48 protein-coding genes and 6 pseudogenes (1 of these 54 running past the window's edge) are annotated in these 57049 nt (G+C 74.7%); 15 read left to right on the forward strand and 39 right to left on the reverse strand.

Annotation, left to right across the window (positions count from 1 at the left end; all coding sequences use genetic code 11):
- Nucleotides 1–265 precede the first annotated feature (265 nt).
- The 3 genes from ACGFIZ_RS12095 to ACGFIZ_RS12105 form a co-directional block, all read right to left on the reverse strand.
- Complete coding sequence (locus ACGFIZ_RS12095; RefSeq protein WP_393418443.1) at nt 266–982, reverse strand: hypothetical protein; 717 nt, start codon at nt 980–982, stop codon at nt 266–268.
- Entirely contained in the window at nt 954–2675 is a 1722-nt protein-coding gene (locus ACGFIZ_RS12100; protein WP_393418445.1) for a DUF4012 domain-containing protein, read from the reverse strand. The genes ACGFIZ_RS12095 and ACGFIZ_RS12100 overlap by 29 nt, the downstream gene beginning before the upstream one ends.
- 149 nt (nt 2676–2824) lie before the next feature.
- Entirely contained in the window at nt 2825–4081 is a 1257-nt protein-coding gene (locus tag ACGFIZ_RS12105; protein ID WP_393418447.1) for a glycosyltransferase family 4 protein, read from the reverse strand.
- 183 nt (nt 4082–4264) lie between these two features.
- On the opposite strand from ACGFIZ_RS12105, the gene ACGFIZ_RS12110 reads away from it, so the two are divergent.
- Nucleotides 4265–4819: a low molecular weight phosphatase family protein gene (locus tag ACGFIZ_RS12110; protein WP_393418449.1), complete on the forward strand. Its 555-nt coding sequence runs from the start codon at nt 4265–4267 to the stop codon at nt 4817–4819.
- Here the strand turns inward: ACGFIZ_RS12110 and ACGFIZ_RS12115 are convergent.
- A complete protein-coding gene (locus ACGFIZ_RS12115; RefSeq protein WP_393418451.1) occupies nt 4800–6269 on the reverse strand; it encodes a polysaccharide biosynthesis tyrosine autokinase in 1470 nt (489 codons plus the stop codon). The genes ACGFIZ_RS12110 and ACGFIZ_RS12115 overlap by 20 nt on opposite strands.
- 372 nt (nt 6270–6641) lie before the next feature.
- On the opposite strand from ACGFIZ_RS12115, the gene nhaA reads away from it, so the two are divergent.
- Complete coding sequence (gene nhaA / locus ACGFIZ_RS12120) at nt 6642–7961, forward strand: Na+/H+ antiporter NhaA (protein ID WP_393418453.1); 1320 nt, start codon at nt 6642–6644, stop codon at nt 7959–7961.
- A 24-nt stretch (nt 7962–7985) separates the two neighbouring features.
- Here nhaA and ACGFIZ_RS12125 read toward each other — a convergent pair whose 3' ends face one another.
- The 8 genes from ACGFIZ_RS12125 to ACGFIZ_RS12160 form a co-directional block, all read right to left on the reverse strand.
- Nucleotides 7986–8201: a hypothetical protein gene (locus tag ACGFIZ_RS12125; RefSeq protein ID WP_393418455.1), complete on the reverse strand. Its 216-nt coding sequence runs from the start codon at nt 8199–8201 to the stop codon at nt 7986–7988.
- Nucleotides 8202–8323: 122 nt separating this feature from the next.
- Complete coding sequence (locus ACGFIZ_RS12130; RefSeq protein ID WP_393418456.1) at nt 8324–8911, reverse strand: TMEM165/GDT1 family protein; 588 nt, start codon at nt 8909–8911, stop codon at nt 8324–8326.
- Nucleotides 8912–9211: 300 nt separating this feature from the next.
- Entirely contained in the window at nt 9212–10204 is a 993-nt protein-coding gene (gene egtD, locus ACGFIZ_RS12135) for an L-histidine N(alpha)-methyltransferase (RefSeq protein ID WP_393418458.1), read from the reverse strand.
- Nucleotides 10205–10276: 72 nt separating this feature from the next.
- Nucleotides 10277–11026, reverse strand: coding sequence for an ergothioneine biosynthesis protein EgtC (egtC, locus tag ACGFIZ_RS12140; RefSeq protein WP_393418460.1), 750 nt, complete (start codon nt 11024–11026; stop codon nt 10277–10279).
- Nucleotides 11027–11054: 28 nt separating this feature from the next.
- On the reverse strand, nt 11055–12386 hold the full coding sequence (gene egtB, locus ACGFIZ_RS12145) for an ergothioneine biosynthesis protein EgtB (RefSeq protein ID WP_393418462.1): 1332 nt from the start codon (nt 12384–12386) through the stop codon (nt 11055–11057).
- Entirely contained in the window at nt 12383–13621 is a 1239-nt protein-coding gene (gene egtA, locus ACGFIZ_RS12150) for an ergothioneine biosynthesis glutamate--cysteine ligase EgtA (protein WP_393418464.1), read from the reverse strand. The genes egtB and egtA overlap by 4 nt, the downstream gene beginning before the upstream one ends.
- A gap of 123 nt (nt 13622–13744) precedes the next feature.
- Nucleotides 13745–14491, reverse strand: coding sequence for a hypothetical protein (locus ACGFIZ_RS12155; RefSeq protein ID WP_393418466.1), 747 nt, complete (start codon nt 14489–14491; stop codon nt 13745–13747).
- 15 nt (nt 14492–14506) lie between these two features.
- A complete protein-coding gene (locus ACGFIZ_RS12160; protein WP_393418468.1) occupies nt 14507–15142 on the reverse strand; it encodes an RNA polymerase sigma factor in 636 nt (211 codons plus the stop codon).
- A gap of 536 nt (nt 15143–15678) precedes the next feature.
- On the opposite strand from ACGFIZ_RS12160, the gene ACGFIZ_RS12165 reads away from it, so the two are divergent.
- Entirely contained in the window at nt 15679–17061 is a 1383-nt protein-coding gene (locus ACGFIZ_RS12165) for a protein kinase (RefSeq protein ID WP_393418470.1), read from the forward strand.
- Nucleotides 17062–17169: 108 nt separating this feature from the next.
- A complete protein-coding gene (locus ACGFIZ_RS12170) occupies nt 17170–18432 on the forward strand; it encodes a nucleotide sugar dehydrogenase (protein ID WP_393418472.1) in 1263 nt (420 codons plus the stop codon).
- A gap of 51 nt (nt 18433–18483) precedes the next feature.
- Here the strand turns inward: ACGFIZ_RS12170 and ACGFIZ_RS12175 are convergent, their stop codons facing one another.
- The 12 genes and pseudogenes from ACGFIZ_RS12175 to ACGFIZ_RS12230 form a co-directional block, all read right to left on the reverse strand.
- Nucleotides 18484–20964, reverse strand: a complete 2481-nt coding sequence (locus ACGFIZ_RS12175; RefSeq protein WP_393418474.1) for an ABC transporter permease — start codon at nt 20962–20964, stop codon at nt 18484–18486.
- A complete protein-coding gene (locus ACGFIZ_RS12180; protein ID WP_393418476.1) occupies nt 20961–21746 on the reverse strand; it encodes an ABC transporter ATP-binding protein in 786 nt (261 codons plus the stop codon). Before ACGFIZ_RS12180 ends, ACGFIZ_RS12175 begins: the two co-directional genes overlap by 4 nt.
- 148 nt (nt 21747–21894) lie before the next feature.
- Complete coding sequence (locus tag ACGFIZ_RS12185) at nt 21895–22560, reverse strand: response regulator (RefSeq protein ID WP_393418478.1); 666 nt, start codon at nt 22558–22560, stop codon at nt 21895–21897.
- A gap of 28 nt (nt 22561–22588) precedes the next feature.
- The gene (locus ACGFIZ_RS12190) at nt 22589–23836 is read right to left on the reverse strand and encodes a sensor histidine kinase (RefSeq protein WP_393418480.1); all 1248 of its coding nucleotides are present in this window, start codon (nt 23834–23836) and stop codon (nt 22589–22591) included.
- A 43-nt stretch (nt 23837–23879) separates the two neighbouring features.
- On the reverse strand, nt 23880–24728 hold the full coding sequence (locus tag ACGFIZ_RS12195) for a glycosyl hydrolase (RefSeq protein ID WP_393418482.1): 849 nt from the start codon (nt 24726–24728) through the stop codon (nt 23880–23882).
- Between the two features lie 83 nt (nt 24729–24811).
- Nucleotides 24812–25828: a carcinine hydrolase/isopenicillin-N N-acyltransferase family protein gene (locus tag ACGFIZ_RS12200; protein WP_393418484.1), complete on the reverse strand. Its 1017-nt coding sequence runs from the start codon at nt 25826–25828 to the stop codon at nt 24812–24814.
- Between the two features lie 51 nt (nt 25829–25879).
- Nucleotides 25880–26812, reverse strand: a complete 933-nt coding sequence (locus ACGFIZ_RS12205) for a PfkB family carbohydrate kinase (RefSeq protein WP_393418486.1) — start codon at nt 26810–26812, stop codon at nt 25880–25882.
- A 66-nt stretch (nt 26813–26878) separates the two neighbouring features.
- Nucleotides 26879–27091, reverse strand: a pseudogene (locus ACGFIZ_RS12210) (asparagine synthetase B); the annotation flags it as partial.
- Between the two features lie 41 nt (nt 27092–27132).
- Nucleotides 27133–27702: an RNA-guided endonuclease InsQ/TnpB family protein gene (locus tag ACGFIZ_RS12215; RefSeq protein WP_393418542.1), complete on the reverse strand. Its 570-nt coding sequence runs from the start codon at nt 27700–27702 to the stop codon at nt 27133–27135.
- 29 nt (nt 27703–27731) lie between these two features.
- Nucleotides 27732–28369, reverse strand: a pseudogene (locus ACGFIZ_RS12220) (asparagine synthetase B); the annotation flags it as partial.
- 3 nt (nt 28370–28372) lie between these two features.
- Entirely contained in the window at nt 28373–29341 is a 969-nt protein-coding gene (locus ACGFIZ_RS12225) for a DUF5715 family protein (RefSeq protein ID WP_393418488.1), read from the reverse strand.
- Nucleotides 29342–29483: 142 nt separating this feature from the next.
- Entirely contained in the window at nt 29484–30326 is an 843-nt protein-coding gene (locus ACGFIZ_RS12230; RefSeq protein ID WP_393418490.1) for an isocitrate lyase/phosphoenolpyruvate mutase family protein, read from the reverse strand.
- A 216-nt stretch (nt 30327–30542) separates the two neighbouring features.
- On the opposite strand from ACGFIZ_RS12230, the gene ACGFIZ_RS12235 reads away from it, so the two are divergent.
- Together ACGFIZ_RS12235 and ACGFIZ_RS12240 are read left to right on the forward strand one after the other, a co-directional pair.
- A complete protein-coding gene (locus ACGFIZ_RS12235) occupies nt 30543–32771 on the forward strand; it encodes a family 43 glycosylhydrolase (protein WP_393418492.1) in 2229 nt (742 codons plus the stop codon).
- A 299-nt stretch (nt 32772–33070) separates the two neighbouring features.
- Entirely contained in the window at nt 33071–34873 is a 1803-nt protein-coding gene (locus tag ACGFIZ_RS12240; protein ID WP_393418494.1) for a DEAD/DEAH box helicase, read from the forward strand.
- Between the two features lie 102 nt (nt 34874–34975).
- Here the strand turns inward: ACGFIZ_RS12240 and lon are convergent, their stop codons facing one another.
- A complete protein-coding gene (lon, locus tag ACGFIZ_RS12245; RefSeq protein ID WP_393418496.1) occupies nt 34976–37312 on the reverse strand; it encodes an endopeptidase La in 2337 nt (778 codons plus the stop codon).
- Nucleotides 37313–37580: 268 nt separating this feature from the next.
- Here lon and ACGFIZ_RS12250 point away from each other — a divergent pair, with 268 nt between their 5' ends.
- Entirely contained in the window at nt 37581–37928 is a 348-nt protein-coding gene (locus ACGFIZ_RS12250) for an Lsr2 family protein (protein ID WP_393418498.1), read from the forward strand.
- Nucleotides 37929–38521: 593 nt separating this feature from the next.
- Here ACGFIZ_RS12250 and ACGFIZ_RS12255 read toward each other — a convergent pair.
- Nucleotides 38522–39415, reverse strand: a complete 894-nt coding sequence (locus tag ACGFIZ_RS12255; protein WP_393418500.1) for a DUF2726 domain-containing protein — start codon at nt 39413–39415, stop codon at nt 38522–38524.
- 133 nt (nt 39416–39548) lie between these two features.
- Here ACGFIZ_RS12255 and ACGFIZ_RS12260 point away from each other — a divergent pair, with 133 nt between their 5' ends.
- The 4 genes and pseudogenes from ACGFIZ_RS12260 (at nt 39549) to ACGFIZ_RS12275 (ending at nt 42380) form a co-directional block, all read left to right on the forward strand.
- Nucleotides 39549–40670: a DICT sensory domain-containing protein gene (locus ACGFIZ_RS12260; protein WP_393418502.1), complete on the forward strand. Its 1122-nt coding sequence runs from the start codon at nt 39549–39551 to the stop codon at nt 40668–40670.
- Between the two features lie 21 nt (nt 40671–40691).
- Nucleotides 40692–41030, forward strand: a pseudogene (locus tag ACGFIZ_RS12265) (helical backbone metal receptor); the annotation flags it as partial.
- Between the two features lie 156 nt (nt 41031–41186).
- A complete protein-coding gene (locus ACGFIZ_RS12270) occupies nt 41187–41798 on the forward strand; it encodes a DoxX family protein (RefSeq protein WP_393418504.1) in 612 nt (203 codons plus the stop codon).
- Nucleotides 41799–42011: 213 nt separating this feature from the next.
- Nucleotides 42012–42380 carry an FKBP-type peptidyl-prolyl cis-trans isomerase gene (locus ACGFIZ_RS12275; protein WP_393418506.1) on the forward strand — a complete coding sequence of 123 codons (369 nt, stop codon included), beginning with the start codon at nt 42012–42014 and terminating at the stop codon, nt 42378–42380.
- A 92-nt stretch (nt 42381–42472) separates the two neighbouring features.
- On the opposite strand, the gene ACGFIZ_RS12280 is transcribed toward ACGFIZ_RS12275, so the two are convergent.
- The 6 genes from ACGFIZ_RS12280 to pdhA all read right to left on the reverse strand — a co-directional run bounded on the left by ACGFIZ_RS12280 (nt 42473) and on the right by pdhA (nt 50050).
- Entirely contained in the window at nt 42473–42922 is a 450-nt protein-coding gene (locus tag ACGFIZ_RS12280) for an STAS domain-containing protein (RefSeq protein WP_393418508.1), read from the reverse strand.
- Between the two features lie 163 nt (nt 42923–43085).
- The gene (locus ACGFIZ_RS12285; RefSeq protein WP_393418510.1) at nt 43086–44330 is read right to left on the reverse strand and encodes an Ig-like domain-containing protein; all 1245 of its coding nucleotides are present in this window, start codon (nt 44328–44330) and stop codon (nt 43086–43088) included.
- Between the two features lie 182 nt (nt 44331–44512).
- Nucleotides 44513–46192: a right-handed parallel beta-helix repeat-containing protein gene (locus ACGFIZ_RS12290; RefSeq protein ID WP_393418512.1), complete on the reverse strand. Its 1680-nt coding sequence runs from the start codon at nt 46190–46192 to the stop codon at nt 44513–44515.
- Between the two features lie 311 nt (nt 46193–46503).
- Complete coding sequence (locus tag ACGFIZ_RS12295) at nt 46504–47862, reverse strand: dihydrolipoamide acetyltransferase family protein (RefSeq protein WP_393418514.1); 1359 nt, start codon at nt 47860–47862, stop codon at nt 46504–46506.
- Complete coding sequence (locus ACGFIZ_RS12300) at nt 47847–48851, reverse strand: alpha-ketoacid dehydrogenase subunit beta (RefSeq protein WP_393418516.1); 1005 nt, start codon at nt 48849–48851, stop codon at nt 47847–47849. Before ACGFIZ_RS12300 ends, ACGFIZ_RS12295 begins: the two co-directional genes overlap by 16 nt.
- The gene (pdhA, locus tag ACGFIZ_RS12305; protein ID WP_393418518.1) at nt 48851–50050 is read right to left on the reverse strand and encodes a pyruvate dehydrogenase (acetyl-transferring) E1 component subunit alpha; all 1200 of its coding nucleotides are present in this window, start codon (nt 50048–50050) and stop codon (nt 48851–48853) included. Before pdhA ends, ACGFIZ_RS12300 begins: the two co-directional genes overlap by 1 nt.
- A gap of 106 nt (nt 50051–50156) precedes the next feature.
- Between pdhA and ACGFIZ_RS12310 the strand changes: the two genes are divergently transcribed.
- Entirely contained in the window at nt 50157–50663 is a 507-nt protein-coding gene (locus tag ACGFIZ_RS12310) for an Lrp/AsnC family transcriptional regulator (protein ID WP_393418520.1), read from the forward strand.
- Between the two features lie 22 nt (nt 50664–50685).
- Here ACGFIZ_RS12310 and ACGFIZ_RS12315 read toward each other — a convergent pair.
- The 5 genes and pseudogenes from ACGFIZ_RS12315 to ACGFIZ_RS12335 all read right to left on the reverse strand — a co-directional run.
- Nucleotides 50686–51426: pseudogene (locus ACGFIZ_RS12315) on the reverse strand (DNA polymerase domain-containing protein); the annotation flags it as partial.
- A 29-nt stretch (nt 51427–51455) separates the two neighbouring features.
- Nucleotides 51456–52700 carry an RNA-guided endonuclease InsQ/TnpB family protein gene (locus tag ACGFIZ_RS12320; protein ID WP_393418522.1) on the reverse strand — a complete coding sequence of 415 codons (1245 nt, stop codon included), beginning with the start codon at nt 52698–52700 and terminating at the stop codon, nt 51456–51458.
- Complete coding sequence (tnpA, locus tag ACGFIZ_RS12325; RefSeq protein WP_393418524.1) at nt 52697–53116, reverse strand: IS200/IS605 family transposase; 420 nt, start codon at nt 53114–53116, stop codon at nt 52697–52699. The genes ACGFIZ_RS12320 and tnpA overlap by 4 nt, the downstream gene beginning before the upstream one ends.
- Nucleotides 53117–53208: 92 nt before the next feature.
- Nucleotides 53209–53461, reverse strand: a pseudogene (locus ACGFIZ_RS12330) (ATP-dependent DNA ligase); the annotation flags it as partial.
- Between the two features lie 361 nt (nt 53462–53822).
- On the reverse strand, nt 53823–54053 hold the full coding sequence (locus ACGFIZ_RS12335; RefSeq protein WP_347669835.1) for a hypothetical protein: 231 nt from the start codon (nt 54051–54053) through the stop codon (nt 53823–53825).
- A gap of 128 nt (nt 54054–54181) precedes the next feature.
- Between ACGFIZ_RS12335 and ACGFIZ_RS12340 the strand changes: the two genes are divergently transcribed.
- The 3 genes from ACGFIZ_RS12340 (at nt 54182) to ACGFIZ_RS12350 (ending at nt 56699) form a co-directional block, all read left to right on the forward strand.
- A complete protein-coding gene (locus tag ACGFIZ_RS12340; protein ID WP_393418526.1) occupies nt 54182–54913 on the forward strand; it encodes a histidine phosphatase family protein in 732 nt (243 codons plus the stop codon).
- On the forward strand, nt 54897–55064 hold the full coding sequence (locus ACGFIZ_RS12345; protein ID WP_393418528.1) for a hypothetical protein: 168 nt from the start codon (nt 54897–54899) through the stop codon (nt 55062–55064). The genes ACGFIZ_RS12340 and ACGFIZ_RS12345 overlap by 17 nt, the downstream gene beginning before the upstream one ends.
- Nucleotides 55065–55211: 147 nt before the next feature.
- Nucleotides 55212–56699 (forward strand): S8 family serine peptidase, encoded by a 1488-nt coding sequence (locus ACGFIZ_RS12350; RefSeq protein ID WP_393418530.1) that lies wholly within the window; start codon nt 55212–55214, stop codon nt 56697–56699.
- A 77-nt stretch (nt 56700–56776) separates the two neighbouring features.
- On the opposite strand, the gene ACGFIZ_RS12355 is transcribed toward ACGFIZ_RS12350, so the two are convergent.
- Both ACGFIZ_RS12355 and ACGFIZ_RS12360 read right to left on the reverse strand, forming a co-directional pair.
- Entirely contained in the window at nt 56777–56995 is a 219-nt protein-coding gene (locus tag ACGFIZ_RS12355) for a hypothetical protein (protein ID WP_393418532.1), read from the reverse strand.
- Nucleotides 56992–57049 (reverse strand): annotated as a pseudogene (locus ACGFIZ_RS12360) (hypothetical protein); its annotated part runs 290 nt beyond the window's last position; the annotation flags it as partial. The pseudogene ACGFIZ_RS12360 and the gene ACGFIZ_RS12355, both read right to left, overlap by 4 nt.

A 57049-nucleotide genomic window follows, 5' to 3' on the forward strand; every position in this document is an offset into this window, starting at 1 on the left:
GGGGGGCCGGCCCCCCCCCGCGCCGGGGGCCCCCCCGCGCCCCGGGGGGGGGGGGGGCCCCCGGGGGGGGGGGGGGCCCCCCCCGCCCCCCCCCCCCCCCCCCGCCCCCCCCGGCCCCCCACCCCCACCGCAACCCACCCCCACCGCAACCCACCCCCACCGCAACCCACCCCTACAGCAACCCACCCCACCGGAAACCCCAGCAGGCGAGGGCGCCCGCCGGACCACGCCGGCGGGCGCCCTCGCCCATTACATGCGGGCACACTCAGGAACGCGTCGAGCCGATTCCGAACCGTCCGCGACGACGCCAGGCCATCCCGACGAGCGTCAGCACCACGCCGGCGGCCACCAGCCCACCGCCGATCGCGAGTGGTGTGCCCAGGCTGTCACCGGTCACGGGCAGCCCGCCCGGACGGGATGGCGACGGCTGGGTGACGGGCAGCACGGTGAGCGTCGCGCTGGCCGTCCTGTCCGTGGTGCGACCGGTGGCGGTGAACGTCAGCCGGCCGGTCACGCTCGGCTTGTACACGCGGGAGAAGCGGCCGTTCGCGTCGGTCCGCACGGTGAAGTGCAGTGGTGCCGCGGCCTGGTATGCCACCGGCGCCATCGCCACTGTGCTGCCGTCACTGCCGCGCCCCTCGCCCGGAGCACGGCGCCCCTCGCCGGGAACGCCTGCCGCGAGCGGCGACACCGCGACGTTCACCTCGACGATCTCGCGCCGCCCGAACCCGGCACCCCGCAGGGTGACCGTCTCGCCGAGGGTGATGGCGCTCGGGCTTACGGTGATCACCGGCGGCTGGGGCGGGTACGGCGGTGGCTGCGGCGGGTCGGTTTCGGTCTGCGACGGTGTCGGCTGCGGCTGCGCCGCCCCCGCCGCGGTCGGCGCGGCCACGACGGCCAAGCCGACCGTGAGCGCCATGATGATGCGGGATAGCCGCATGGTTGGTTCCCTTCTACTGAGCACAGTGCGGTGCGGAAACAACTTGGGTGGTCCATGGGGTGACGGTGGGGGTGAGCCACAGCTCGCCGTCGCCGCTGCCGGTCGCGCCGGTCAGCAGGTCGACCTCGAGCGTCCGGGTGGCGCCGGGGCGGACCTCGACGTTGGCGACCGCTACCTGCCGGCGCCGCTCGTAGCCGCTGCCGGCGCCGGCGTCGCGGCCGTCGAGCCGGCTGCCGAGCACCGCGCCGCCGGCGGGGCTGTAAACGGAGACGAACGTGCGGGCGGTGTACGGGTCGCCGGCCAGGCCGAGGCCGAGCACGGAGGCGCTCAGCCCGCGCGCCGGAGCGGTCGAGTGGAGCGTGAACCGCAACCGGAGTTGCCGGCGACCGTCCGGCCGGCACTCCCCGACGGTCAGGGTGGCCGCCGGGCGCAGGTAGTAGCCGAGCTTCGCGCCGCTGCCGTCGTTCAGGAACACGCCGACCGTCGGCACGGTCTCCTGCTCCGGCAGCGATCCGGCCAGCCGGTTGTCGCCGATGATCCGCTGTTCGTCCGGCCGGGCACTCCAGAACAATACGCGACGTTCAGTGATAGAACGCCCGATACCGGACAAAAACGCCCGGGGATTGACGTCCCGCGAGAAGAACGCGGTGAAGACGGCCGCCGAGGAGGCCGCGAAGTACTCGTCCTGCTCGGCCGGCTTGAGCCGCTGGTACGCGTCCGACAGCAGGGTCTGCACCACCTTCTCGCCGACGAGCGCGGGCTGGCCCGGCACGGACACCGGTCCGGTGGCCTGGAGCAGGTAGGACAGGACCACCGGATCGACGGCGAGCACGCCGTCCACGGTCGTGCCGCTGCGACGCCGGTACATCTCCCGGTAGAGGGCGGCTGCCGTCGGGAAGTGCGGCGTCAGGTTGACGTCCGCCGGGTACGTCCCGGGCAGGTCGGCGTGGAGCGCCCGGACGTCCCGGCTCAGATTCAGCGGCGGGGTGAACCGCCCCAGGCTGGCGCTGGTGCCCTGCCCGGCCATCCGCAGCCGACCGTTCGCGGCTTTGATCAGGGCGTACGCGCCGAACATGCCGCCGGTGGCGCGCAGCTCCGCCGGGTTCTGCGAGACCAGGAGGTACGTGCGCGGGCCGTCCGCGCCGAGCAGGGTGGGCAGCAGTCGGGCGGCCTGGTCGGCGGCGCGGGTGAGCCCGGCCAGCCGGTCGATCTCGGCGCGCAGGTCGGCGACGGCCCGGCGGACCTGGGCGACCAGGCCCTCGGTGGGCACGGCGGCGAGGCGGGTGCGGATGCGCTGCACGACCGCGTCCGTGTCGGCGAGCTCCGAGGAGACGGCGCGCAGCCGGCTCACGTCGAGTTGTCCCTTGCCGGGCAGCAGGGTCGACAGGTCGGTGCGCAGCAGGGTGGGAAACGCCCCGCGCGCGAGGTCGTCGATCGCCACCGCGATCTGGCGTACGGCCGCCAGGTCGTCCCCGGCGTACGGGACACGCCGGCCGAGCCACCAGCCCGGGTCGCCGGTCGCCTCCCGGGCGGCGCCGGCCTGCTCCTGCAGCGCCGAGAGCGTCCGTTGCGCCCGCTCGACGTCGGCGCCCACCACGTCCGCGCTGAGGTCCCGCGCCAGCCCGGCCGCGTTCAGCAGGTGGGCGCGGGCCTGCCAGCTGCGGAAGCCCACCCAGCCGCCGGTCAGCAGGACCAGCGAGCCGACGAGGAGGCCGGCGGTCAGGGCCCTGCGCACGCGGGCCCGGGTACGCCGCCGGGACGCGCGCCCGGCGCGTCCGTGCCGCTCACTTTCACTCACACCTGCTCCGCTCGGAAATGGACAAACAGGATGATGTGTCAATTCTTAGCATGAAAGTCCCGAGACGAGCGGCAATATCAGGCGTTTCAGAGCTCCGCGCCCAGACGAGAGTTCCGCTCGGTTCCCCGCCGAGGGGCGGCGATCTCGTGGAGCAGGCGCTCCACCCGGTCCACCCCGCCGCGCAGCGACATGTCCCGCAGGTACGCCTCCCGGCCACGCCGGCCCATCTCCAGTCGGGCCGGGGGCGGGATGGTGGCGGCCAGCCAGAACCGGTCGGCCAGGATGGCCCAGTCCTCGGGCGGGCAGGACAGGCCGGCCCGGAACCGCTCGACCAGCTCGACCGTGTCGCCGCCCGCGGAGGCGACCACCGGCGAGGCGCAGCTCAACGCGGCCTGCAACTTGCCGGGGACCGTCCCCCGCAGCTCCGGCAGGTCGCGCAGCATCACGAGCTGATAGTCGGCGGCGGCGTACAGGTCGGCCATCTCCAGCGCGGACCGGCGCGCAACGAAGCGGACGTTGCCCGCGCCCAGCTCGGTGGCCAGCCCGCGGACCGCCGGCTCGTCGCCGCCCGATCCGACCAGGACCAGGTCGATCGTGCCCCGCAGCGGCGCGGCGGCGCGGACGGCGGTCTCCAGGCCCTGCCGCGCGCCGATGGTGCCGGCGTGCATCACCACACAGCGACCGTCGCCGTCGCCGCGGACCAGCCGGCGGGCCTCGCGGGTCGGCTCGGCAGGGTGGAAGATCCGCTCGTCGGTCCAGTTGAGCACCAGTCGCACGCGGGCCGGGTCGGCACCGTCGGCCACCACCAGGTCGCGCATCCCGGGCGCGGTGACCGCCACCAGGTCGGCGGAGCGGTAGAGCCGGCGGGTGGCGGCGGCGACCCGTGCCGCCCACGGGCCCGTCATCGCGGTCGGGCCGACCAGCTCCGGGCGGACGTCCTGCACGTGCAGCAGCGTCGGCACCCGGCCCAGCAGGCGCAGCAGCCCGAGCGCGGCGAAGGTCGTCGGGGGCAGTTGGTGGACGTAGAGCGCGTCGACGCCGGCCAGGTGACCGCGGCCGATCAGTCCCGCGCTGCCGGCGAAGGAGAGCCAGGTCGCCATCCGGGCGCGCACGGAGGCGTCCCCTCCGGTCCAGCGCGGCACCCGTCGCACGGTGAGCCGATCGCTGCGCGTCTCGTGCCGCCACCGCTGCCGCCAGCCCGGGTAGACATGTCCCCCGGGATAGTCGGGGAAGCCGGTCAGGACCCGCACCTCGTGCCCGCGGGCGGCCAACTCCTCGGCGAGGCTGCCGGGGATGAACGCCGGCTCCGGAGGAAAGTGGTACGACAGGATGCCGACCTTCATCGCCGTCCCCCGCCCCGGGGCGTCGACCGCCCAACCCCATCACCCTTCGGCGCGGCGTCGCCACCGACCGTTGCCGGCGCCGCATAGGATGCCCGCAGCCCGCCGTCGACCGGCGCACCGCCGGGCCGGCCCGGCGCCCGCCCGCCGGGTCGAGGTACGACCAGAATGCTGGGGGAGTTTCCGATGGCCGACCGGATCCTGTTCGTCTGCCACGCCAACATGTGCCGCTCGCCGATGGCCGAGTACCTGGCCGGCGTGCTCATGAGGAAGCTGCCCGTCGAGGTGGCCAGCGCCGGAGTCGCCGCGCTGGACGGCCGGCGCATGCATCCGTTCGCGGCGCAGATCGCCGCCGGCACCGGGCGGGACCCGGCGGAGTTCCGCAGCCGCCTGCTGGCCCCCGCCCACCTCGCCGACGCGGCCCTGGTGCTGACCGCGACCCGGCGCCAGCGGGCGGCCTGCGTGTCGCTCGTCCCGGCCGCCCTGCACCGCACCTTCACGCTGCGCCAGTTCGCGCGGCTCGCCGCGCTGGCCGACGCGCCGGACACGACGGACGCCGGGGTCCTGGCGGCGGCGGTGCGGGCCGCGGCCGTGGCCCGGGGGCGGCTGCAGCCAGCCGCCCCCGCCGACGACGACCTGGACGATCCGATCGGCGGCACGCCGGCGGACTTCCGGCGCTGCGCGTCGGAGATCGAGCGGTCGCTGACCCCGGTCGCCGCGCTCATCGAGGCAGCCGGGTGAGTTCCTGCGTCGGGGCGCCGGACTGCTCCCGGCCGCGGTGCCCGGCGGCCCGGGCGGCCACGGCGCTCGCCCGGTCCATCGGCACGGCGGGCGGTCCCTGTGGTACGACGACGCGGTAGCTCTCGTACTGGTAGGTCTCGGCGCGGCCGAGCTTGGCCATGTTCAGCACGCACCCGAGCAGCCGGACGGAGACCGACTGGAGTGCCTGGGCCGCGGCGGTGATCTGCCCCCGGTCGGTCCGGCCGTGCGCGCTCACCAGCAGCGCGCCGTCGGCCTGGACGGCGACGACCACCCCGTCGGTGACGTTGCGCAGCGGGGCCGTGTCGATGACCACGATGTCGGCCGACTCCCGCAGCACCAGTAGCAGGTCCGCCATGGCCTTGGACCCGAGCAGTTCGCTGGGGTTGGGCGGGGCCGAGCCGCTGGGCAGCACCAGCAGCGACTTGTCGCCCCACCGCTGCACGACGTCTGCGACGTTGACGTCGCCGAGCAGCACGTCGGTCAGCCCGACGCCGGCCTCCAGGCCCAGGTACTCGGCGACCTTCGGCCGGCGCAGGTCGGCGTCGACCAGCGCGACCCGCCAGCCGGCCTCGGCCAGCGCGATGGCCAGATTGCAGGAGAGGGTGGTCTTCCCCTCCCCCTGCAACGCGCTGGTCACCGCGATCACCCGGGCCGGCTCGTTCACGTCGACGAAGCGCAGGTTCGTACGCAGCTTGCGGATCGCCTCGGCGCGCGGCGAGGTGGCCGCCTCCCCGACGATCAGCGGGGCGGTGCGGGCGGCCGGGTCGAACGGGATCTCGCCGAGCAGCGGACTGCCGGTGACGCGCTGCAGCGCGACGGCGTCCCGCAGCCGGGTGTCCAGGCGCGCCCGGAGCACGGCGATGCCGACGCCGGCGAGCAGGCCGGCGAGCGCGCCGAGGGCCAGGTTGCGGACCGGCTGGGGCGAGACCGGGCTGGACGAGACGCGTGGCCCGCTGACGACCTCCACCTTGATCGCGGCGGCCCGCCCCTCGGGCGGGGTCTCCACCGCCCGGACCAGTTCGACGAAGCGGGCGGCGATCGCCTCGGTCAGCCGCAGCGCCCGGGTGGCGTCGGTGTCGGTGACGGTGCCGCGCAGCATGACGGTGTCGGGGATGGTGGCGGCGGTGATCCGGGACTGCACCTCCTCGGCGGTGAGCCCGAGCGGCGTCTTCGCCACCACGCTCTGGGCGAGCCGGTCGCTGCGCAACAGGTCGGCGTACGACTTGACGCGCTGCTGCATGAAGATGCTGCCCTGGTACGCCTCGGTGACCCCCTGGTTGGGGGTGGTGACGAAGAACGTCACCGAGGCGACGTACTTGGGCTGCGCGCGGACCGTGACCAGCGCGGCCACGCCGAGGCTCACCAGCACGGCCAGCAGGACCAGCCACCAGCCGCGGCGGACGGCCCGGAGGTAATCGCTAACGTCCATCAGCCGGGCAGCCCCCGTCCGGTCCGTTCGGTCGACATGTAAACCACGAAAGCTCCCTCAGCGATCAAGGGGCGATGTCAGCTCCGACAGCCCCACCCGGCGCATACGCCGTGCCACCGACTGTAGAGGATTAAAGCGGATGGAAAGTGGCAACCGGCACACGCGGTGAAACATCGCCGTGAATGCGGCAATGTTTCACCGGATGCGTCCGGAACAACTCCGCCAGGGCCGGTGAGGTGACGTGCACCCCGGTCGCCCGGTCACCGGTCGCCGTCGCCGTCGGCGCGGGATAGGGTCGGACCCGGTGTGCCGGGAAGCCTGGTCGGCGTGGAGTCCTGCCGTCCCCGCGAGCCGCCGAGGTGGATCACGCCCATGACCGACCGCACCCCGCCCACCGACCGCCCCGTACGGCGGCTCTTCTCCCGCACCTTGTCGCCGGAGGCCCGGTTCCTCGCCGCCGTGCTGCGCACCGAGTCGGTCGGCGGGATGCTCCTGCTGCTCGGCGCGGTGGCGGCCCTGCTCTTCGCCAACTCGCCCTGGCGGCGGTCCTACACGGCCCTCGGCGACTGGGTGCCCTGGCCCGGCGGCGCGTCGCTGCATCTCGACCTGGACCTGGCGACCTGGGCCGCCGACGGGCTGCTCGCGATCTTCTTCTTCGTGGTCGGACTGGAACTCAAGCGCGAGTTCATCGCCGGGGAGCTGCGCGACCCGCGCCGGGCCGCGCTGCCCGTGGTGGCCGCCCTGGGCGGCATGCTGCTGCCCGCGCTCGTCTTCACGACCGTGGTGCTCGCTGGCGGTGGCGCGGGCCTGCGCGGCTGGGCCATCCCGACCGCCACCGACATCGCGTTCGCACTGGCCGTGCTGGCCCTGGTCGGTTCGCACCTGCCGCAGGGCCTGCGGGCGTTCCTGCTGACCCTCGCCGTCGTGGACGACCTGTTCGCGATCATCGTCATCGCGGTCTTCTACACCGCGGAGTTCCACCCCGTGCCGCTGCTCGCGGCGCTGCTGCCGATCGCCGCGTTCGCCGCGCTGGTGCAGCGCCGCCGCACCTGGTGGTGGGCGCTGCTGCCACTGGCCGCGACGGCGTGGGCGCTGGTGCACGCCTCCGGCGTGCACGCCACGGTCGCCGGGGTGCTGCTCGGCTTCACCGTGCCCGTACGGACGGGCCGCGACGGCGCCCCGGGCCTGGCCGAGCGGCTGGAACACCGCTGGCGGCCGCTGTCGGCCGGCTTCGCGGTGCCGGTGTTCGCGTTCTTCGCCGCCGGGGTGTCGCTGCGGGACACCGACCTGGGCGCGGTCCTCACCGACCCGATCGTGGTCGGGGTCGTCGCCGGCCTGGTGCTCGGCAAGGCGGTCGGGATCTTCGGCTCGACGTACCTGCTGGCCCGGTTCACCCGCGCCGAGCTGGACGAGGACATCAGGTGGCCGGACCTGCTCGGGGTGTCGCTGCTGGCCGGGATCGGCTTCACCGTCTCGCTGCTGATCGGCGAACTCGCGTTCGGCGCGGGGAGCGCGGTCGACGACCGGGTGAAGGTCGCCGTGCTGACCGCGTCCCTGGTCGCCGCGGCCCTGGCGACGGCGGTGCTACGGCGGCGCAACGCGGCGTACCGGCGGATCGCCGAGCGGGACGCGGTGGACGCCGACGGCGACGGCGTACCGGACGTGTACCAGCGGCGGCCGGACCGCGGCTGACGGGCCCGCCCCCGCCGGCGGCGGTCAGCGGTCGCGGCCGGGCGGGTGCTCCCCCTCCTCCTCCTCGGCCTGCTCGGTCTCCTCCGCCAGCGCGTCGCTGTACGGATGGGTGAGGTCGTCGGCCGGCACCGCCACCTCCTCGGCCAGGTCCTGCTCGTCGGGACGGCCGCCGGGCGGGGGCTCGGGCGCGGTGGCGCCGCCGGAGTAGCCGAACTCGTTGGGCTCGTCGTGCCGGCTCATGCCGTTGTCCTCCCGCTGTTCGCAGTGCCTCTCGTCGCCCACCGTAAGCCGTGATCGTCTCCGCCGCAGGGCGTACGGGCGGTCCGGGCCCGGGCGGGGCCGGTGCCCGCCCGGGCACCGGCTCAGGTGAGCTCGGCGACCCCCTCGAAGATCAGCCACAGGGCACAGATGGCGAACAGCACCGCGGCGCCGTAGCGGATGGCCCGCTCGGGCAGGTGCCGGCCGAGCAGCCGGCCGACGACGATCGCCAGCGCGTCCGCGGCGACCATGCCGAGGGTCGAGCCGAGCCAGGTGCCGAACCAGCCGTACTTGGTGGCCAGGGTGATCGTGGCGAGCATCGTCTTGTCGCCCAGCTCGGCGAGGAAGAACGCGACGCCGACCGCGATGACGGCCGACCGGCTGCTCTTCTCGGCCTTGCGCTTCTCCTCCTCGGTGAGCTTGTCCCCGCCCAGCGTCCAGGCGCCGAAGCCCAGGAACGCCAGGCCGGCGATCACCGAGATCCAGGCGGTGGGCAGGGCCGCGCCCAGGCCGTAGCCGATGGCCACCGAGGCCAGGTGGACGATCGCGGTGGCGACCGTGATGCCGATCAGCACCGGGATCGGCTTGAACCGTGTGGCGAACGTCAGCGCCATCAGCTGCGACTTGTCGCCGAGCTCCGCGACGAAGATCACGCCGAAGCTGACCGCCAGCGCGACGAGAAAACCCTCCATGACACCCTTCCCGATCATGCCGGGCCGGGGGTGTCTGGGGCGCCCTCGACCCGGCTGTTGCGCACAGCCTGGGTCGAAGGTCTCGCCCGCCCCGCCGGACGGCGGGGCCGCGTGGCCGGGCGCGGAACGCGCCAGTGTGTCGACCACGACATTGGGGGCTACTCCCCTTCGCGGCGCCAACCATAGCCGACCCCGATCCGGGCCGGGCGGGCCGGGTCGGGGTCGGGCTCAGTCGGCGATCGGTGGCCGGGCTCAGTCGGCGATCGGGGCTCCCACTCAGTCGACGGTCGAAAGCCCCGCTCAGTCGACGGTCGGGGGCCGCAGCCGCTCGTCGGCGCGGGCCAGCGTGACGCCGAACAGGCCGTCGGCGTCCGCCCAGAACGCGTGGCCGGCGAAACCGGCCGACGCCAACTCCTCGGCGATCCCCTCCGGGTGGAACTTCGCCGACACCTCGGTGCGCAGGTCCTCCCCCGCGGCGAACTCGACATCGATGTCGAGCACCCGCACCCGCATGGGGCGCTCGGCCCGCAGCCGCATCTCGATCCACTCCCGCTCCGGGTCCCAGAGGGCGACGTGGGCGAACGCCTCCGGGTCGAAGTCGGCGCCCAGCTCGCGGTTGATCATCCGCAGCACGTTGCGGTTGAACTCGGCGGTCACCCCGGCCGCGTCGTCGTAGGCGGGAACGATCACCGCCGGGTCCTTCACCAGGTCGGTGCCGACGAGCAGCCAGTCGCCGGGCTCCAGGGCCGCGCGCGTGGCGGCGAGGAACCGGACCCGCTCGGTGGGCAGCAGGTTGCCGATCGTCCCGCCGAGGAAGACCACCAGCCGGCGCCCGCCGGCGGGCAGCCGGTCCAGGTGGTGGGTGAAGTCGCCGACGATTCCGCGTACCCGCAGCCCGGAATAGTCCGCGGCGATCCGCTCGGTGGACTGCCGCAGGGCGCTGACCGAGACGTCCAGCGGCACGAAGGTGCCCAACCCGCCCCGACGGGTGAAGGCGTCCAGCAGCAGCCGCGTCTTCTCCGACGAGCCGGAACCCAGTTCGATCAGGGTCTTCGCGCCGGTCAGCTCGGCGATCTCGCCGGCCCGCTCGGCCAGGATCGACCGTTCGGCCCGGGTCGGGTAGTACTCGGGCAGCCGGGTGATCTCCTCGAACAGCTCGCTGCCCCGGGCGTCGTAGAACCACCTGGGCGGCAGCCACTTCGGCCACGCCGTCAGCCCCGCCCGTACGTCCTCCCGCAGCCTGCGGTCCAGGTCCCACTCCTCCAGCTGGATCTCCAGCGGTTCGGCACTCATGCCCTTCCCCTCGTTCGTGAATGTGTTTCCCTGTCGGCCGGTCCCGGCCCACCCCTGCCGGCCGGTCCCCGCTCACCCGGTGGCCAGGGCGTCGGTGCGCGCGCCGGCCGCCGTGGCCACCACCAGCCGCCCGTCCGGCACCGCCTGCCAGCCGGGGTCGTCGTCGTACGGTTCGGAGGCCAGCAGCACCTCGCCCGGGCGCTGCCGGACCGACAGCGCGTGCCCGGCGACGCTGGCCACGACCGTGTGCCCGTCGGTGAGCAGCAGGTTCAGCCAGGACCCCGGGGCCGCCGCCGCGACCGCCGCCACCGTCTCGGCGACCGCCCGGGCCGGCTCGACCCCGGCGCGCAGCCGGTGCCGGACGAGCGCCCAGAGCAGCGCGGAGTCGGTCGGCGCGTCGAGGGTGAGCAGGTCCCGCACCGGCAGCCCCCCGGCCAGCCCGGCCACCGAGTCGGGCCAGCCGCGGACCACCCCGTTGTGGCTGAACAGCCACCGCCCCTCGGCGAACGGGGCGGCGGCCGTGTCGAGCACCGGCATGCCCACCGTGGCCGACCGGACGGCGGCCAGCACGGCGCCGCTGGTGGTCACCGCGGCCAGCTCCGGCAGGGTCGCGTCGCTCCAGATCGGCGTGCCCCGCCGGTACCGGATCGGCGGGCCGCCGTCGGGCGGGTACCAGCCGACGCCGAAGCCGTCGGCGTTGACCGTCCCGCCGCCGCGCATGTCCCGCGGCGCCCAGGACTGGCGCAACAGCGAGTGCGGCGGGTCGAGCAGCACGGCGCCCAGCGTCACCAACGGCCCGACGTACGCCAGGTGGCGGCACATCAGGCGGCCCCGGGAGTCGGGTACGGCCTCACGGGCGCGCCTCGTCGGGGCGGGCGTCGCGGGCGCAGCGGAAGCCGCTGAAGATCTGCCGCCGGATCGGGTAGTCCCAGTTGCGGAACGTGCCCCGGCAGGCGGACCGGTCGGTGCCGAACGAGCCGCCCCGCAGCACCTGGTAGTCGTCGCCGAAGAACACCTCCGAGTACTCCCGGTACGGGAAGGCGGCGAAGCCGGGGTGGCCGCGGAAGGCGGTGGCGGTCCACTCCCAGACGTCGCCGACGAGCTGGTGCACCCCGAGCGGCGACGCGCCCGCCGGGAACGCGCCCACCGGCGCCGGCCACAGGTGCCGCTGCCCCAGGTTGGCGTGCTCGGCGGTCGGGTCCTCGTCGCCCCACGGGTAGCGGCGGGACCGGCCGGTCGCCGGGTCCCAGCGGGCGGCCTTCTCCCACTCGGCCTCGGTGGGCAGCCGCCGGCCCGCCCAGGCGGCGTACGCCTGCGCCTCGAAGTAGCAGACGTGCACCACCGGCTCGTCGGGGCGGACCGCCGACCAGCGGCCGAACCGCCGGTACGCCCACCCGCCGCCGTCGCGTCGCCAGTGCATCGGGGCGGTCAGCCCGGCCTCGGTGCGGTGCCGCCAGCCCGCCTCGCTCCACCAGCGTGGGTCGTCGTACCCGCCGTCGGCGATGAACTCGGCGTACCGGCCGTTGGTGACCGGGGCGGCGTCGATGACGTACGCGGGCAGGTGGACGGTGTGCGCCGGGCGCTCGTTGTCCAGCGCCCACGGGTCGGTGGAGGTGCCCATGGTGAACGGGCCGGCCGGGACCAGCACCTCGTCGGCGACCCGGACGCGCGGCTCCGGCGGGGCGGGGGCGTGCAGCACCGGCGGCCCCGAGCGCAGCTGGTGGGTGGCGAGCATCGTCTCGTCGTGCTGCTGCTCGTGCTGCACGATCATGCCGAAGGCGAACCCGTCGGCGAGCAGCGGGCGGTCGGTGAACGCGACCCGGTCGAGCAGGTCGTACACCTTCTCCCGGACGGTGGCGACGTACGCGCGGGCCTCGGCGGGCGGCAGCAGGGGCAGCGACGGACGGTCCCTGCGCGGCTGCTTGAACGCGTCGTACAGGTCGTCGATGTCGCGGCGCACCGGCTCGCGCCCGCCCACGTCCCGGACCAGCCAGAGTTCCTCCTGGTTGCCGACGTGGGCGAGGTCCCAGACCAGCGGGGACATCAGCGGCGAGTGCTGGCGCATCAGGTCGGCGTCGTCGACCGCCTCCGTCAGCAGGGCGGTCCGGGTGCGGGTCCGCTCCAGCTCGGCGGCGATCCGGTCGCGCAGCCGCTCCGTGCCGGGCTCGTGGGTGGTGGTCACCGGGGTCCCTCCTCCGCGACGGCCCGCCGCCGCCGTAGTCCTCGGGTCGTCTCGTCGTGCAGCGGCGCGGGCAGGTCGAGCCGCGGCAGGGCCGTCAGGGCCAGGTCCAACAGGTCGGCGGCGGCCCGCGCCAGCGCCGGGTCGGCCAGTCCGTACCGGGCCGCCGCGTGCCACCGGTCGGCCACCGGGGCGGCGAGCGTGGTGGCCCGGGCGACCGTGTCGGGATCGGCGAGGAGCGCGGCCAGCACGGCGAGCGGGAGTCTCCAGTCCCGGCCCGGCTGCGCGTCCAGATAGCGGATCTCCAGGTAGCCGCGGGGCCGCACCACCGGGAAGAGGGTGCTCAGGTGGTAGTCCAGGTCGTCGGTGGTGGGCGGGCGGGACAGCGCCCCGGCGATCCAGTCGCCGAAGGTGACTCCCGCCGGCGGGGTCCAGTCCGCGTCGTCGTCCCCGCGCAGGCAGAGCAGCGGCGCGGCCAGGGCGTACGCGGTCCAGGCGGCCACCGGGTCGGCGCCCGGGCGGGCCGGCGACCAGACCGGCCCCGTGCGGGCCGGGTCGATGGCCAGCCAGGCGGCCATGCGGGCGGAGGCCCATCCGGTGGACCGCCCGGCGTGCCGGCCGGCGGTGGCGAACGCGGCCAGCAGCGGCGGGCCGACGGCGTGCGCCGCCGCCCAGCGGGCCGCCACCTGGTCCGGCTCACCCGCGTCCAGGCAGACCTGCAGGCCGGCGGTGCTGTACATCATGGTCCGCCCGGCCCGGCCCTGCCGGTCGAACACGCACCGCATCGCGCGGTAGCGCGGCGATTCGACGACCGGCCGCGGGGTGCGCCACGGGTCGATGCCGGTGCGTCCGAGCACCAGGCCGGCGGCCCGGAGCAGGTCGCTCAGCTGGGCGATGTCGGCGTCCGTGGTCTCGATCAGCGCGGCGAGCGAGGCTCGCGGCGCGGTGGAGATCTCCAGCTGGCCGCCGGGCTCCAGGGTCACCGCTCCCCCGTGCCGCAGGGGGGCGGCCGGGCTGGAGCTGTCGATGGTGGTGGGGCTGTGCCGCCCCAGCGCCGCCCGCAGCCGCTCCCGGTCCACCGGGCGGGCGGGGTCGGCGGCGTCGTGCACGGTCCATTCCAGTTCGACGCCGGTGCGCCTCGGCGGCCCGGTCTTGAAGCAGATCCGGGCGATGTGCCGGGCGGCGTCGGCCGCCTGACGCAGCGGGGTGCCCCGATCCAGGTCGGGCGATGTCACCACGGGACGCTCACCTCCCCTCGCCGGGTTGACGACGGGGGGCCACCCGACGCCGCGGGGCACCGCCCCACCGTCCTGTCTAGCAGACGAATTCCGCTCACCTTGCCGTAACACATGTTCTGCGCCTCAGCGGTCGGTGTTCCGGGCGCCGGCGTCCTTCGTACCCGCGTCGGGCCGGGTCGTACGCGTGGGGTGGGCGTCCGGCGTCGGACCCGGTCCGACGTCGGGCACCAGGTCGTGGCAGAAGGGCTCGACGTTGCCGGCCCCGCCGGCCGCGTCGAGCAGCGGCGCGTACCCGGGGGTGTCGAGCAGGTCCTCCCGCTTCCCGGCCGGTCCTTCGAGGTAGGCACGGCACAGGCCGGACAGTTCGGCCGCCGCGGAGCGGCCCGGGTCGGTGGGCCTTCCCGGGCCGGCGGACGTGGTGCCGGGGCGGCCCGGGGCGCTCGGGTCGGCGCCACCCGGGCCGGAGCCGCCCGGGGTCACCGCGGAGTCGGCCGGGGAGGGGGAGGGCGCCTCGGTCGGGGCCGGCGGTGGGGGCGGGACCGGTTCCTCGCCGCGGTCCAGGGTGACCGCGGCGACGGCGACACCGGCGGTCGCCGTGGCGGCCAGCGCGCCGATCCAGGCGAAGGCGCCGACGGTGAGGCGACGCCGGCCGGGTCGCCGGGTCGGGGCCGGCCCGGGGGCGGCCCGGAAGGCGGCCAGCGCGGCCTCCTCGCCGGCGAGTTCGCCGGGACGGGCCGGCGCGGCGGCGGCGGCGAGCAGGCGGGCCAGCGGATCGTCGGCGGGCCGGCCGGCACGCGCCGCGTCGAGGAGTCGGTCGGACTCCGACCGGTCGGCTGGCCGGTCCGCCCCGTCGGGGCGTCGGAGGCTCATCGGATTCCCTTCACGTCAACCGTCCGCCGGCTCGACGTGCGCGGAGCCGGACGCCGACCGACCCTGTCCCCGGCGGGGTCGGGGCGCCGTGACGCGCGGCGCGGCGGCCGGAGGCGGGTCGTGGCGTTCCATCAGTGCGGCGAGCCGGCGCAGCCCCCGGTGGGCGGCCGTACGCACGGCACCCGCCCGCCGGCCCAGCACTCGGCCGGCCGTCTCGGCGTCCAGGCCGATCACCGCGCGCAGCAGCACGGCCTCGGCCTCGCGGGGCGGCAGGGTGGCGATCAGCGCGAGGGCGGCCTCCGTGCCGATGGTCTCGCCGGCCCGCTCGGCGGTGTCGGCATCGCCGGCGAGGTCGGCGAGCGCCTGCACGGGCACCGGCAACGAGGGCCGGCGGCGCTGTCGGCGCAGGTGGTCCATCGCTCGGTTGCGGGCGATGGTGACGGTCCAGGCCCGGAACTCCCCGCCGGCGAAACGGGGCAGGTCGCGGGAGATCTGCAGCCAGGTCTCGGAGGCGACGTCCTCCGCGTCGGCGCCGACCAGCGCGGTCAGGTAGCGCAGCAGACCGGGCTGGAGACGTCGGTAGAGGAAACGGAAGGCGTCCTCGTCCCCGGTCTGGGCCGCGACGATCGCCTCGCCCAACTCGTCGGTCATGGGCACGCCGCTTCCGCCGCCCGGCGCTTGCCGCGCATGCCGACGGCGGGCGCCACGCCGACCCGGCCCGGCGGCCGGGCTCCCTCCCGCACCATCAGTCCCCCGCTGCCCTGATCACGCCCGACACCGTACGCCGTGGACGGCACGTCGGACTCACCACGAGGTACGGCCGCCGGGAACGTGCCGTGGCGCCGTGGGGCGGGCCCGAGCCGCGCTAACGCTAGGAGCGGACGGCCGGGCGGACAAGCCAGCGCCCGCCGAGAAAACAGTGACAATAATCAAGCCGACCAGCGGGCGGGTCGATGTAACACGGAAGGCCCCGTGGACGCCCCCGCCGGGAAATCGGACACTCTAGCCGCGCGCGCCCTTCCCGGTGCGGACCGTGACAACCCCGCCGCTTGTCATGACTGACCGTCACTTGCCGGTCACAGGCTAGCGACTCGGCCGACGCCCGACGCGGCGGGCTACGCGGCCCGCCCTCCCGGCCGGGCGGAGCGGGGCGAGTGGGCCGCGCCCGCTCTGGGTACGGTAGTGCCGTGCTGTCTTCGGGAGTCGTGCTCAGCGGTCGGTACCGCCTGGACGACCGTGTCGCCACGGGCGGCATGGGCGACGTCTGGCGGGGCACAGACCAGATCCTCGGCCGGCAGGTCGCGGTCAAGGTCCTGCTGCCGGCGCTGGTCTCCGACCCCGACTTCATCGCCCGGTTCCGCGCCGAGGCACGGATCATGGCGGCCCTGCGGCACCCCGGCATCGTCCAGGTCTACGACGTCGGGCAGGACGACCTGGCCGACGGCGGGCGGGCCGACTACCTGGTGATGGAGTTCGTCGAGGGCGAGCCGCTGTCCCGGCGGATCGAGGCGGCGGGCCACCTGGACGTGGCCGAGACGATGTCGATCGTCGCCCAGGCGGCCCAGGCTCTGCACACCGCCCACGCGGGCGGGATCGTGCACCGCGACGTGAAGCCGAGCAACCTGCTGGTGCAGGAGGACGGCAGTGTCGTGCTGGTCGACTTCGGCGTCGCCCGGTCGACCAACGTCACCAGCATCACGAGCACCAACGCGGTGCCGGGCACGGCGCTCTACATGGCGCCGGAGCAGGCCGCCGGGCGGCCCGTTTCGGGGGCCACGGACATCTACGCCCTGGGGGCGGTGGCGTACTGCTGCCTGATCGGCGAGCCGCCGTTCACCGGCGACAACCCGCTGCAGGTGGCCGTGCGGCACCTGGACGACGAGCCGCCGGAGCTGCCGGGCGAGATCCCGGTCGCGGTACGGGGACTGGTGGCCCGGGCCCTGGCGAAGGACCCGGCGGACCGCTTCCCCACCGGCGCGGCGATGGCCGAGGCGGCCCGGGCCACGATCGCGGACGGCTCCGCCCCCACCGCCACCGTTCCGGTGACGCTGCGCGGTGCCACGGGGGCCGGCGGCACGACCCGGGACGACCTGTCGCCCGCGGGCGCGGCGGCCGTCCCCGGCGGCGAGCCGCCCCGCCGGGGCGCGCGGCGCGGCCCGCTCGTCGGCGCGCTCGCCGCGGTGCTGGTGGCGCTGGCCGCGCTGGGCGCGGCCCTCGGCGCGGCGAGGAACGGGGACTCCCCCGCCACCAGGTTCAAGCCGACCCCGCCGGCGGCGGTCCAGAGCGAGGGCTCCGGCGACCCGGCGGCCACGGAGGAGGCCGACGACGGTACGGGCCGGACGTTCCGGCCGGCGGGTGACAGCCGTCCGTCGGGGTCGGCCAGCCCCACGCCGACCGCCGATCCGAGCGAGTCGGCCGACCCCGAGCCGTCCGGTTCCCCGACCAAATCCGAGTCGCCGGGGCCGGACCCCACGAACAAGCCGACCGAGCCGCCGTCGAGCGGTGAGCCGAGCCCGCCGGCCGACCCCGGGGGAAGCCCGCCGCCGAACCCGCCGGCCGGGAACACCTGACCGTCGCGGCCGTCACCTCAGCCCCACGATTACCAAATCGGATAAAAATCCCAGATGACACCCTATGCTGACGAGCGGAACGTTCCGTCGTCTGCTGCGGGAGCACGGGTGAGCGCTGAGAAGTTGGTCGTCATCGGCCAGGGGTACGTGGGCCTGCCGCTGGCCGTACGGGCCGTCGAGGCCGGAATGGACGTGGTCGGCCTCGACGTCGACGCCGACCGGGTCAAGCGGCTCGCCTCCGGCGAGTCGTTCGTCGAGGACATCCCGACCGATCGGCTCGGCCGGGCGCTGAGCAGCGGGCGGTACCGTCCGAGCAGCGAGTACGCCGACGCCGAGGGTTTCGACATCTGCGTCATCACCGTGCCCACGCCGCTGCGCGACGGCACCCCCGACCTGAGTTTCGTGGAGCAGGCCGGGGTGGGCATCGGCCTGTACGTGCGGCCCGGGTGCGTGGTCGTCCTGGAGTCCACCACCTACCCGGGCACCACCGAGGAGCTGCTGCGGCCGCTGCTGGAGTCGGCAAGCGGGCTGACCAGTCCCGGCGACTTCCACCTCGGCTACAGTCCCGAGCGGATCGACCCGGGCAACCCCAGCTGGAAACTGGAGAACACCCCGAAGGTGGTCTCCGGGGTGGACGAGGCGTCCCGGCAGCGGGTCGACGCGTTCTACCGGCGGCTGGTCGAGCGGACGGTGCCGGTGGACTCGACGCGGGTCGCCGAGCTGACCAAGCTCATCGAGAACACGTTCCGCCAGGTCAACATCGCGCTGATCAACGAGCTGACGGTGCTCAGCCACCACCTGGACATCGACGTCTGGCAGGCGATCGAGGCGGCCGAGACCAAGCCGTTCGGGTTCATGTCGTTCCGCCCCGGCCCCGGCGTGGGCGGGCACTGCCTGCCGATCGACCCGTGCTACCTGTCCTGGCAGGTGAAGCGGCGGCTGGGCCGGCAGTTCCGGTTCATCGAGCTGGCCAACGACGTCAACCACGAGATGCCGGAGCACGTCGCCCAGCGGATCATGGGCGGGCTGAACCGGGCCGGTCGGGCGGTCAGCGGCGCGCGGCTGCTGCTGCTCGGGCTGGCGTACAAGAAGAACACCGGGGACATGCGCGACTCCCCCGCCGTCGACGTCGCCCGCCGGCTGCGGGCCCTGGGCGCCGAGGTACGGGCGGTGGAGCCGTACGCCGAGCCGCACCACATCCCCGGCGGCGTGACGGTGGTCGAGCTGACCGAGCGGGAGGTCCGCGAGGCAGACGCGGTGGTGGTGGTCACCGACCACGACTGCCTCGACTACGACCTGGTCGTACGCCACGCCCGGTACGTCTTCGACACCCGCAACCGCTGCCAGGGCCCGGTCGTCGAGCGCCTCTGACAGGCCCGAGGCCCCCTGTCACCGCGGGCGGTGTGGCAGGGGGCCTCCGGGTCACTCGGCGCCGAGGGACTCCACCACGGGGCGGGCCAGGGCGCGGCGGGCCGGGAGCACCGAGGCCGCCAGCGCGGCCAGCACCGCCACCCCGAGGATCAGCCCGAGCTGGTCCCACGGCAGCACCAGGGTGAAGTCGCCGCCGATGCGGGCGACCACCGCCATCGCGCCGGCGCTGACGCCGGTGCCGAGGCCCACCCCGAGCACCGCCCCGACCAGGGCCACCAGCACCGCCTCGACGGCGAGCATGGCCCGCATCCGGCCCCTGGTCAGCCCGACGGCCCGCAGCACCGCGTTCTCCCGGGTCCGCTCCACCACCGACAGGGTCAGCGTGTTCGCCACGCCGACCAGCGCGATCACCACGGCCAGGCCGAGCAGCGCGGTGACGAACGCCAGCAGCATGTCCACCGTGCCGGTGAGCATCTTCTTGTACGCCGCCTGGTCCATCAGGTTCACCGTCGGGTACCGGCTGAGCACCGAGCCGATCGCCTCCCGGGCCCGCTCGGGCGACACCCCCGCGGCCGGGTCGACCTCCGCCAGGTACCCCCGCTCGGCCGGGAAGAGCCGGGCGAAGTCCGCGTCGACCAGGTCGACCAGGTGCCCGGCGGGCACTCGGCTGCCGGCCAGCACCGGCCCGTCGGAGGCGACCACGGCCGCCACCGTGAACGGCCGCCCGGCCAGGGTGACGGTGTCGCCCACCGCCCAGCCCCTCGCCCGGGCCAGCTCCCGGTGCACCAGCACCCGGCCCGGCCCGAGCCGGCCGACGTCGCCGGAGTCGACGGCCGTGAGGGTGCGCCGGACCAGCGCGGGGTGGGCGGCGCGCAGGTCGATCCCGTCCGCGACGCGGCTGCGCTGCTCGTGCACGACGCCCAGCTCGCCGCGCGCGGCCAACTCGGCGGCGAGGGTCGGCGGCAGGTCCCCGCCGATGCCGGTGACCAGGAAGTCCACCCCGATCTGCTGGTCGACCGCCCGCTCGATGCCGGACTTGACGCTGCGCGCCCCCACCACGAACGCGGACACCAGGCCGATGCCGACGACCAGCGCGGCGGCCGTGGCGGCGATCCGGCGCGGGTTGCGCACGGCGTTGGCCACGGCCAGCCCGGCGGTCGCCCCGAACAGCCGGCGGGCCGGCCAGCCGAGGAGGCGTACGAGCGCCGGCACCAGCACCGGGCCGAACAGCACGATGCCGGAGAAGGTGAACACCCCGCCGGCGGCCACCAGGAACACCTGGCCGACCACGCCTGCCCCCACCAGGGCGGCCACGCCGGCGGCGAAGACCAGCGCGCCGACCGCCAGCCGGAGCCGCCCGGCCCGGCGGGTGGACTGGACCGCCGCGTCGGTGAGCGCGGCCACCGGCGCGACCCGGGTGCCCCGCCAGGCCGGCGCGGCGGCGGTCCCGACGGTGATCGCCGTGCCGAGCAGCAGGCAGAGCAACACGGTCGGCGCGGTGACCGCGAGGCCCCCGGCGACGGGCACGTCGAACGCCGACATCAGGGCGTCCATGCCCACGGCCAGGCCCGTGCCGGCCAGCACGCCGAGCGCGGAGGCGGCCAGCCCGATCCCCGCCGCCTCCAGCAGCGTCGCGCGGAACACCTGGCCCCGGGTCGCGCCGACCAGCCGCAGCAGCGCGGTGCGCCGGGTGCGCTGGGCGAGCACGATGGCGAAGGTGTTGGCGATGACGAACCCGGCCACCACCACGGCGACCGCGGCGAAGGTGAGCAGGAACAGGTTGAACTGCTCCAGGTCGCGGACCGCCTCATCGACCGCGTCGTCGAGGATCGCCTGCCGGGTCTTCACCGTCACGCCGGCGCCGGCCACCGCCGCCACCCGATCGACCAGCTCCGCCGTGGACACGCCGGGCGCGGCGGCCACCATGATCCGGCCGTATCCCTTCTCGGCGGTGACGGCCAGCGCGTCCGGGCCGGCCAGGCCGATGAACGGGCCGCCGACGTCCCGGGTCGTGCCGGCCACGTCGACCGTGCCGACCAGGGTGTACGGGCGCGCGGCTCCCCCGCTGCCGCCGACGCGCACCGGCGCGCCGAGGGCGAAGCCCTCCTCGGCCACGGTCGGGGCGTCCAGCACCAGCTCGCCGGGGCGCTGCGGCAGCCGGCCGGCCACCACGTCGTACGACTGCAGGGCCGGGTCGGTGGGGATCGCGGCGAGCACGGCGAAGCCCAGCACGGGCCGGCCGTCGGAGCCGACCACCCCGGCCGTGCCGGTCAGCTCGCCGTCGGCGGCGCGCACCCCGTCGACCGCGCGCACCCGCTCGACGAGCGCGGACGGGATCGGTGCCTTCTCGGCGTACACGCCGAGGTCGGTGTGCCGGTCGAACGTGCCGGCGCGGGCGTACGCGGCGGCCTTCATCCCGTCGGTGAAGATCAGCGTGCCGGCGACGAACGCGACGCCGAGCACGACGGCGAGGGCGGAGAGCAGCGGCCGCACCGCGTCGGCGCGCATCGTCCGCAGGGTCAGGCGGATCATCGGCGGGTCACCCCCGCGGCGGCCGGGGCCCACTCGAGACGGGCGAGGGCGTCGAGCACCGCCTCGGCGCTCGGCGCCGCCAGGTCGCGCACCAGCCGTCCGTCGGCGAGGAAGACCACCCGGTCGGCGTGGCTCGCGGCGACCGGGTCATGGGTCACCATCACCACGCTCTGGCCGAGGGTGTCCACGGCCTCGCGGAGCAGCCGCAGCACCTCCGCACCGGAGCGGGAGTCGAGGTTGCCGGTCGGCTCGTCGGCGAAGACGACCCACGGCTTGGTGATCAGCGCCCGGGCGACCGCGACGCGCTGCTGCTGGCCGCCCGAGAGCTCGGCGGGCCGGTGCCGCAGCCGGTCGGCCAGGCCCACGGCCGCCACCACCTGCCGCAGCCACGCCGGGTCCGGCCGGCGGCCGGCGATGGCCAGCGGCAGCACGATGTTCTCCTCGGCGCTCAGGGCCGGCAGCAGGTTGAACTTCTGGAAGACGAAGCCGATCCGGTCCCGCCGCAGCAGGGTGAGTCGCTTGTCGTCGAGCCGACCGACGTCGGCGTCGCCGATGCGCACCGACCCGGCCGTCGGCCGGTCCAGCCCGGCGAGGCAGTGCATCAGGGTGGACTTGCCGGACCCGGACGGGCCCATGATCGCGGTGAACCGGCCGGCGGCGAAGTCGACGTCGACGCCGTCGAGGGCGACGACCCTCCCCTGGCCGGAGCCGTACTCCTTGCGCAGGCCGCGGGCGGTGACCGCGACGCCGGCGGCGGCGAACGCGGGAGGTGCGACGGACACGTGGTGCTCCCCGTGGAAGACGGTGACTGGGACGTCTTCGACGCTATGAGCGGCGCCGCCCCGCCCGCGTCCACCCGCGCGCCCGACCTCCGTGCGCCCGGAGGCGCCCCCGCCACGGCCCCGCGTACGACCTGGGTCGTACGCGGGATCAGCCGCCGGGGGTGACCAGGCCGCTCTCGTACGCCAGCACCACCGCCTGCACCCGGTCGCGGAGCTGGAGCTTGGCCAGGATCCGCCCGACGTGGGTCTTCACGGTCGCCTCGGCGACGTGCATCCGGGCGGCGATCTCGGCGTTGGACAGGCCCTGCGCGACCAGCAGCAGCACCTCCCGCTCCCGCTCGGTGAGCTGGGACAGCCGCGGGTCCTCGGCCGGGCCGGGGCCGAGCTGGCCGGCGAACCGGTCGAGCAGCCGGCGGGTGATCGACGGGGCGACCACCGAGTCGCCCTCGGCCACCACCCGGATCGCGGCCAGCAGCTCCTCCGGCGGCACGTTCTTCAGCAGGAACCCGCTCGCGCCGGCCTGGAGGGCGGCGAACGCGTCAGCCTCGGTGTCGAAGGTGGTCAGCGCCAGCACCCGGGGTTGGTCGCCGCCGCGGCCGGCGCAGATCCGCCGGGTGGCCTCCACCCCGTCCATGGTCGGCATCCGGATGTCCATCACCACCACGTCCGCCTCGACCCGGTCGAGCAGCCGCAGCGCGTCGGCGCCGTCGATCGCCTCGCCGACCACGGTCAGGTCGGGCTGGGAGTCCAGCACCATCCTGAACCCCGCCCTGACCAGCGCCTGGTCGTCCACGATCACCACGCGGAGCGTCATGCCGTCCCACCTTCTGTGCGCCACTGCCTCACGCCGGCACCTCCGTTCCGGTCGTCGACGGTAGCGGCAGCCGTACCTGGACCTGCCAGCCCCCGGCCAGGCGGGGCCCGGCGGTGAGGTTGCCGTCGTACACCGTCACCCGCTCGCGCATGCCGACCAGGCCGTGCCCGCCGGACGGCGCGGGCCGCACCGGCGGCCGGCCGCGCCCGTCGTCGACGGCCCGGACCTCGACGGCCTCGCCGGTGTGGTCGAGGCTCAGGGTGACGGTCGCGCCGACCCCGGCGTGTTTGAGCGCGTTGGTCAGCGCCTCCTGCACCACCCGGTACACGGTCAGCTCCAGGCCGGGCGGCAGCGGCGGCGCCTCGCCGCTGACGGTCCAGTCGATGCGCAGCCCGGCGGCGCGGAACCGGTCCAGCAGGTCGGGCAGCTCCACCAGCGCCGGGCGCCGGTGCGCCGGCTCCGCCGACAGGCCCGGGGTCCCGCCGCCGTCGGGCGCGGGCACCGCGGCGGGGACGCCCGCCGGCTCGGCCGGGCTCGGCGCCCGCAGTACGCCCACCAGGCGCCGCATCTCTTCGAGGGCCTGCCGCCCGGTGTCGGCGACCACCCGGACCGCCTCCCGGGCGGTCTCCGGGTCCCGGTCGAACAGGTACCGCGCCCCGTCGGCCTGCACGATCATGACGGCCATGCTGTGCGCCACCACGTCGTGCAGCTCCCGGGCGATCCGGGTGCGCTCCTCGGCCACCGCCGCCCGTGCCTCGGCCTCCCGCTCCCGTTCCAGGGTGGCGGCCCGCTCCTCCAGGCTGAGCACGTACAGCCGGCGGGTGCGCACGTTGAGCCCCATCAGCCAGACGGCGCCGGTGATCAGGGCGAGCCAGACGGCCGAGGCCCACCAGGCGACGTCGCCCCGGGTCTGGAGGGCGGCCAGCAGCACCCCGACCGCGGCCACGACCCCGGCGAGGATGCCGTCGCGCAGCCGCTCGGCGTACTTGACCACGCTGTACAGGGCGATCAGCACGCCGACGTCGAAGGCCAGCGGCCCCCAGTTGAAGGCCACCTGGACCAGGGCGAGCACGGCGACGGCCGCCGCCACCGCCGACGGGTGGGTACGCCGGAACAGCAGCGTCACGGCCATCCCCGCGCCGACCAGGGTGGCCCACCATCCGCCCGGCTGGTTGGCGGCCCCGGCGAGGCCGGACAGCGCCACGAAGCCGGCGACCACCACGTCGAAGGCCACGCTGCGCAGCGGTCGGCCGAAGATGCTGCGGTTCACGGTCACCCAGCGTACGTGCCGGGCGTTCGTGGACGTGCTCGGCGGCGCCTCAGCGACAGCTCGCCGGGGCGGAGAGCAGGGAGCAGTAGAACGGCTTCGGGTTGCCGGCCCCGTCGCGCAGGCCGAAGCCGGGGACCATGGCGTCGGTGTAGGCGAAGACCGAGTTCCAGACGCTTGACCGGCCGGCGAGCATGCACTGGAAGTTCCAGGTGTCGTCCTCGTTGTGCCACTCGGTGGCGATCACGGGACGGCCGAAGGCGTTCCACATCATGTCGAAGTCACCCGCCGCCTGCGCCGTGTTCTTCGCGTACGGGTGGATGGCGATGATGTCCGGCAGGGGCGCGCGACCGCCGATCGCGGCGAACACCGCGGCGGTGTAGTTGACGGCGTTCTGCCCGCCCGAGGCCAGACCGCCCATCACGAAGCGGCCGGCGAACTGCGGGTACGTGTTGCGGTACAGGGCCCACATGTCGGCGTACGCGGACGGGGACATGTACGTGCCGCCGTGGTCCTGCTCGTTGCCGATCTGAAGGAAGTCGGCGTTCCACGGCACGTAACCGCCCGACTCGCTGGTGATGATCGGCATGACCTTGAGGCCGGCCGCCCGCAGCGCGTCGATCCGGGGCTGGATCGACCGGCGCGAGACGAACCGGGCGCCCCGGAACCCCTCGCCGGCCAGCCGCGCCGGCTGCGACTGCTGCCAGGCCGCCTCGTTGTTCGGGTCGATGTTGACGGCGAACAACGACGCGGCGTAGGGCGTGACGTCGCGGCGTTGCCCGGCATCGGCGGCGGGCGCCGCCCACGTGATCGCCGCGACGGCGGCCAGCACGACGGCGCAGAGTGTCGCGAGCATCCGGGCGGGCGCGGTTCGGGTCGCCCGTTGGTCTGGTCTCACCATGGTCCACCTCCAGAGGCCGACGCAGAGCAGATCGATTGAGATCTATCGATCCTACTCCCGTGGCGACGTGCCGGCAGCGGAGGCTACGACAGGCTCAGCGGGAGCGCGTACTCGCGCAGGGTGCCCCCCGCCGTGCGGACGTGCACCTCGCCCGTGCGCAGGCCGTACGTGACGGACCAGCGGGTGTGGGACTGCCGGACGTCGTTGAGCAGCTCCAGCCCGGCCCGGTGGTCGACCACCCCACCGGCCTCGGACAGCGCGGCGGCGAGCATCCCGTACCGGTGGTCCGCGCGCCGCTTCTCCTCCGGTACGCCCACCACCGGCACGTTGGTCAGCGCCTGCCAGCTGCCCTGGCCCTTCTCGACCCGCATCCGGCCGTCGACGAACTCCACCACGGCCGACGCGCCGGTGGCGTCGGCGAGCAGGTAGTGCAACGGCGGCCCGCCCTCGAAGTCGAGGTTGTGCCGGCCGAAGACGGCCACCGCCTCGTCCACCGTGGCGGCCTGGTCGAGCACCAGCCGCTGGATGCGCACCGAGCCGACGGTCGACCTGCCGGGCTCGGGCCGGGCGCTCGCCCCGTCGTCGGCCGCCAGGCCCACGGCCAGCCCGCGCTCGTTCATGCCGTCGAACGGCAGCAGCGGCGCGTCGAGCAGGCGGCGGTCCCCGGCCGGATCGTCGCCGACGCCGAGGTACGAGATGTCGACCACCGAGATCGAGGCGTACCCGTCCGGGGGGTCGGTGCGCAGCACCATGGCCGGGTTGGCGTCCCAGTCGAAGTTGCGGGCGAACAGCGGCCGGTCGCGGTCGCCCCGGGCGACGAAGAGCGAGCACCCGAACGGGCTGGGCGGCGCGGCGTCGGTGCCGACGGTCGGGTCGTAGTCGCCCACGAAGGTCATCTCGTACAGCGGCAGGTCGTCGACCCGGCGCAGGCTGGCCAGGGTCCGCTCGACCTCGGCGGCGCTCTGCCGCGACGCGGTCGGGGTACCGGCGGCGGGCGTGGGCCCGGCCGGCGTCGGCCCGGCGCCGGAGGGCGCGGGCCCGGAGCAGGCGGTGAGGGCGAGCAGCACCGCGAGGCAGGCGCTCAGGAACGTCCTACGCATGATCCTGAACGCTAGGTCAGGCATCGAACGTTGTCCACCGCGGCCGGCGCGTCAGCGTTCGGGAATGCGGCCGAGTTGCTCCTCGATCGCCTCGCGGGTCAGGGCGGGCCGGCCGCCGGGGTGGCCGACGGTGGCCCCGGCCGCCGCGACGGCGTACCGGGCGACGCGCTCGCGCGGCTCGTCGCGCAGCAGCCCGACGGTGAGGGCGGCGACGAACGCGTCCCCCGCGCCGGTGGTGTCCACGGTGGGCGTCTCGCTCAGCGGCACGAACAGCTCCCCGCCGGGCCAGACGAACGCGTTGCCCTCGCCCGACACCTCCACCGCGACCAGCTCCGGCCCCCGGTCGCGCAGCTCGCGGGCGGCGCGCAGCCCGGCCTCGGCGTCCTTCGGCGGGTCCCCGACGAGCAGCCCGGCCTCCCTGCCGTCGGCCCGCAGCACGTCGGCGAGGGCGAGCAGTTCCCCGGCGGTCTCCTCGTCGGTGGGCGCGCCGTCGAGCAGCACCAGCCGGCCGGCCGCGCGGCCGATCCGGGCCGCCGCGAGCGCCGCGGCCGGCGGCTGCTGGAGCTGCACGAGCACCGCCCGGGCGGCGCGCACCGCGTCGGCCGCGCCGGTGACGTCCGCCTCGGTCAGCAGGGTCGGCTCGGGCAGGTCCTCGACGTACCGCCACCGGCCGCGGGCGTCCACGAGGTCGAGGATCAGGCCGGTCGGGGTGTCGGCGCGGCGCAGCACCGCCCGCACGTCGACGCCGTCGGCGCGGGCCCGGTCCAGCAGGCGCTCGGCGATGTCGTCGTCGCCGACGACCCCGAGCAGGCCGGGCCGCGCGCCGAGCTGGGCCAGGCCGACCGCCTGGTTGGCGCCCTTGCCGCCGAGCAGTTCCCGCCGTCGGCGCGCGGGCGCCGTGCCGGCGGGCCCCGGCACCTCGTCCACCAGCAGGACCAGGTCCCGCGCCACCTGCCCGACCACCATCGCGTCCAGTTCCGCCATGCGCCACTCTGTACCCGGCCCGGGCACCGTCACGCCGGTCGGCGGTGTCAGCCGGCTGCGGCCGGGTCAGCCGACCGGGGTGCGGCGGGTGCCGCGCGGCCCGACCAGCCGGCGGACGATCGGGGCGGCGTTCCACCGCGCCGCGCCGACCATGTCCCGGGCGTGCTCCAGCGGGGTGTAGTCGGGTCGGGCCAGGCCGTCGGCGATGGCCCGGTCCAGGTCGTTGCCGCAGCGGGCGAGCACGCTGTCGAAGTCGCGGCGGACCGGTTCGAGCAGGTGTTGACGTCCTCCCCGCCATGAATGGCGGGGATTCCGGCCTGCTACACCCCGGAGGGCGTGAGCGTCCGGTGGGTTACCGCTTCACCGCGCTGCGCCGGCATGGGTGCCGGTCTTACCCGCGCTCCACGGTCGTTGAGGTCCGCCCGTCCAGCGGCCCTGATGTTCCTGGCGGCGTTGACGTCCCGGTCATGGACACCGCCACACGGACAGGCCCATGACCGGATGTTCAACGCCAGCTTGTCACCGACACGCCCGCAGGTCGAACACATGCGGGTAGACGGCAGCCAGCGGTCCACCCGGGCGAAGGTGCGACCGTACCGGGTGGCCTTGTACTCCAACATCGCGACGAACGTCGCCCAGCCCGCGTCGTGCACGGACTTGGCGAGTTTGGTGCGGGCGAGACCGGCCACCGCGAGGTCCTCCACGTACACCGCTTGGCTGTCGCGGATGATCGTGGTCGACAGTTTGTGCAGCCAGTCCCGCCGTGTGTCGGCCACCCTCGCGTGCGCGCGGGCGACCTTCACGACGGCTTTCTTCCGGTTGTTGCTGCCCCGCTGCTTCCGGGACAGATCCTGCTGCAGCCGGCGCAGCTTCCGCGCCGCCCGGCGCAGAAACCTCGGCGCGGCGACCTTCGTGCCGTCAGACGAGCAGGGCGGCCTCGTCCGGGTCGTCCACCGTGGGCAGTCCCTCGCCGAGGGTGAGCAGGTCGACGTACGGGTGCAGCTGGAGCGGGCCCTCCGGCTCGGCCCAGCCGTGGTGCCCCGGCGGCACCTCGCCGATCGGCACGCCGTACCCGACCAGCGCCTTGACCTCGCTGGCCACCTGTAGGCAGCCGGGCACCCGACACCAGTACAGCGGCTTGACCCCGAGCGGGTCGCGGGCGAGATAGGTTCGCCCGGTGACCCGCTCGACCACCGTGAAGGCGTACTCGCCGCGCAGCCGGGTCACGGCGTCCTCGCCCCAGGCCAGGAACGCGGCGAGCACGACCTCCGTGTCGCTGTCGGTGCGGAACGCGTGACCGAGGCGGGTCAGCTCGGCGCGCAGGTCGCCGTGGTTGAAGACCTCGCCGTTGTAGCAGAGCACGAACCGCGCGTCGGCGGAGATCCAGGGCTGCACGGCCCGCTCCCGGTCGACGACGCGCAGCCGGCGGGTGCCGGCCAGCAGCCCGGCCTCCTGGCGGGTCTCGGTCACCTCGCCCCGCGGGGCGAGGGCGGCCAGCATCCGGCGGAAGGTGGCGGGGTCGGCCTCGGGGCCGACGCTCAGGGCGATGCCGCACACGGGTCAGGCCCCCATCTCGGCTTCGTACGCCCGGCGGAACCGGGGGCGGGCGGCGGGCGACAGGCACAGGTGCCACGCCTGGCCCTCGTCGACCACGTTGACCTCGCCCGCGCGCTGGCGGGCCAGCAGCAGGTCGGCCAGGGTGTCCCGGACGCCGAACCGCTCGAACCAGGCCAGTTCCACGTCGACGGCGTAGCCGAGGCAGTGGGCGCTGGGCAGCATCGCCGCGTACCCGAGGCGGCGTAGCTGGTACTGGTACTCGGTGCTGCGGACCAGGCTGGTGACCCACAGCGGCGGGGCGGCGGGCGGGGTGAGCCGGGCGAACTCGCGGCCGATGTCGTTGAGCAGGCCGACGACCTCCCGCCGGGCGCGCCGGAACCGCAGCCCGGCGGTGCGCGGCCGGGCGTCCGGCAGCAACTGTCGGCGCGCCGCCCGTACGCCGCGCCCGAGCAGCGTCGTGGGCTGCTCCTGGTAGCGGAACCGGAGCAGGTCGCGGCGGCGCAGCCATTCCAGGTCGACCAGGTCCGGGCTGGCGTGGAGCTGGGCGTCGGTGCGGTAGGCGGGGGCGTCGCGCCACCACATCACGTCGATGCGGGAGAGCAGGTAGATGCGGACCAGGGCGGTCAGGTTCCCCGCGGAGCTGCGCGGGTTCGGCCGGTAGCGGGCCATCTCCAGCAGCAGCGTCTCCCGGGCCCCGACCAGCCCCTGCGGCGTGGCCTCGAGGACCGCGGCGATCGCCGGCTCCCGCAGCCGCTCGTCGAGCAGCACCTGCCGCGCCGTGGTGGACGCCGCATCGGCGAGGGCGTTGACCTCGACCAGCAGGTCCATGACGGCGGCCCGGTAGGCGTCCAGGTCCGGGGTGGCGGGCGGGGTCGGCTGCGGGGCGCCCTCCGCGGGCAGCCGGTGCGTCGGCGCGGCGGAGGCGAGGGGCGTACCGGGTGGCTGGCCGGGGCTTCGGCTGGGCACTCGCATGGTCGGGTCCTCTCTCCCGGTGCGACTCGGCGTGGGCGACCTGAAACACACCGTAATCGGCACGAGTGGAGAGAGTCCGAATAATCCTCCTATCAGCCCCGGAAGGGCGTCGAGCGCCTCGTCGCACGCGCCCGGGGACGAACTACCGCACGGCCAGGCCCTGCACCTCCGCGTACGAGGGCGCCGCTGATCCGGCCCCGGCGTCGCCCGCGGCCACGGCGTCGACGACGGCGAGCGCGGCGCCCAGCGCGGCCCGGTACGGCAGCGAGCCGGTGCTGACCCGGGCCACCCCGAGCCGCCCCAGCTCGGCCAGCCCGGGGCCGCCCGGCCGGTACAGCACGTTGAGCGGCGCCCCGACCTCGGCCGCCAGCAGTCCCACGGTCTCCGGATCCGGCACCCCGGGCACGAAGATCCCGTCCGCGCCCGCCTCGCGGAAGGTCCGCGCGCGGCGCAGCGCCTCGGGCAGCGGCTCCGGCACACCGAGCCACCAGGCGTCGGTGCGGGCGTTGACGAACAGCGCGGGCACGGCGACCTTCACCGCCCGGATCGTGGCCGCGACCAGCGCCGGGTCGGCCAGGCCGCCGTCGGCTCGCCCGTCCTCCAGGTTGACGCCGACCACGCCGACGCCGGCCAACTCGGCGACGTACGCCGCCACCTGCGCCGGATCGTCGTCGAAGCCGCCCTCCACGTCGACGGTGAGCAGCACCGGCACGTCGCGCAGCAGCCGGGCCAGCCCGAGGGTCTCCTCACGGGTCGCGCCCACCCCGTCGGGAAGGCCGGCGGCCGCGGCGACGCCGAGGCTGGTGGTGCCGACCGCCGGATGGCCCCGGGCGGCGAGCGCCGCCGCCGAGGCATGGTCCCAGGCGTTGGGCAGCAGCAGCGGCCGGCCGGGCACGTGCAGCGCGCGGAAGGCCGCGCACCGCTCGGCGTGGCCACGGGCGGCGGTGTCGGTCGTCGGGGCTGGCACTTCCCGGTCGTCGGTCACCACCGCACCGTAACCGTCGGCCGAGCCCGGCGAGGCGGGCGGGCGATCGGGGCGAACGGGCCTTCGGCCGGGCCCGGCGATCGGGGCGGGGGCCAAGGGCGATCGGCGTACGGGCGCCGACCGGGCGACTTTACAACGTTGTATTTAACGTTGTAGAAACGACCGGAACGCCGCAGTGATCCGCAACACACCGCCCCAACCCCCAAGGCAGGTCCGATGCGACACCACCGCCGCGGCGGCGCGCTCGCCGCCGTCCTCGGTCTCCTCCTGGCGGCGACGGCAGCCGCGCCCGCCGCCGCCCGTCCCGACGCCGCCACCCGCTACCACAACCCGGTCTCGGCCGGCTTCGCCGACACCTTCGCCGACCCGGTCGTCGTCCGGGGCGCCGACGGCCTCTGGTACGCCTACGGCACCACCGACCCGCTGCACGAGGGCGAGCACCGGTTCCACCGGGTGCCGGTCGCCCGCTCGGCCGACCTGGTCGACTGGACCTACGTCGGCGACGCGTTCGGCCCCGACCAGCGCCCGCCGTACGCGGCCGAGGGCGCCGGGTTCTGGGCCCCCGACGTGCGCTACGTCGCCGGCCGGTACGTCATGTACGTGACCGTCACCGACACCACCGTCTCCCCCGACGGCGACTCCGCCATCGGCGCGGCCACCGCACCCACCCCCACCGGCCCCTGGACCTTCGCCCCCGACCCGGTGGTGGCGCCGCGGCCCGGCGGGGGCGGCGGCTGGCTCTGGACCTTCGACCCCAGCCAGTTCACCGACGTCGACGGCCGGCAGTACCTGTACTACGGCAGCTACTACGGCGGCATCTCGGTCACCGAACTGTCCGCCGACGGGCTGCGGACGGTCGGCGAGCCGACCCTCGTCGCGATCGACAACAAGTTCGAGGGCAGCTACGTGCTGCGCCGCGACGGCTGGTACTACCTGTTCGCCTCGACCGCCAACTGCTGCGCCGGCCCGGCGACCGGCTACTCCGTCCACGTCGGCCGCTCCCGCGGCCCGCGCGGCCCCTTCGTCGACCGGGACGGGCTGCGGCTGGACGCCTCCCGGGCCGGCGGGACGCCGGTGCTCACGCAGAACGGCAACCGCTGGATCGGCGCCGGCCACAACGGCTTCCTCACCGACCTGTCCGGCCAGGACTGGATCGTCTACCACGCCATCGACCGGGCCGACCCGTACCTGGACGAGCCGTTCGGCATCAACGAGCGGCCGATGCTGCTCGACCGGCTGGACTGGATCGACGGTTGGCCGGCCGTCAACGCCGGCGCCGGCCCGTCGGACGGCGCCCGGCCCGCGCCGGTGACCACCGCCCGGCTCGACGAGCGCTTCGACGCCCCCGGGCTCGCCCGCTGGCGCGACGCCGCCGGCGCCTGGCGGGTCACCGACGGGCGGCTCGTCGGCTCGGGCGCGCTGACCAGCCGCGCGGTGACCGGCGGCGACGTCCGGGCGGAGGCCGACCTGCGGCTGCCCGGTGCGACCTCGGCCGGCCTCACCCTCGGGGACGCCTCGGTGCGGGTGGACGTCTCGACCAGCCGGCTGGTCGCCGGGCAGGGCGACCGGGTGGCCACCGCCGCGCTGCCCGCCGGATTCGCCGCCGGCGACCGGCACAACCTGGCCGTCGAGGTACGCGGACGCGACCTGGTGGCCGAGCTGAGCCCGGCCCGGCTCGGCGACCAGGAGGCGGTGGTGTCGCTGCGGCTGGCGGGGCCGGCGGCCGGCCCGCTCACCCTGACCGCGGCCGGCGGCGACGCGGAGTTCGACAACGTCAGCGCGGCCCGGCTGCACCGGCCGGTCCCCCGGGCGGTCGCGGCGCCGCGCGCCGGAGCGCCCCTGCCGCAGTGGTCGGACGAGTTCGACGGCGGCCTCGGCCCGGCGTGGCGGTGGGTCCGGCCCGCCCCGTCGGCCGGCGTCTCCGGCGGCGCGCTGCGCTGGCCGGTGCAGGCGGGCGACCTGGTCGGCACCGGCAACTCCGCCGGTGTGCTGCTGCGGGACGCCCCGGCCGGCGACTACGTGGTCGAGACCAGGGTGAGCCTCGACCTCGGCGAGGAGTCCGTCCGCAACTACCAGCAGGCCGGGCTCGTCGCGTACGTCGACGACGACCGGTTCGCCCGACTTACCCAGGTGGCCATCTGGAACACCCGGCAGGTCGAGTACGGCTACGAGCTGCCCTTCGCCGGCCGGCCGGTGTACGGGGGCAACATCGTCGGCGCCCCGGCGACCACCACCTGGCTGCGGCTGGCCCACCGGGTCGACCCGGTCACCGGGGAGCACGAGTTCCGGGCCGGCTCCAGCCGGGACGGCACGAACTGGACCTGGGGCGGGGTGTGGACGTTCCCGGCCGACACCACGCCCCGGATCGGGCTGGTCGCGCACGGCGGCGCCCAGCCGGCGGTGACGGCGGAGTTCGACTACGTGCGCTTCTACGCCGGCAGCTGATGAGGAGCCGGCAGCTGATGAGGAGCTGGACGGCCGGGGTGGGTGCGGCACCCCGGCCGTCCGCCCGGGCCTCGATTCCCGGCGGGAAGAGGTCCTCTCCCAGTTCCACCGAGCCGGGGCGTTCCCGCAGCCCCCGGTCGTGGGAGCTGCCCTCATCCGGCCATCGGTCTGACCGTTCGGGCAGTCCCGTCATGCCCGCGCGCGACCACGAACGCGCCGGACGGCGTCCGGGGCGCCGTCCCCGACGGGTTGTGCCGGTCGCCGAAGCGGCGTCGGGGCCGTGATGAAAGGCTTGTGGCATGAGTTCCGCACCGACACCGACCGACCCCACCACCCCCGGCGACCCCGACGACGCGGGCGCTTTCGCGGACCTCGGTCTGCGCGCCGAACTGCTGCACGCCCTGGCCACGCTCGGCTACGAGGAGCCGACGCCGATCCAGCGGGAGGCGATCCCGCCCCTGCTGGCCGGCCAGGATCTGCTGGGCCAGGCGGCCACCGGCACGGGCAAGACGGCCGCGTTCGCGCTGCCGCTGCTGCAGCGGATGCCGGACGAGCGGCCCGGCGGTGACCCGGTGGCGCTGGTGCTGGTGCCCACCCGGGAACTCGCGGTGCAGGTCTCGGAGGCGTTCCACCGGTACGGCAAGGACCTGGGCACCCGGGTGCTGCCGATCTACGGCGGCCAGCCGATCGGCCGGCAACTGCGCGCCCTCGACGCCGGGGTCGACGTGGTGGTGGCCACCCCGGGGCGGGCGCTGGACCACATCGCCCGGGGCACGCTGCGGCTGGGCGAGTTGACCACGGTGGTGCTCGACGAGGCCGACGAGATGCTCGACATGGGCTTCGCCGAGGACATCGAGGCGATCCTGGAGCACGCCCCGCAGCAGCGGCAGACCGTGCTGTTCTCGGCGACGATGCCGGCGCGTATCGACGGGATGGCCCGGCAGCACCTGACCGACCCGGTGCGCATCCAGATCGAGCGGGAACAGCCGGTGGCCGGGGAGGCGCCGCGGGTGCGCCAGAGCGCGTACATCGTCGCGCGGGCGCACAAGCCGGCGGCGCTGGGCCGGGTGCTCGACGTGGAGTCCCCGACCGCCGCGATCGTCTTCTGCCGCAGCCGGGAGGAGGTGGACCGGCTCACCGAGACGATGAACGGGCGCGGGTACCGGGCCGAGGCGCTGCACGGCGGGATGAGCCAGGAGCAGCGGGACCGGGTGATGGGACGGCTGCGCGCCGGCACGGCCGACCTGCTGGTGGCCACCGACGTGGCCGCCCGGGGGCTGGACGTGGAGCAGCTCACCCACGTGGTCAACTACGACGTGCCGTCGGCCCCCGAGTCGTACGTGCACCGGATCGGTCGGGTGGGCCGGGCCGGGCGCGAGGGGGTGGCGATCACCCTCGCCGAGCCGCGCGAGCACCGGATGCTCAAGACCATCGAACGGGTGACCGGGCAGCGGATCGACGTCGACAAGATCCCCACCGTGGCCGACCTGCGGACCAGGCGGCTGGAGCTGACCCAGGCGGCACTGCGCGAGAGCCTGCTGGAGGACGACCTGGAGCCGTACCGGGTGATCGTCGAGTCGCTGTCGGACGAGTTCGACATGGTGGAGGTCGCGCTCGCGGCGGTGAAGCTGGCGCACGAGGCCACCCTGCCCGGTGCCGCCGAGGAGGAAGAGGAGATCCCGCAGGTCGCGGTGCGCCCGCCCCGGGAGCCCCGTCCCGGGTACGAGGCGCGCGAACGGCGTCCGGCCCGAGGCCGCGCTGGTACGACGCAGGTGTTCGTGGGGCTGGGACGACGCGCCGGCGTACGCCCGCAGGACCTGGTCGGGGCGATCACCGGGGAGACCCGGGTCAGCGGGCGGGACATCGGCTCGATCGAGATCGCCGACCGGTTCTCCCTGGTGGAGGTGCCGGTCGGCCTGGCCGACGAGGTGATCGCCGGCCTGCGCAACAGCACCATCAAGGGCCGCAAGGCGACGGTGCGCCGCGACCGTGATGGCGACGGCGGCGGCGACCCGGGCCGCCGCTTCGACGGCCGGGACCGGCGGTTCGACGGCGGTGACCGGCGGTTCGACGGCGGTGACCGGCGTCGCCAGCGTTCCTGACGCGCCGGTCGACGGGTGGGAGGCGGGTGGGACCGGTGACGGACCCCGGCTCCCACCCGTCGACCCCGGCGGGTAAGGCCTGCCACCTGACAGCGGCTGGAGTCACGGCGCGGTGAGCGCCGGCGCGTCGAGTGCCTCCGCGTCGACGTCGGCCGGACGCAGCGCCAGGGCGAGCACGTCGGCGACGTCGGCGAGGGTGTGGATGGTCAGCGCCTCCCGCACCTCGGCCGGCAGGTCGTCCAGGTCCGGCTCGTTGCGCGCCGGGATGATCACCTCGGTCAGGCCGGCGCGGTGGGCGGCGAGCAGCTTCTGCTTCACCCCGCCGACGGGCAGCACCCGCCCGGAGAGGGTCACCTCGCCGGTCATCCCGAACTCGGGGCGTACCGGTCGGCCGCTGGCCAGCGACGCCAGCGCGGTGACCATGGTGATGCCGGCGCTGGGGCCGTCCTTGGGCACCGCGCCCGCCGGGACGTGCAGGTGGATCCGCCGGCCCGCGAGGGCGTTCGGGTCCAGCCCGAGCCGCCGCCCGTTGGAGCGCAGGTACGACCACGCGATGTGCCCGGACTCCTTCATCACGTCGCCGAGCTGGCCGGTCAGGGTCAGCCCCGGCTCGCCCTCCATGCTGGTCGCCTCGATGAACAGCACGTCGCCGCCGGCGCCGGTGACGGCGAGGCCGGTGGCCACGCCGGGCACCGCGGTCCGCTCCGCCGACTCCGGGGTGAACTTCGGTCGGCCCAGGTAGCGGGCCAGGTTGTCGGTGTCCACGCGGATCGGGTTCGGGTCGGACGCCAGGGCGACCGCGACCTTGCGCATGATCTTCGCCAGGGCCCGCTCCAACTGCCGGACGCCGGCCTCCCGGGTGTACTCCCCCGCGATCCGGGCGAGCGCCTCGTCGCCGACCGTCACCTCGTCGGCGGTCAGCCCGGCCCGCTCCCGCTGCCGCGGCAGCAGGTGGTCGCGGGCGATGGCGACCTTCTCGTCCTCGGTGTAGCCGTCGAGGGTGACCAGCTCCATCCGGTCCAGCAGCGGGCCGGGGATGGTCTCGACCACGTTGGCGGTGGCCAGGAACAGCACGTCGGACAGGTCGAGGTCGACCTCCAGGTAGTGGTCCCGGAAGGTGTGGTTCTGCGCCGGGTCGAGCACCTCCAGCAGGGCGGCGGCCGGGTCGCCGGCGTAGCCGACGGCCAGCTTGTCCACCTCGTCGAGGAGCACGACCGGGTTCATCGAGCCGGCCTCGCGCAGCGCCCGGACGATCCGGCCGGGCAGCGCGCCGACGTACGTGCGCCGGTGGCCGCGGATCTCCGCCTCGTCGCGGACGCCGCCGAGCGACACCCGGACGAAGGTGCGCCCGAGCGCCCGGGCGACCGACTCGCCGAGGCTGGTCTTGCCGACGCCGGGCGGCCCGGCGAGGGCGAGCACCGCGCCCGAGCCGCGCCCGCCGACCACGCCGAGGTTGCGCTCGGCGCGCCGGTTGCGCACCGCGAGGTACTCCAGGATGCGGTCCTTCACGTCGGCCAGGCCCGCGTGGTCGGCGTCGAGCACCGCGCGGGCCGCGTCGAGGTCGGTGTTGTCCTCGGTACGCGTCGTCCACGGCATCTCCAGCACCGTGTCGAGCCAGGTACGGATCCAGCCCGCCTCCGGGGAGGCGTCGCTGGCCCGCTCCAGCTTGCCGACCTCCCGCAGTGCCGCCTCGCGGACCTTCTCCGGCAGCTCGGCGGCCTCGACCCGGGCCCGGTAGTCGGCGGAGCCGTCCGGCTCGTCCTCGCCGAGTTCCTTGCGGATCGCGGCGAGCTGCTGGCGGAGCAGGAACTCGCGCTGGGACTTCTCCAGCCCCTCCCGGACGTCGGTGTTGATCCGCTCGGTGACCTCCTGCTCGGCCAGGTGGTCCTTCACCCAGCCGACCAGCAGCTCGAGGCGGGCGGTGACGTCGGGCGCGGCGAGCAGTTCGGTCTTCTGCGCGAGGCTGAGCCAGGGCGCGTAGCCGGCGGCGTCGGCCAGCTCGGACAGGTCGGTCATCCGCTCCATGGCGTCGATGACCTGCCAGGCGCCGCGCTGTTGCAGCAGGGAGGTCGTCAGGGCGCGGTACTCGCGGGCGAGTTCCCGGGCCCGGCCGGTGGGGGCGGGTTCGTGCAGTTGGGTCGCCTCGACCCAGAGGGCGGCGCCGGGGCCGGGCACGCCGGAGCCGATCCGGGCCCGGGACAGGCCGCGGACGACGGCGGCGGGTTCGCCGCTGGGCAGTCGGCCCACCTTCTCGATCGTGGCGACGACCCCGACGGGGCCGTACTCGCCGTCGATGCGGGGCACGGCGAGAAGCTTCTTGTCGCCGGTGACGCGAGCCGCGTCGACCGCGGCCTGGGTGGTCGGGTCGAGGGTCACCGGGATGACCATGCCGGGCAGCAGGACGGCGTCGGTCAGTGGAAGTACCGGAAGAGTAGCCATCGAACACCTGCTATCGCGTTGGGTTGAGCGTGTCAGGCTCAAGTCCCGGAGCGCCGCCCTTCTTCCCCAATGTGATCCACGACACTCAGCGGCAACCGGACGGGACCGCCGGAAGGCCACGCGCGAGACTGGCAATTTCCACCACAGGCGCGGGAATCGGCGGTGGTTAACGCGACGCGCCGATTACAGGCGGGCATATTCTTGCGGATTTGGCGGGGCATACGTCAAACTCTTACCACACCCCGCCCCACACAAGGAGTAATTGACAATGGCCCGGAAAGTAATCACCGTTCTGACGGACGACCTCGACGGCGGGCAGGCGGATCGGACCGTCGAGTTCAGCCTCGATGGCGTTGCGTACACCATCGATGTCTCCGACGAGAACGCCGGCACCCTGCGCAAGGCACTCGACCCCTTCATCAACGCTGGCCGACGCATCGGTCGGGGACCGGTCGACACCGGCCGGGCCAGCCGCCGCGTCGGCCGGCCCGCCGTCTCCGGAATGGACCGCGAGCAGAACCGCGCCATCCGGGAATGGGCAGCCAAGAACGGGTACGAGATTTCCGACCGCGGGCGGATCCCGGTCTCGGTCGTGGAGGCCTACAAGAACCGCTGATCCGCTCCGCGGATCAGCGGTCGGGCACGCCGAGGTCGCGCCGGAGACCGGCCGACCTGGGCTTTTCGCCCGACGCAAATTCCACGGCAGATGCGGGCCGGCGGGCTTGGAAACGGTGCGGGGCCGTCCGGGGGTTCGATCCCCGGGCGGCCCCGGCTTTCGCGCCTCGTGACGTCGCCGCCGGCTCGACTCACCCGGATCGCACACCGCGTCGAAGGCTGACGTCCGTTCGCCCGCGCCGGCATTGGGACGCGGAGCGATCCGGCACCGGCCACGCGCGCCGCCGGGCGGCCGGACACGTCCGCGTGGATCCTGTCCATCGAATTGCCGCCCGGCCCGATCCGGTCGTCGACTCATGGCCCGGGCGGCCGGCATCCCGGCGGGATACATCGACCATGACCAGTGCGGCCGCAACGTCGCACGTCGACGGTCGACGATGCCATTACCGCACCGTCGGCCGCCCCGGGCGGGCATGGTCGGGAAGGTCCTGTCCGTTCCCCCGAAGCGCGAAGCGGCGCGGGAGAAGGTCCAACCTGGACCGGGGAAGCGGCGGGACGGAAGACGGTGCGGACCGCCGGATGGGGCGGCCGAAATCAGTCGGCGCAGAGATGGGCGAAGCCGAAGCCGTCCCGCATCTCCTCGCCCCTTTCCCGCAGCCGCCGGATGTCCCGGTCGAGCTGCTCCCGGGGCAGGAGGTCGGACGCGGCGGCGTCCAGGGCGCGCAGCCGCTCGCCGACGGCCGCGGCGGCCAGGTCCTCGGCGAGCCGGCCCGGGGCCACGCCGCAGGAGAAGCGGTGCTCCCACACCTCGACCCGCTCCACCAGGCAGCGGCCGGGGGACACCTCCACCCAGCTCCACCCCTCGGCCGGCCCGTCCGTCCAGCGGACGTGCAGGCCCCGGACGATCGGGTCGGCCAGCCGCCGGGCCACGTACGCCTCCAGCGCGGCGGCCCGGGCGAGCGCGCCGAGGTCGTTGACGTGCCCGCTGCGGCCGTCGGGCAGCCGGCCGACGATGTCCCTGAACGCGACCGGGGCGGCCTCGCCCAGGTCCTCGTGCTCCGGCTCGGGCCCGACGGCATCGGCGTAGCCGCGGGCGTCGATGACGTACTCGACGAGGCGACGGCCATCGTCGGCGGCGCGCAGGGTGGGCGAGACGATCCGCAGCACCGCCAGGCCCACCGCCGCGCAGAGCGCGTTCTTCATCCGCTCACCACGCCCCGCCGCAGGGTCGGCCGCCGCCGGGGGCCCGATCTCCACGGCGAACAGCGGGTGCCCGGTGTCGCCGGCGCAGATCACGAAGTCGAACGACTCCCGGCCGGCCGAGTTCCACTGGTGACCGGTGACGCCGGGCGGGCGGCCGTGCAGCAGTTCCACCAGCCGCCGCGCGCCGTACACCAGCTGGCCGCCACGGGCGAGCAGCGGCCCGCGGTCGGTCGACGCCACGAGCGGGCGTAGCAGGGAGCCGTGGTCACTACCGGTGCTCGTCATCCGCCTGTTCCATCCGTCGCCGTCGACCGGCCCGAGTCTAGGCCGCCGGAAACCCGCCCCGGCGCGGGCGGCCCGCGTCACGGGTACCCGGGCGGCCCGCGCGCCCGGCGACCGGGTTCTCTAGGCTCAGCGGGTGCACAGTGGACCGGCCCCGGAACTGTTGACCAAGCGCAGCCTCGTCGCTGTCTCCCACGCCATCGAGCAGGCCGCACTGGCCACCGCCGAGGACGGCCCGCTGCTGGTCATGGCGCTGTTCCAGCGAATGCCGTACCTGGAGCGGGAGCTGCCGGTCTGGGCGCGGATCGCCGCGACGGCCGCGGTGACCGTGGTGGGCGTGGCGGGGCAGCGTCTCGAGGCGCTGCCCGCCGGGCTGTGCGGGGTGGCCCTGGGCGATTCCGAGGACCTGGCCCGGGAGTGGAGCGTGATCGCGCTGACCCCCCGGTTCGGCGCGGCCCTGGTCGCGTACGACCGGGCGGAGGTCGAGCCCGCCGCCACGCTGGAGTCGGGCCGGCTCTTCGAGGGGCGGTGGGCGTTCCGCCGGGACGAGGCACTGCACGAGGCGCTGCGGCTGCGCGAGCGGCTCGCCGAGCGGCTGCCCGCGCCGGTCCGCGCCGCCGTGGACGACGTCCTGCTCCGGGTACGCGACCTGCCCGCCACGCCCGGCGAGACGCGCGGCGAGGCGGCGCTGCGGCTGGTGTTCTCCCGCGCGGAGCGGGCCGTGCGGGCGCGCCGGGCGACGGGCCCGGACGGCGGGGCGGTGACCGCCAAGGGCGGCCCGACGCTGCTGGACGAGCCGGGGATGCGGCGGTGGACGGACGCGGACGGGGTCACCGCCTCGGGCACCCTGCCGGTGGCGTTGGTGGGCGTACGGGTCGACGAGCCGCCCGGCGTGCCGGAGCGGTTGGGGCGGCGCACCACCGGCCGGGAGGCGCAGGCGCTGATCCGCGCGGTCACCGCCCCGCTGCGCCCGGTCGACCGGGCGGTGCGCCTGACGGACCAGGAGTACCTGCTGATCCTGCCGTCGCTGACCGAGGAGCAGGCGGTGGCGGTGGCCGGCCAGGTGCACGAGGCGGTCGCCGGGCTGGCCCAGTCGTACCCGTTCGTCGCCTTCGCGGTGCACGCGGCGGTCACGGTGACCACCCGGCGGCCGCTGCCCGTGGCCGACGTCCGGCACGCCGTCGCGTGGGCCGCCCGGGAGGGCGTGCCCGTGGCCCGGCTGGCCCCGGAGTCGGCCGAGGCGCCGACCGGACCGTAGGGTGGTCGCCGTGCGGGTGGGGCGGCCGGGGTGCCGGTGCTCGTCACCTATCCCCGTACGGTGCCGCAGGCGCTGCGGGAGCTGGCCGAACTGCTCGCCGCGCTCGGCGTACCCGGGGAACCGGGCTGGCTGCGGGCGGCCCGGCGGGCCTGGGCGGCGCCGACGCCGGCGGAGGCCCGCCCGGCGGTCGTGCCCGACGAGCCGTACCGGTTCACCGCCGACGACGGCCCGGAGGCCTTCCCCGGCACGCCGTGTGCCCTGGTCTCCGGCCGGCATCTCACCTGGTACGGCCCGTCCCTGGCCGAGGCGCCCGCGCTGCTCGCCGCGCAGCTGGCCCGGCCCGTGGTCCACCCCGCCTGACAGCTGCGCCGCCCATCGCCCCGGGTCGATCGGACCGGGTGGATCGGGTCGAAGGTCCCGACCCGAAGCGGACCCATCGGCCCTGACCGGGACGCCGGTGACGGGGGTCCAATGAAGATGTCACCGGGAAGCGCGGTGCGAGGCACAGGAAGGGACGTGGAGACCATGACCGCGACGATCGAGCGGACCACCGCCGGGACCACCGCACCGACGGCCAGGACCGAGACCCCCCGGGACACCGCCGGGACGCCGACCCCGGCGGCCGGGCCCGAGACCCGCCGGGGGCGGGCCACCCGGTACGTCCTCGCGGGCGTCCGCATCGCCCTGGGCTGGACCTTCCTCTGGGCCTTCCTCGACAAGGCGTTCGGCCTCGGCCACGAGACCGCGGCGAAGAACGCCTGGATCAACGGGGGCAGCCCGACCAAGGGATTCCTCGCCTTCGGCACCGCCGGCCCGTTCGAGGGCCTCTACCACGGCATCGCCGGCGCGGCCTGGGCGGACTGGCTGTTCATGACCGGCCTGGCCGGGATCGGGGCGGCCCTGCTGCTCGGCGTCGGCACGCGGATCGCCGCCGTCGCCGGTGGCCTGCTGCTGGTGATGATGTGGACCGCCGTCCTTCCCCCGGCGAACAACCCCTTCATGGACGACCACCTCGTCTACGCCGCGGTGCTGGCGGTGCTAGCCCTCACCGACGCCGGTGAGACCCTCGGCCTCGGCCGGGCCTGGAAGCGGCTGCCGATCGTCCGGCGGTTCCCCTGGCTGCGATGACCCGATCCGCATCCCCACGGCGGGGCGCCACCGCACCCGGTGGCGCCCCGCCGTCACGTGCTGGGGGTGGCCGGCATCTGCCCGCTGTCGCTGCGCGCGCCGGCCGCCGCTGGCGGGCGACGGCGGCGGGCGGGACCGCCGGGGATCGATGGATCACGATCCGGCAGGATCGACGGTGACCACACCGGAGACACCGAGCAGGAGGCGTACGGCATGGACAAGCCTGAGGTTGGCCCGATCGAGGGCGCGCCGCCCGCCGATCTCGTCATCGAGGACATCACCGTCGGCGAGGGCCCGGAGGCCAGCGCCGGCCAGCGCGCCACCGTCCACTACGTCGGGGTCGCCCACTCGACCGGCCGGGAGTTCGACGCCTCCTGGAACCGGGGCGAGGCGTTCGAGTTCCCGCTCGGTGGGGGCCGCGTCATCGCCGGCTGGGACCAGGGCGTCGTGGGCATGCGGGTCGGCGGCCGGCGCAAGCTGACCATTCCGCCGCACCTCGGGTACGGCAGCCGGGGCGCGGGCGGCGTCATCAAGCCGGGCGAGACGCTCGTCTTCGTCGTCGACCTGCTCGGCGTCCGCTAGTGGGGACGGGGTCGTCGGCACGTTCCGGCGACCCCGTCACCGGCGCTCGACCGGACTCCGGCGGGCGGCTCGACCGCGCGCCGGCCGGGGGATCAGGCGCAGGCCAGCACCGGCGCGGCGGACGGCTGCGCCGGCGGCACGAGCGACCCCAGCGGGCAGGCGAGCGACGGCGCGACGAGCGACCCGCCCGGCGCGACGAGCGACAGCGACCCGACCGGGGCGCCCTGGTGGATCGGGATGACCCGGTGCAGGCCCGTCACGCGCAGCACACGGGCGACCGTGGGCGCCGGGTCGACCAGCACCAGCACGCCGCCGCGGGCGCGGATGCGGCGGTGGGCGGCGACCAGGGCCCGGACGCCGGCGGTGGAGAGCAGCCGGACGCCGGAGAGGTCGAGCCGCAGCAGCGGCCGGGACGGCGCGGCCCAGAGCGCCGAGCGGAGCGCGCCGACGGTGGCGATGTCGATCTCGCCGCTCGCCCGCATCTGCACCGCGTGGTCGTCCACGACGACCTGCACGTGGAACCGGTCGTTGCCCTCCTGCATGACCAAGAATCTAGTAACTAGCCGCCCCCACCGACATTTCCGCCCTCCTCGGGGGTGACTCCGGGTACACCCAGGGTCCGACCCTGAGCCACCCGGAGGGCCGGCGCCGGCCGGCCCGCCACCGCGTGGGTGACGGGCCGGCCGGCGGTCGTTCCTCCCCTGATCAGCCGCCGCTGGCCGAGGGCGCCGGCGCGGGCGCGCTGCCCCCGGCGACCGCGCCCGGGTGCGGCACCGCGGCCGGGGCCGGGCGCAGGCCCGCCGGGACCGGCAGGGCGCTGCCCTTGGCGAACTCGTCCCAGCTGACGTTCCACGCCGTCCAGCCGTTGCCCGCCTGCAACTGCACCTCGGTGCCCTTGACGGTGACGAGGTCGCCGACCTGGGTGATCCCCATGAGCCAGTCGGCCGCGGTGGCGGAGACGTTGGCGCAACCGTGGGAGACGTTGGTGTAGCCCTGGTCCCCCTCCGACCACGGCGCCGCGTGGATGAACTCGCCGCCCCAGGTCAGCCGCTGGGCGTCGTCGACGTCCACGACGTAGCCGCCGTCCGGCTCGCCGCGGGTGTCGAACGTGGTCCGGTCGTGCTTTTCCATGATCACCATTTTGCCGCTGGAGCTGGGCGTGCTCGGCTTGCCCAGGCTGACCGGGATGCGCCGCAGCAGTTTGCCGTCCTGGAACACCGACATCTGCTTGTTGGCGTTGTCGATGTCGAGGGCGACCTGACGGCCGATCTTCGAGGTGGCCTTCCGGTCGGCGTCGCCGATGAGGCTCTTGCCGATGGGCAACCCCTCCAACGCGGCCCGGATGCTGATCTTCGTACCGGGCCGCCAGAAGTCCGGGGCGCGGTAGTACACCTGCGTGCCGTCCTCGAGCCACGACCAGGTGCCCGGCTGCGGCGGGTCGGTCTTGACGAACAGCCGCTTCTGCACGTCCGCCCGGGCCTCCTTCGGCACGCCCGGCTCGAACGCCACCGTCACCGGCATCGCCGTGCCGTACGTCTGGTTGCCGGTGAAGTAGAGGGTGCTGGTGATCGGCGGCGTGTTCGGCTTCCGCATCGTGGTGAACGTCGTCGTGCTCGTGGTGGTCTTCCCCCGGTCGCCGGTCGCCGTCACCTCCGCGGTGTACGTCCGGCCATTCGCCAGCGGCTCGCTCGGCACCCAGGTCGACCCGTCCTCGCGGGGCTCCCCCCGGACCTCGGTCCCCTTGTCGTCCCTGAGCCGGACGGCGGTGACCCGGCCGTGGGCCACGGTCGTGCCGATCTCGGCGCTGATCGGGACCTCCCGGGCCCGGTCGGCGGGCGACAGCGTGACCGTCGGCGGCGACGCCTCCCGCGCCGACTCCGCCTTCCGGTCGGCGGTGCATCCGCCGACGGCCAGTGGCGTGGCCGCGACGGCCACCGCGAACAGGGTCATTCGCCGCCTCAGATCCATATTCCGCACCCCATTTCCACTCCCCCTTCGGCCACATTCTGTACGGCCCGACTCACCCTCCGACGCGGTTTACGGAAAGCGGGCGGAGCAATTACCGGTGGTTTCGCCGCAAGCGCGACGAACATCGTCCGGGGCGCCGTACGTCCCGGACGCCGGCCGTCCGCTCAGTCCCAGTCCTGGTCGCCGTGGTTGCGTTCCCAGCGACCGCCCACCGGTGGGGTGTCCAGCCGGGTGGCGGGTCCGCCGTTGCCGGCCAGGTCGTTGTCCTCCACCCGGCAGTCGACGCAGCTGCCCCGCTCGGTGATCCACAGTCCGTGGGTCTGCGTCCGGTCGTCGTGGTTGTCCCAGATCCGGTTGCCCCGGATCGTGGCCGAGTCGACGGCGGCGTTGAGGGTGATGCCGGCCCGGCAGTCCGGCGCCGCCGCCAGCTCGTAGGGGCAGCCGGGCGGCGGGGTGTCCCCGCTCCAGGCGGAGAAGGCGCCCGGGCGGACCGGGGCGAGGGTCAGCTCGGTGGCGTTGTTCGCGGCCACCACCGCGACACGGTTGCCCACCCGCAGCACCTTGCCCCGGTGGCCGTCGTCCGGCCAGTTCGCCGACCGGTCGACCAGCGACTTGTCGTTGTAGCGGACCGACTCGCCGCCCCCGCCGCACGCGCTGGCGCACTGCCGGCCGTTGTTGCGGACGCGGTTGTTGAGCAGCACCGCGTCGGCCACCGGCCGGTCGATCCGGATGCCGTCCAGGCCGTTGCCCCAGACGTCGTTGCTCTCGATGACCACGTCCCGCGCCGTGCCCTGGTAGCCGTGCCCCAGGTTGTGCTGGTGGTAGCCGTGGGCGCCGTTGCCGCTGATCCGGTTGCCCCGGACGGTGTACGGACCGGGGGTGTTGCCCATGCTGATCCCGTCGCGGACGTTGCCGTCGATGACGCAGTCGGTCAGCAGGCCGCCCCGCCCGGCGACCCCCGAGGTCCCCTTGGCGGAGACGTCGAAGCCGGCCTCCAGGTTGCCGGTGAGGGTGCAGGCCGAGACGATCAGCCCGTCGGCACCCCAGTCGGAGATGCCGAACCGGTTGCCCTGGCTGTGGCAGCCGACGATCCGGTAGCCGCGCGGCGGCGGCCAGGAGCGCTTCTGCAGCTCCAGGAAGATGCCGTTGGTGCCGTTGCCGACGGTGGTGCAGTTGGCGATCGTGAGGCGCTCCACCGTCCCCCAGCCGCCGATGCCGACGCCGATGCCCGCGCCGCCCATCTCCTCCCCGTTGTCCAGCCGGCCGCAGCCGACCGCGATCACCGACTCGATCAGGCAGTCCTGGAGGAAGTCGCAGCCCAGCCCGGTCGCGGCGGTGTGGTGGATGTAGAGGTTGCGGAACGACCCGCGCACCACGTACTGGAGGCCGAGCCCCTTGGCGAGGTAGCTGTACTCGGCCATGGCCACGCCGGAACCGTCGATCTCGAAGTCGGCGAAGGTGCAGTCGGCGATGTGCCGGTCCGGGCCGGCGCCGTGCTGGACCGCGGTCCAGAAGGCGAGCGGGGTCGGGTCGGCGCGGTTGCCCTCGTTGCTGAGCAGGAACCGGGTGGCGCCGGGGCCGGCCCCGATCAGCGAGACCCCGCTGCGCCAGACCGTGCCCGCGTCCCGGATGGCGTAGATGCCCGGCGGGCAGTAGATCACCCGCGCCCGCCCGTCGGCGGCGTAGCCGTCGCCGAGGCGGTCCACCAGGGCGGCCAGCGCCGGCTGGTCGTTGGTCACCCCGTCGCCGCGCAGCCCGTACTGGGTCGCGTCGCAGTGCAGCGGCGCCCCGGCGACGGCCGGGCGGCGGTACCGGACGGCGTCGGGCAGCCCCACGAACGGCACTCGGCTCTCCCCTCGGCGGTCGGGCCGCCGGGTCCGCCCGGGCGGCCGTCGACGGCCCCTTTCGTCGACGGCGCCGTCTTCCCGCCCGGCGGGGGCGGAAAACGCGTACCGGGCCGGCCGGAATCGCGGAATGGCGCTCTCGGCACCGTTTCGCGGCCGGCGGCGCAATTGCGCCCGGAAATGCCACGCTGTCCGTGATCGGGGAGCTACGAACAATGGCGACGGGAATGGCCGCCGGGGTGGCGCGCGCGTTTCGCGGGGGTGGGGTGCCGGTGTCCGGTCCCGTGGTGCGCCGGGACCGGACACCGGGGTCACACGTTCGCCACCAGCAGGGCGGGCTGCTCGACGCAGTCGGCGACGTGGCGCAGGAAGCCGCCGGCCACCCCGCCGTCGCACACCCGGTGGTCGAAGGTAAGGCTGAGCTGCGTCACCTTGCGCACGGCGAGCTGGCCGTCGACCACCCACGGCTTGTCCACGATCCGCCCCACCCCGAGCAGCGCCGCCTCCGGGTGGTTGATGATCGGGGTGGAGCCGTCGACGCCGAACACCCCGTAGTTGTTGAGGGTGAAGGTGCCGCCGGTGAGGCGGGCCGGCGGCAGGGTGCCGGCCCGGGCCGCGGCGGTCGCCTCCGCCAGGGCCACGGCCAGCTCCCGGGTGGTGAGCCGCTCGGCGTCGCGCAGCACCGGGACGACCAGGCCCCGGTCGGTCTGCGCGGCGATGCCCAGGTGCACCCCGCGCGACTGGACGATCCGCTGCCCCTCGGTGTCGACGCGGGCGTTGAGCTGCGGGAAGCGGCGCAACCCGCTGAGGCAGATCCGGGCCAGCAGGGCCAGGATGCTCACCGGCTCGTCCGGGGTCGCGGCGTTGATCGCCCGGCGGGTCTCCACCAGCGCCGTGGCGTCCACGTCGACCCAGACGGTCACCTCGGGGATCTCCCGGCGGCTGCGGGAGAGCTTGTCCGCGATCGCCCTGCGGATGCCGGTGAGCGGGATGACCAGGTCGTCGGCGTCCGGCGCGGCCCGATCCGGCGCGGGCCCGGCGGCCGGCGCGGCGGTACGGGCGGCGAGGGCGGCCTCGACGTCGGCGCGGCGGACCACCCCGCCCGGTCCGGTGCCGCGCAGGGTGGCCGGGTCGATGCCGTGCTCGCGGGCCAGCCGCCGGACGATCGGCGAGATGACCAGCGCGGGCCCGGCCGGTGCGGGCGCCGGTGCGGCGACGGGTTCCGCCGGCCGCGGCCCGGGGGCCCGGGACGCGGGTTCCGGGACGACCGCGAGACGCGGGCGGCGCCGCCGGCGGCCCGTCCCGCCGTGCCCGGTGCCGTACCCGATGAGGACGTTGCCGGAGCCGGCGCGCTCCTCCTCCCGGTACGCGGCATGCCCCGCGGGCTCGTCGCCGGCGGCGGAGTCCAGCGGCGCGATGGTGATCAGCGGCTGGCCGACGGGGCGGGTCTCGCCGGCCGCCCCGTGCAGGGCCACGACCCGCCCGGCGTACGGGCAGGGCACGTCCACGACGGCCTTGGCGGTCTCCACCTCGACGACGGTCTGGTCCACCGTGACCACGTCGCCGACGGCGACCCGCCACTCGACGATCTCCGCCTCGCTGAGCCCCTCCCCGAGGTCGGGCAGGAGGAAGTCCCGGGTGCCGGTGGTGGTGGTCATGCCGCCACCCACCGCGGGTCGGGCTGGTCGTCCCACTGGAGCCGGGCCACCGCGTCGAGCACCCGGTCCACGCCGGGCAGGTGGGTGTGCTCCAGCATCGGCGCCGGGTACGGGATGTCCAGGCCGGCGACCCGCAGCACCGGGGCGTGCAGGGCGTGGAAGCAGCGCTCCTGCACCCGGGCGGCGATCTCCGCGCCGACGCCGGCGAAGCCCTGCGCCTCCTGGACCACCACGCACCGGCCCGTCCTGCGCACCGAGGCGGTGATCGTGGCGTCGTCGAACGGCACGATCGTGCGCACGTCCACGACCTCCAGGTCCCAGCCCTCCTCGCGGGCGGCCTCGGCGGCCTCCAGAGCGACCGGCACGGCCGGCCCGTACGCGACGAGGGTGGCGTCGCGGCCCGCCCGGCGTACGACCGCCCGGCCGAACGGCTCGGTACGGGCGGGCAGCTCGGCCTCCGCGCTGGAGAAGTAGAGCTTCTTGGGCTCCATGAACACGACCGGGTCGGGGTCGGCGATCGCCTCGCGCAGCAGCGAGTACGCGTCGGCGACGGTCGCCGGGGTGACCACCTTCAGGCCGGGGGTGTGCGCGTAGTACGCCTCGGACGAGTCGCAGTGGTGCTCCACGCCGCCGATGCCGCCGGCGTACGGGACGCGGATGACCATCGGCGCGCTGAGCGCGCCGCGGGTGCGGTTGCGCAGCTTCGCCACGTGCGAGGCGATCTGCTCGAACGCCGGGTACGCGAACGCGTCGAACTGCATCTCCACGACCGGCCGCAGCCCGGACATGGCCAGGCCGACGGCGAAGCCGACGATGCCGGCCTCGGCGAGCGGGGTGTCGAAGCAGCGGCGGTCCCCGAAGCGGTCCTGGAGGCCGTCGGTGATCCGGAAGACGCCGCCGAGCCTGCCGACGTCCTCACCGAAGACGAGCACCCGCTCGTCGTCGGCCAGCGCGTCGGCGAGCGCGGCGTTGAGCGCCTTGGCCATGGTGGTGGCGGTCATCAGGCATCCCCCTCCCCGTCGGCGGCGGCCAGTTCGGCGCGGACCAGGTCGCGCTGCTCGACGAGTTGGGGGGTCGGCTCGGCGTAGACGTGGTCGAACAGGCTCAGCGGGTCCACCTCGGGCTTGTCGTGCATCCGCCGGCGCAGGTCGGCCGCGTACGCCTCGGCCTCCTCGGCGATCGCCGCGACGGCGGCGTCGTCGAGCGCCCCGCGCGAGCGCAGGTACGTCTCCAACCGGGCGACCGGGTCGCGGTCGCGCCAGGCGTCGACCTCGGCGCCGTCGCGGTAGCGGGTGGCGTCGTCGGCGTTGGTGTGCGGCTCCATCCGGTACGTGTGCGCCTCGACCAGGAACGGGCCGTGGCCGGCGCGGGCGTGCTCGACCGCGCGGGTGAGCACGGCGAGCACGGCGACCGGGTCGTTGCCGTCGACCTGCTCGCTGGGCACGCCGTAGCCGATCCCCTTGTACGCCAGGCTGGGGGCGGCGGTCTGCCGGGACAGCGGGACGCTGATGGCGTACCTGTTGTTCTGCACGAAGTAGACCACCGGGGCCTTGAAGACCGCGGTGAAGTTCACGCCCTCGTGGAAGTCGCCCTCGCTGGTCGCGCCGTCGCCGACGAACGCCAGCGCCACGGTGTCGCGCCCCTGGTGGGCCTCGCCGTAGGCGAGCCCGGCGGCGTGCACGCACTGGGTGCCGAGGGGGGTGCACTGGGGGGCGGTGTGCCGGGCCGTCGGGTCGTACCCGCAGTGCCAGTCGCCGCGCAGCAGGGTGAGCACCTCGACGGGGTCGATGCCCCGGGCGACCAGGGCCATGGACTCGCGGTAGGTCGGGAAGACCCAGTCGGTGTCGCGGACGGCGAGCACGGCGGCCACCTGGCAGGCCTCCTGGCCCCGCGACGACGGGTAGACGGCGAGGCGGCCCTGCTTGGTCAGGGCGGTGGCCTGGGTGTCGAAGCGGCGGCCGACCACCATCCGGCGGTACATCTCGCGCAGCGCCTCGACGGGCGGCTCGGGATAGTTGGCGTGGGCCGGCAGCGGGGTGCCGTCGGGTTCCAGCAGCCGGACGGGCTCGATCTGCGGGAGCAGGGCGGCGGACGGGTCGGTGACCCCCTGCTCCCGGGCGGCCGGTGCCTTGGTGGGCTGCTCGGCCGGTTGGCGGGGGCGAGGGGATGCCCTGCGGACCGCCGGGGGTGTGGTCGTCACGGCGAGGACCTCCTGGACGTGTGGTTGGCCCTATGCTCCTGCCGTTGGATGATTGACTCAAGATTCACGACCGACGCGGGATGAATGGTACCTGAGAGGGGCGGATGTGAGCCAGCAGACCAGTCCCCAGCCGGGCTCGGCGCACGGGGCGGGACGTTCGGCCGGGCCGCTCGACGGGATCGACCGGCGTATCCTGGACGAGCTGGTCCGGGATGGACGGATGTCGGTGCGTACGCTGGCCGACCGGGTGCACGTCTCCCGCACCAACGCGTACGCCAGGGTGGAGCGGCTGCTGCGCGACGGCGTGATCGCCGGGTTCCAGGCGCGGGTGGTGCCCGAGCCGGCCGGGCTGGGCACGTCCGCCTACATCGCGTTGACCATCGAACAGAACACCTGGCGGGAGGTGTCGGCGGAGCTGGCCCGGGTGCACTACGTCGAGCACGTCGCGCTGCTCAGCGGCGAGCACGACGTGCTCGCCCTGGTCCGGGCGCCGGACAACGCCACGCTGCGGGACGTGGTGCTGGAGCGGGTGCAGAGCATCGCCGGGGTGCTGTCCACCCGGACCTGGCTGGTCTTCCGGGAGTTCGACGGCACGCAGAGCCCCTGGCAGTGAGGGAATGGACCCGGCGGGTGGGTCAGCGCTCCGGCGGGGCCGCCAGGCCCTCACGGTCGGCCAACTCCAGCAGCGGTTCGAGGGAGAAGCACGGCCCGTCGAGGCCGGCGTGCGGGTCGCCGCGCTCGGCGAACCGGGCCGGCATGCTCGACACGTCGAAGTCCTCCGGCCGGGCGTCGTCCAGCTCTGACCAGTCCAGCGGCGCGGACACCAGGGCCGCCGGGGTGGGCCGGATCGAGTACGCCGAGGCCATGGTGTGGTCGCGCGACATCTGGTTGTAGTCGACGAACACCGCCCGGTCCCGCTGCTCGCGCCACCAGGTGGTGGTGACCAGGTCCGGTAGGCGCCGCTGCATCTCCCGGCCCAGCGCCAGCACCGCCCGGCGGCAGTCGCCGAAGCTCCACCGCGGCTCGATCGACAGGTACACGTGCAGCCCCCGACCGCCGGTGGTCTTCGGGTGGCCGGTCATGCCCAGCTCGGCGAGGAACGCCCGGACCTCGTGCGCGACGGGCACCACCTGCGCGAAGTCGACCCCGGGCAGCGGGTCCAGGTCGATGCGCAACTGGTCGGGGCGGTCCACGTCGGCGGCCGTCACCGGCCACGGGTGGAAGCGCAGGGTGCCCAGGTTCGCCGCCCAGGCCACCACGGCCAGCTCGCTCGGCGCGACCTCGTCGGCCGTGCGCCCGCTCGGGAAGGTGATGTGCGCGGTGCGGACCCAGTCGGGCGCGCCGGCGGGCAGCCGCTTCTGTTGACTTCCTCTGCCCCCTGAAGAGGGCAGATTCCTGGCGGCGCTCATGCGGCACGCCGGGTGGTTGACGCTTCGCAGCCCACAGGTGCCGGGCTCCACGTCCGTACACGACCAAGCCCGGCCGCGTTGAGGATGTTCAGGGCCGCGTTGGTATCGGCGTGGTCGAGGTGCCTGCACGAAGTACAGGTGAACGCGACGCCGTTACGGGAGCGGGGGTCACGGTGCCCGCAGGTTGAGCACGTTTGCGACGTGTACGCTGCTGGCACTTTCAGCAGTTGCCCGCCCCGCTCGGCCAGCTTGTACGCCAGCAGTTCAACGGTGCGTGCGTGGGCCTCGTCGAGCATGACCCGGTTCAGCCCGGCCTTCTGCCGCACGGTGCGGCCCGGCTCGGCGATGGTGCCTCTCGCTGAGCGGGTCATGTTCTTCACCCGCAGTTCTTCCACCGCCACGATGCCGTACCTCTCGGCGATAGTCGTGGTGGTTTTGTGCTGCCAGTCGTAGCGGCGGCGCTTGGCTCTCGCGCGTAACCCTGCGATCTGGTCGTAGGTGCGGTGCAGACGGTTCGACGTACGCTCGAACGGATCGCGGGCCCGCTTCTGCCGGGCGGCCTTGCGTTCCAGCCGCAGCAGCCGTTCGGCCTCCTTCGGCCGCAACCACGGTCCGTGGTGCTGGTCGTTGCCGTCGGACAGGGCCAGGGCGACGTTGACGCCCCGGTCGATCCCGACGGCGGGCCCCTGGTGCTGCGCTGGTGTCCCCACCTCCACTTCGGTGCGGAACACGATGTGCCAGCCGAGCGCGTCCCTGACGAGCCGGGCGCCGGTGGTGCGGCCGGGTTCACGGCCGACGCCGGGGATCGGCCCGGACCAGCGGAACCGGACCACGCCGACTTTCGGGATGCGCACCTGACCGACGCGGCGGGACAGGCGGGTGATCGCGAGGTCTCGTCCCTGCGGCACGTCAACGGACATGCGTGACCATAGGCGGGCTTTGAACTCCGGTGCGCACGCCCGGCCTTCCCAGCAGTTTCTCCACGCCCGCACGTACGTTTTCAACACCTGCTGTGCGGCTTGCGCGGGCAGGTCCGCGAGCCACGGGATGTCCTTGCGTGCCTGCCGGATCGCTTCATCGGCCTGCTTCAGTGTGGGGCGTCGGTCGCGTCCGCCGCCCCACGTCCACCACTCGTGCAGCAGGTTCCACATCGCACGGGCCGCGTGGCCCTGAACGTCGAGTGCGGCGGCCTGCTGCGCAGTGGGGGCGAGGCGACGTACGTATCCGTGGTTGATCTTCACGACGCGCCTTTCTTCCTCCACGGCCGCTCCCACTGGGTTTCGATGTACTTCTGGATGGTTACGGCGGACACGTTGCCGACCGACGACACAAAGTACGACCGGGACCACAGGGTCGGCAGCCGGCTGCGCAGGTGAGAGAACTCGTCACGAAGCACCCGCGAGGTGAAGCCCTTGAACTGGTTCGCGATGTACGACGGCGAGGCGTTCGGGTCGGCCCGGACGAACACGTGCACGTGGTCGGGCATGACTTCCAGCGCCACGATCGACCAGCCATGCTCGTCACACTTCTGTCCGATCAGGTCCCGCAGACGTTCGGCGACTGGGCCGACGAGCACGGGGCGGCGGTACTTCGGGCACCACACCACGTGGTATCCGAGGCTGTACGCCGCCCCACGGTTCGTCTGATATCCGGCCACGAGCCTAGTATACGCACGGCACGTAACTGACAGAGCAGCATCAGGGCAGCGATTCACCTGCCGCCTGAAGACGGCAGCCCTCTCGCCTCAAATCGGTAGAACGCGTCGCCCCGGTTGTCCTGCCGGGTGGCGATCCTCGCGCCGGGAAAGACTCCCCGCGGCCAGCGTTCCAGCATGGTGGGCCTGTCGCGCAGCGCGCGCAGGATCCCGTCGCCGACGGCGAGGAAGTACCGCACCACGTCGAGCTTCGTCAGCCCGCGCTCCGGGAAGTACGGCTTGTCCGGGCTGGAGACACGCACCACCCGCTCCCCGACCCGGATCTCCTCGGCGCCCGCCACGCCCCACACCGTACGACGCGTGGCCGGCCGACACAGCCTTTCGGGTCCGGGCAGGGTCAGGACAGCAGCGCCACCCCGACGGCCATGAGCGGCAGAGACACGAACAGGAAGATGCCGACCCCGGTGAGCACCCGGCCGCGCAGACCCCTGAGCACCGTCATCGCGCATCCCTTTTCGGCCGGCCCACCGCCGGCGCGGGAACATTGTGCCGCCTCGATACGCCCATCGCCGCCCCGGGTGCTCGCGGGGCAGCGCCCGTCAACAATCTGACGGCCGGCCGGGACGGGCACGGCGTACGGGTGCCCTGGTCCACCGCACGCACGGCGGCCGGGTGGACGCAACCGCCCACCCGGCCGCCGCGTCGTCAGTCAGCCCTTCTCCTTCTGGATCCGGTCCATCAGCATCTGCTTGGCCTGCTCGCCCGCCTTGCGGTTGTTGTCCTGGATCTTCCGGAACCAGGACGCCAACTCGTTGTCGCCGCGGGAGTCGGCGTCGGAGATGTACGTCTCCATCCGGTAGACCTGCTCCAGCGACATCTGCATCGTGTGGATGAGGTCGTAGTTCTTGTCCTTCAGCGGGCTCATCGATTCCTTGACCATCGTTGCCACCGGTGTACCTCCCCTGTCGCGTCTCGGTGCAGCCCGCGCTTACCCGGCAGGACCGGTTTCACGCGCCCTCCGGACGGGTCCGCGATTAGCCGCCGGAGCCGCCGGGTACCGGTGGCCGCATGGCGGAACTGGCGGCGCTGTGGATCGTCCGGCACGGCGAGAGCACGGCCAACGTCGCGGCGACCACGGCGGAGGCGGCCGGCGCGGAGCTGATCGGGCTGAACCACCGCGACCCGGATGTGCCGCTCTCCCCCACGGGCGAGGAGCAGGCCGGCGCGACGGGCCGCTGGCTCGCCGGCATGCCCCGGGAACGCCGCCCGGACGTGGCAGTGACGTCGCCGTACCTGCGGGCGGTGCGCACCGCCGAGCTGACCCTCGCCGGCACCGGCATCGAGTTGAGCCGGGACGAGCGGCTGCGCGACCGGGAACTGGGCATCCTGGACGGGCTGACCGAGCACGGGGTGGCCCGCCGGTTCCCCGAGGAGACGCAGCGGCGGGCCCGCCTGGGCAAGTTCTACTACCGGCCGCCCGGCGGGGAGTCGTGGACGGACGTGGCGCTGCGGCTGCGTACCCTGCTCGCCGACCTGCGCCGCGACCACGCCGGCGGCCGGGTGCTGCTGTTCGGCCACGACGCGCTGGTCTTCGTGCTCCGCTACCTGGTGGAGGGGCTGACCGAGGCGGACCTGATGGCGCTGACGCGGCAACACTCCATCGCCAACTGCTCGGTCACAAGCTGGTCGGCCGACGCCGACGGCCGGCTGCGCCCCGACACCTTCAACGACGTACGCCACCTGCGCCAGCAGGGCGCCCGGCCGACCAGGGAGGACGAGGTCGGTGCCGAACCGGTCTGACGCCGCGGTGATCACCCCGGGGCTGGCGGCCTGCTGGGCGGCGTTCGCGCACGCGGTGAGCGGACAACGCCTGGTCCCCCAGTTCGGCCGGATCGGTTTCCTGGCCCGGGAGCTGCTCGACGAGATACCGCACACGCTGGCCACCGTCTGACAGTTCCTTGTCTGGCCGAACGGCTGTGTGTAACGCGCCACACACTCCCTACGCTGTGTCCTCGGAGGCGGGCATCCTGTCCGTCTCCCGCCGGCCCGTCTCCCACCAGGAGCGTGGGTCGGCTGGAACAGCCCCATGGGAGTCTGTGTGAAGAACCTGCGTCGCAAGACCCTGGCCGCGGCGTCCGCCGTGACGCTCGGCGTCGGTCTCGCCGTCACCGGCGGACTGGCACCGGCGGCGGCCACCGGCCCGGAAGCCACCTTCCTGGTGCTCGCCCCGCAGGGCGCCGGCACCGGGCAGGCGGTCGCCCGGGTCACCGCCGCCAACGGCACGGTGGTGGCCAACTACGACAAGATCGGCGTACTCGTCGTCCGGTCGACCAACCCGAGCTTCACCAGCGACGTGCAGGGCGCCGGCGTCGAGTCGGCGGCCTCCACGGCCGGCCTCGGCACCGCCCTCGACGAGGGCGAGACCGTCGAGGTCCCGGCGGCCGACGTCGTCAACGCCACGGGCGACCCGACCAGGGAGCCGATGTACGGCCAGCAGTGGGACATGCCGATGATCGGCGTCCCGCAGGCCCACGCGGTCACCAACGGCAGCTCGAACGTGGTCGTCGGCGTGCTGGACAGCGGCATCTCCAGCAGCCACCCCGACCTGGCCAGCCAGATCGCCAAGGACAAGAGCGCGTCCTGCCTGGGCGGTGTCGCCGACACCACCGAGGCGTCCTGGAACCCGACCAACTCCGACCACGGCACCCACGTGGCCGGCACCATCGCCGCCGCCGTCAACGGCGTCGGCGTGACCGGTGTCGCCCCGGGCGTCAAGGTCGCCGCGGTCAAGGTGGTGAACAACGACGGCTTCATCTTCCCGGAGGCCGCGGTCTGCGGGTTCGTGTGGGCCGCCGAGCACGGCATGCAGCTGACCAACAACAGCTACTACATCGACCCGTGGGAGCTGAACTGCCGCAACGACGTGCGCCAGCGTCCGGTGTGGCAGGCGGTGCAGCGTGCCATCCGTTACTCGCAGAGCAAGGGCGTGCTGAACGTCGCCTCCGCGGGTAACTCCAACTTCGACCTCGCGCACAAGATCACCGATGACGGCAGCCCGAACACCGGGACGCCGGAGCTGCGCGAGGACCTCACCAACGCCTGCCTCGACCTGCCGGCCGAGGCGCCGGGCGTGGTGACGGTGTCGGCGGTCGGCCCGACCGGGCAGAAGAGCTACTACTCCTCGTACGGCCAGGGCGTCGTCGACGTCACGGCCCCGGGTGGCGACACCCGGTTCCGTACGCAGGGTGTCCGGTCGACCATCGCCGACGCGATCCTGTCCACCACCTTCAACACCGCGACCCGGACCGACGGTTGGGGTTACAAGCAGGGCACCTCGATGTCCGGTCCGCACGCGGCCGGCGTCGCCGCCCTGGCGCTGTCGGCCCACCCGGACCTGACGCCGGGTGAGCTGGCGTCGTTCCTGGAGCGCACCTCCGTGGCGCAGTCGTGCCCGGCGGGCGTGTACAACCCGGTGCCGCTGATCAGCGCCGCCAACCCGCACCTGTACGACGCGACCTGCTCCGGCGGGGAGCGTAACGGGTTCTACGGCGCGGGCATGGTCAACGCGTACAACGCGGTGAGGTGACCGCCTGACGGCGGAAGTGGTGGGGTCCGGCGCGTGCGCCGGGCCCCATCCGTTTCTCACCGCCGCCAGCCGACTTCTCACCGCAGCCAGCCGAGGAAGCGGCGGTGCAGGGTGCCGGCGGGCGCCCAGGTCAGGTCCTCGGCGGCGCGGGCGAACTGCGCCCCCATGTACAGGGCGAGAGACATCGGCGCGTCCGCGAACTCCGCCCGCAACTCCTGGCGACGGGTGCGACAGGGCCAGGGGGCACCGCAGCCGCCGCAGGTCCAGATCGGCAGGACCGGGCCATGGGTGGTCACGCCCGCGCCTCCAGGAACCGGGCCATGATCGTCCGAGCCTGCCGGCTGGTCGCC

The sequence above is a fragment of the Micromonospora sp. NPDC048830 genome, from assembly GCF_043198215.1.
In the GTDB taxonomy this organism is placed as follows: domain Bacteria; phylum Actinomycetota; class Actinomycetes; order Mycobacteriales; family Micromonosporaceae; genus Micromonospora.

Coding starts and splice junctions, on each gene's coding strand:
- ACGFIZ_RS12205 (WP_393418486.1), bottom strand. CDS start 26,812: ATGGCGGAACTGGACGCGATGGTGGTCGGGCAGGTGGCGCGGGACCTG.
- ACGFIZ_RS12105 (WP_393418447.1), bottom strand. CDS start 4,081: ATGAAGGTCGGCATCCTGTCGTACCACTTTCCTCCGGAGCCGGCGTTC.
- egtD (WP_393418458.1), bottom strand. CDS start 10,204: ATGAGTGCCGAACCGCTGGAGATCCAGCTGGAGGAGTGGGACCTGGAC.
- ACGFIZ_RS12235 (WP_393418492.1), top strand. CDS start 30,543: ATGCGACACCACCGCCGCGGCGGCGCGCTCGCCGCCGTCCTCGGTCTC.
- ACGFIZ_RS12110 (WP_393418449.1), top strand. CDS start 4,265: ATGGCCGACCGGATCCTGTTCGTCTGCCACGCCAACATGTGCCGCTCG.
- egtC (WP_393418460.1), bottom strand. CDS start 11,026: ATGTGCCGCCACCTGGCGTACGTCGGGCCGTTGGTGACGCTGGGCGCC.
- ACGFIZ_RS12155 (WP_393418466.1), bottom strand. CDS start 14,491: ATGAGCCTCCGACGCCCCGACGGGGCGGACCGGCCAGCCGACCGGTCG.
- ACGFIZ_RS12250 (WP_393418498.1), top strand. CDS start 37,581: ATGGCCCGGAAAGTAATCACCGTTCTGACGGACGACCTCGACGGCGGG.
- nhaA (WP_393418453.1), top strand. CDS start 6,642: ATGACCGACCGCACCCCGCCCACCGACCGCCCCGTACGGCGGCTCTTC.
- lon (WP_393418496.1), bottom strand. CDS start 37,312: ATGGCTACTCTTCCGGTACTTCCACTGACCGACGCCGTCCTGCTGCCC.
- ACGFIZ_RS12195 (WP_393418482.1), bottom strand. CDS start 24,728: ATGGTGAGACCAGACCAACGGGCGACCCGAACCGCGCCCGCCCGGATG.
- ACGFIZ_RS12340 (WP_393418526.1), top strand. CDS start 54,182: ATGGCGGAACTGGCGGCGCTGTGGATCGTCCGGCACGGCGAGAGCACG.
- ACGFIZ_RS12185 (WP_393418478.1), bottom strand. CDS start 22,560: ATGACGCTCCGCGTGGTGATCGTGGACGACCAGGCGCTGGTCAGGGCG.
- ACGFIZ_RS12255 (WP_393418500.1), bottom strand. CDS start 39,415: ATGACGAGCACCGGTAGTGACCACGGCTCCCTGCTACGCCCGCTCGTG.
- ACGFIZ_RS12285 (WP_393418510.1), bottom strand. CDS start 44,330: ATGACCCTGTTCGCGGTGGCCGTCGCGGCCACGCCACTGGCCGTCGGC.
- ACGFIZ_RS12225 (WP_393418488.1), bottom strand. CDS start 29,341: ATGCGAGTGCCCAGCCGAAGCCCCGGCCAGCCACCCGGTACGCCCCTC.
- ACGFIZ_RS12275 (WP_393418506.1), top strand. CDS start 42,012: ATGGACAAGCCTGAGGTTGGCCCGATCGAGGGCGCGCCGCCCGCCGAT.
- ACGFIZ_RS12125 (WP_393418455.1), bottom strand. CDS start 8,201: ATGAGCCGGCACGACGAGCCCAACGAGTTCGGCTACTCCGGCGGCGCC.
- ACGFIZ_RS12335 (WP_347669835.1), bottom strand. CDS start 54,053: ATGGTCAAGGAATCGATGAGCCCGCTGAAGGACAAGAACTACGACCTC.
- ACGFIZ_RS12160 (WP_393418468.1), bottom strand. CDS start 15,142: ATGACCGACGAGTTGGGCGAGGCGATCGTCGCGGCCCAGACCGGGGAC.
- ACGFIZ_RS12300 (WP_393418516.1), bottom strand. CDS start 48,851: ATGACCGCCACCACCATGGCCAAGGCGCTCAACGCCGCGCTCGCCGAC.
- ACGFIZ_RS12280 (WP_393418508.1), bottom strand. CDS start 42,922: ATGCAGGAGGGCAACGACCGGTTCCACGTGCAGGTCGTCGTGGACGAC.
- ACGFIZ_RS12115 (WP_393418451.1), bottom strand. CDS start 6,269: ATGGACGTTAGCGATTACCTCCGGGCCGTCCGCCGCGGCTGGTGGCTG.
- ACGFIZ_RS12200 (WP_393418484.1), bottom strand. CDS start 25,828: ATGCGTAGGACGTTCCTGAGCGCCTGCCTCGCGGTGCTGCTCGCCCTC.
- ACGFIZ_RS12175 (WP_393418474.1), bottom strand. CDS start 20,964: ATGATCCGCCTGACCCTGCGGACGATGCGCGCCGACGCGGTGCGGCCG.
- ACGFIZ_RS12130 (WP_393418456.1), bottom strand. CDS start 8,911: ATGGAGGGTTTTCTCGTCGCGCTGGCGGTCAGCTTCGGCGTGATCTTC.
- ACGFIZ_RS12240 (WP_393418494.1), top strand. CDS start 33,071: ATGAGTTCCGCACCGACACCGACCGACCCCACCACCCCCGGCGACCCC.